Raw genomic sequence first — 45,338 nt, forward strand, 5'->3', positions numbered from 1 at the left:
TGGGTCTGCGGGCGTGGCTGGGTCTGCGGGCGTGGCTGGGTCTGCGGGCGTGGCTGGGTCTGCGGGCGTGGCTGGGTCTGCGGGCGTGGCTGGGTTTGCGGGGCAGCCGGGTCTGTGGGGCGGCCGGGTCGGGGGCGCGGCCGGTCTTGAGCCTGTCGTGCGGCCGGGTCTGCGGCGCTGAGGGCGCGCGCTGCATCCGCGGACTGGGGTCGCTGTATGAGCACCCCGGCGGCCGGGAGTCCTGCGCCGATTTGGTGGGGCCGTTCACGTCTTCTGCTGTCGGTTCGACTCTGGGAAAACTCTTCTGAAGGGAGAACGTCTTGACTCAGACAATCTCGGCTCATAGCATTTGGTCATGTCACCGCTGATCAAGCCGCCGTCCTGGTCCCGGGCACTGCCGGATGCCCGTCCTCCTGCGGAGATGGCCATGTATCACCTGCCTACCGGCACCTACGAGACGCGGGCTGCGTTCGCCGTCAAAGGTGGGGCCTGGCGGGACAAGCGCCAGTTCGCCGCCTCGGCTGTGCTGATCAGCCACCCGGCGGGGGACCTGCTCATCGACGCGGGTTTCGGTGCCGGGGTCGCCGAGCACATTGCGATGCTGCCCCGGTTCGTGCGCGCTCCGTACCGGGTGCGGCCGACGGTCAGCCAGCAACTCGACGTTGCGGGGTACGACCGGAACAAGCTGCTCGGCGTGGTCCTGACCCACTCTCATTGGGACCACGCCAGTGGGCTCGACGGCCTGCACGGGACGCCGGTGTGGATGAACGCCGGGGAGCGGGCCTACGCGGCCACCGATCCCGACGGCAAGGTCTATCGCCACGTGTCGCAGGGGCACGCGATCCACGAGTACGGGTTCGCCGACCGGCCCTACCTCGACTTCGCGCGGAGCTACGACGTACACGGGGACGGTTCTGTGGTCATTGCTCTCGCCGGTGGCCACACGACGGGTTCGGTGATCGTGTTCGTCGTGCTGCCCAGCGGGCTGCGCTACGCCTTCATCGGGGACCTGACCTGGCAGATCGACGGCATCCGGGACCGGGTCGAGCGGCCGTGGATGCTGAGCAAGCTGGCCGACAGCGATCGCGGGCAACTGCGGCAGAGTCTGCTGCGGATGATCGCGCTCGACGGGCTGATGCAGATCGTCCCCGCCCACGACCTCGGCTCCTACGAGGGCATCCCGCTGCTGTCGTCCCATGCCGCCGGCCGCCTTCGCTGACAACCGCCGCCGGGACCGACGGTGACGCCGGCCTCGATCCGCACGTGCCGACGCCAGTGAACCCGACCATGGCGCAGCGCGGGCCGCGGGCCGGCAGCACGCGGAGGGGCGGGGCGCGCGGCACGCGGAGGGCGGCGGGCGGCGGGCCGGGGCGGGGAGGGCGGCGGGCCGGGGCGGGGTGCGCGGTTGATGGTGGCCCTATGCGGTGGTGCCGCTACACCGATCGATGAGGAGAACCATGAAGACCTTTTCCGGGTACGAGATGAGCACCCGCGCTGCGGCTGGACGTGAGGTATACGCCCGCAATTTCGGGGTGGACGCGGCCGAGGTGGAGCGGATCATGACTGAGCACGCCGGCGCCGCGTTCACTCGGGAGGCCTATGAGGCGGCGGGCGGGCCGGGGTGGCAGAGCCCCGCCCTGACCGATCGGGAGCGGAGCATCGCCGTCATCAGCGCCCTTGTCGCGCTGAACGTTACCGACGGGCGGCTGTCCACCTATCTCGCCCTCGCGCGGCGCACCGGGATCGATGAGGAAGGGCTGACCGCTCTGATGATTCTGCTCAGCGCCTACCTCGGGCAGCCGTACACGTCGCTGGCGATGGAGGCGGTTCGGCGCACGGCGGGTCTGGACGTGGGGAGTTCCACCGGCTCGGCGGCGAATTAAGCGTCGACCGGCCCGTCCGATGTGACGGAGCGGGCTCGCCTGGCCGAGGTTGTGGAGAGGGCGGGACGGCGTTGGGTGTGTGGCAGGCGTGGCCGAGGGTGGAGAGGGACGGGCCCGGCGTTGGGTGGGTGGCAGGCGTGGCCGAGGTGGTGCACAGGGCGGGGCCCGGTGGGGCGCGTGATGCGGCTACTTCCGGGCGCTGGTCGACGCTGTGGCGGGGTGTCGCCCCGGGCCGCCCGTTGACATCGGGACGCGCTTGGGGTCCGTACGGGATGAGAAGGTCTTGGGTCGGACATTGATTGTAGGGTTTCGACGTGTTGCTACTTTTCTTTCGCTGCAGTCGGGGCCGGGTTCGCGGGGCGACGGGCGTGGTCGTCGGGGGTCGGCGATGACGGGGCCGGAGCGGGATGATGAGCTCGGGCCCCGGCCGTCGGTCGACTCCGAGATCACGTGGTTGCTGCACCGGGCGGCGCAGCATATGCGGGCCGTTACCGGGGCTCAGGCCGAGAAGCATGGGCTGACGATGCGGGACTACATCGTGCTCAGTTCGCTCGACAAGATGCCCGGACTCACCCAGAACGAGCTCGGCAGGAGCCTGGGCCTCGACAAGACCACCCTCATGAGCCAGCTCGACCGGCTCGAACGGCGGGGGCTCATCGAGCGGCACCACGCCCCGAACGACCGCCGGGTGCGCATTCCGGTGATCACCGACGCGGGTTCGGCCGTACGCGAAAAGGTGTCCGACGACTGTGCGGCCGTGGAAGCTTCAGTGCTGGGTGGATTCGGCGCGGACCAGGTCCTGTCGCTTCGGCGCATGTTGTTCTCGATCATCGGGGACAGCGAGGATCCGGGGTCCTGCCTGTGAGCGTGGACGACGACCCGGCCGGGCTGGTGCTGGCGGCGATTCCGAGCCCCACCAGCTCCGTGTGGCACCTCGGGCCGGTGCCCATCAGGGCCTATGCGCTGTGCATTCTCGCGGGCATCGTCGTGGCCGCCCTCATCATGGAGAGGCGACTGCGGGCGCGGGGCGTTGCCGCCGGCTCGTCGGTGGACATCGCGGCGTGGGCGGTGCCGTCCGGGATCGTCGGCGCGCGGCTCTACCACCTGGTCACCTCGCCGCAGGGGTACTTCGGGGAGGGCGGCGATCCGCTGCGGGCCTTCGCCATCTGGGAGGGCGGCCTGAGCGTCTGGGGTGCCGTGGCCGGCGGGGCCTTCGGTGCCTGGATCGCGGCCCGGCGCAGCGGAATCCCGTTGGGCGTCATCGCGGACGCCCTCGCGCCGGGGCTGCCGGTCGCGCAGGCGATCGGGCGGCTCGGCAACTGGTTCAACAACGAGGTCTACGGCAAGCTGACGACGCTGCCCTGGGGGCTCGAGATCCATGACCTCCGCACCGGACGGTTGCTGCCGGGTTTGTACCACCCGGCCTTCGCGTACGAGGCGCTGTGGAACCTCGGGGTCGCCCTGCTGGTCTGGCGGCTCGACCGTCGTCTGGGGTTCGGGCGCGGCCGGGCCTTCGCCCTGTACGTGATGGGTTACACCGCCGGCCGATTCTGGATCGAGCTGCTGCGCATCGACGAGGCGAACACCGTGCTGGGAATCCGGCTCAACGTGTTCACGTCCGTGCTGGGGTTCCTGGTCGCGGCGATCTATTTCATCAGGGTGCGAGACGCCGGGCCGCTGACCGGGTCGGTCGAGGCGGGGGAAACGCGATCACGTCATCGGTACGCGGAAGCGCCGAGCTCGGTGGTGGACGGAGCGCGGGCTGAGCGAGTGAGAGCCGGCGGTGCGGGCGCCGGAGCTGCGGGGGCCGGCGGTGCGGGGGCCGGCGGTGCTGAGGCTGGCGGTGCTGAGGCTCGCGGGGGTTGAGGGCGGGCGCGGCGATGGTGGTGACGGCGGGGTGGAGGCCGAGTGACGTCGGCGTGGCGGGGTGGGGTGGCCTGCGGGCTGAGGTGGCGGGGTTTGTTACGGGGCTGAGGCGGAGTGGTCCGGGCGGGGGGCCGGGTAGTACTTGGTGGTGGCGATGTCCGGGTGGGTTCCCGTCGGTACGTCGGCGTCCTCGTCGGGGGTGAGGGTGCCGCCGAGTTCGAGGATGCGGCGGTGGGCGGCGGCCAGGCGGTCCTCGAGGCTGACGATGCGGCAGGCGGCCGTCAGGAGGATGCCCTCGTCGAGGAGTTGACGGACGCGGACGGCGAGTTGGAGCTGGTGGCGGGAGTAGCGGCGGTGGCCGCCGTGGCTGCGTTCCGGTTCGATCAGGCCGGCCGTGCCGAGGCTGCGGAGGAACGCGGGGGTCACGCCGATCATCTCGGCTGCGCGGCCCATGGTGTACGCCGGGAAGTCGGCGTCGTCGAATGCGCTGTTCATCGTGCCTTCCGGGAGGGGCTGCACGCAGTCCAGGGCCCCGGCGGGTTACCGGGGCCCTGGCTTTTCAGTTCTGCTGCCGACCGTCGTCGGCTAGGCCGATCCGCCTGCGTGCCGCTAGCGGGTCGCCTGAGTGATGGGCATCGGTGGCGATCACCTCTTGTCGATTCGGGGACGTGGTGATTACGCGTTGCTGCGGTATCTCGTCCTCCTTAACCAACTCAGCGTCTGTGCCAGTTGCGTGTCGGTTGTGCGTCACCGACCTCCCCGATATTAGGCCGATCAAGCCGCAATTTCTAGACTCGCCGCTGTAGATTTTCTCGGCGTCACCCGGACGGGTGGACTCGGTACGGCAAGGTCCGGGTCGGTGAGGCGCACGGGAGGGCGGCACGGCGGGGAGAGCGGCACGGCGCGGAGAGCGGCACGGCGGGGAGGGGGCGCGGCGCGGAAGGCTGGGGGTGTGGCGGGGTAGTCGGCGGGGCGTCCGGGACCGGGGCCGGGGCGTGGCGGGGTAGTCGGCGGGGCGTCCGGGACCGGGGCCGGGGCGTGGCGGGAACGGTGCGGGCGGCCGGTGCGGCATGCGGGACGGGGAGGGCCTGCGGGACGGGGAGGGTCTGCGGGACCGGGAGGGTGTGGGGGTAGAAGGGCGGCGGCGCGGGGCGGGCGCGTGGCACAGCTTGGAGCTGTGTCGAGAGAGAGGTGACCGCGCCCCGCGCCGCCGCGGGGTGGGAGCCTTCTGCGGAATGCTCCCGGGTGTTCGCGATGCCTGCCGAGGGCTCGCGCGCCGGATGCGGCGTCAGAACACCGGCAGGGCTGTGCGTGGGGACCACGCTGATGTTTGCCCTGACATGCGTACGAGTGTGCGGGCTCGGATCGGGGCCGGGCAACGCAATTAACGCGCCTCATTGACGGCTGTAACACCGTGGGGAGATCATCACGGAACGACGGTGGCCCAGGTCACAGTCGCCACCCGGCACCAGGGAGCATGCATGAGCGCAGACCCTGTCCCCAGCACCGACGAAGAACGGCTTGCCCAGCTCGGCTACCAGCAGGAATTGCACCGCCGACTGTCCGGCTTCTCCAACTTCGCGGTCTCCTTCTCGATCATTTCGATTCTGGCCGGCGCGATCACCTCGTACGGAATCGCCATGACCGCCGGCGGGCCGATCGCCATCACCCTCGGGTGGCTCTTCGTCGGCATCATGGTGACCTTCGTGGCGCTGGCGATGGCGGAGGTGTGTTCCGCCTATCCGACCGCCGGCGCCCTCTACTGGTGGGCCGCCGCGCTCGCCAAACGCAACAAGGCGGCGTGGGCGTGGTTCGTGGGGTGGTTCAACTTCCTCGGCGAGGTGGCGGTCACCGCCGCCATCGACTTCGGCGCCGCGATCACGACCTCCGCGTTCCTCAGCCTGACCTTCGACATGAAGGTCACGGCGACGCGGACGTTCCTCATCTTCCTGGTCATCATCGTCGTGCACGGCCTGCTGAACACGTTCGGCGTGAGCCTCGTGCGGCTGCTCTCCGACGTCAGCGCGTGGTGGCACCTGGTCGGCGTCGCGGTCATCGTGACCCTGCTCGCCGTCATCCCCGACAGCCACAAGCCGATCTCGGAGGTGTTCTTCGAGGTCCGCAACGAGACGGGCTTCACCTTCACCGGTGCGGGTGCCTACGCGGTCCTCGTCGGCCTGTTGATGGCGCAGTACACGTACACGGGATATGACGCCTCGGCCCACGTCGCGGAGGAGACCCACGACGCGGCGCGGGCGGCGCCGCGCGGCATCGTGATGTCCGTGGTGGTCTCCGTGATCGCCGGTTTCATCCTGCTGTTCGCGATAACCTGGGCGATCCAGGACTACGACGCGCAGCTGGGCACCGAGCTGGGGTTGCCGCCGGCGCAGATCTTCATCGACGCCGTCGGCCACGACACGGGCACGTTCCTGCTGTTCATCTGCATGGTCGCGCAGTGGTTCTGCGGCATGGCCTCGGTCACCGCCAACTCCCGGATGGCCTACGCCTTCGCCCGCGACGGCGCGCTGCCGGGGTCGCGGCTGTGGAAACAGGTCAACCCTCGCACGGGTACGCCGACGAACTCGATCTGGCTGTGTGTGACCATCAGCACGCTGCTGGTGCTGCCGTCGCTGTGGAACACCACCGCCTACCTCGCGGCGACGTCGATCGCGGTCATCGGCCTCTACATCGCGTACGTCGGACCGGTGCTCCTGCGCCGGCTGAGCCCCGACTTCCAGCCGGGGCCGTGGAACCTGGGCCGGTGGAGCGCCCCGGTCGGCTGGATCGCGATCGTCTGGGTCGTGGTCATCTGCGTGCTGTTCGTGCTGCCCACGGCCAGTCCGATCACGGCGAAGAACTTCAACTACACGATCTTCGCGGTGCTCGTCGTGGTCGGCGCGGCCACCGTCTGGTGGTTCGCCGGCGCGCGGAAGTGGTTCACCGGGCCGAAGCAGAACCTCATCGAGAAGGCCGCCCACGGCGAGCAGACCATGCCCACCCCGCCGGAGTGATCGTTTCGGGACGTGACGGGACCGGCGGTGCCCGCCGCCGGGCCCGAGGTCAGGTGGACGAAGTTCGGTGATCGCCCCGCGGGGGCCGGGCATTTCGCCCGGCCCCCGCGTTTTTGTCGGCCCCATGCGATAGGACTGCACTCATGGATCTCGAGGAGCTCGACGTCGCCGTCGACAACGGCAGCATCGACACCGTGCTACTGGCCCTGACCGACATGCAGGGTCGGCTGCAGGGCAAACGGCTGCACGGCCGCTACTTCATGGAGGAGGTGGTCGGCGGCGGCAGCGAGGGCTGCAACTACCTGCTCGCGGTCGACGTCGACATGAACACCGTCGACGGGTACGCGATGTCGTCATGGGACAGCGGCTACGGCGACTTCGTCATGAAACCCGACTTCAGTACGTTGCGGCCGGTGCCGTGGCAGCCCGGCACCGCGATGGTCCTCGCCGATCTCGAGACCACCGGCGGGGAGCCCGTGTACGCGTCACCCCGGCAGATCCTCCGGCGCCAGCTCGACCGGCTGGCGGCGCACGGGCTCACGGCGTACGCGGGGACGGAATTGGAATTTGTCCTTTATCGCGACACCTATGAGCAGGCCTTCAGCAAGAACTACCGCGACCTGATCCCCGCGAACCAGTACAATGTGGACTATTCGCTGCTCGGCACCGCGCGGGTCGAGCCGCTGCTGCGGCGCATCCGCAACGACATGGCCGGCGCGGGCCTGGTCCCCGAGAGTGCCAAGGGCGAGTGCAACTTCGGACAACACGAGATCGCTTTCCGGTACGCCGAAGCGCTCGCGTGCGCCGACAACCACGTGATCTACAAGAACGGCGCCAAGGAGATCGCCGCGCTGGAGGGCATGGCGCTGACGTTCATGGCCAAGCCGAACGAGCGCGAGGGCAACTCCTGCCACATCCACTTCTCGCTGCGCGGCGAGGACGGGCGCTCGGCGATGCTCGGCGACGGGCCCGCACACCTGTCGGAGATCGGCCGGCGGGTGCTCGCCGGCCTGCTCGCCACCATGCGCGAGTTCAGCCTGCTGTTCGCGCCCAACATCAACTCGTACAAGCGCTATCAGCACGGGTCCTTCGCGCCGACGGCGCTGCGCTGGGGCGTCGACAACCGCACCTGCGCGCTGCGCATCGCCGGGCACGGGCAGGGCATGCGGGTGGAGAACCGGGTGCCGGGCGGGGACGTGAACCCGTACCTGGCCATCGCCGCGCTGGTCGCCGGGGCGCTGCACGGGATCGAGAACGAGTTGCCGCTGGAGGACGAGTTCCGCGGCAACGCGTACGGGGACGCCGAGGCGGCGCGGGTGCCGACGACGCTGCGGGGCGCGCTCGGGTTGTGGGAGCGGGGGCCGGTCGCGGCGGCGGCGTTCGGGGAGGACGTGGTGGCCCACTACGCGAACATGGCGCGGGTGGAGCTGACCGCCTTCGACGCGGCCGTGACGGACTGGGAGCTGCGTCGGGGCTTCGAGCGGCTGTGAATATGGCCTCGCTTTGCTCGGCGGGCACTGCGCCCCTGGGAGCCGATGACGAGGCCGCCAAAACAGACCACGGCAGAGGGCGCCTTGTCTGTTTTGGCGGCCTCGTCATCGGCGGGCGCAGTGCGACTTTGGTTGCGGTTAGGGCGGTGGTGGCTGGGCGTGTGGGCGCGGTGGCGGCTGGGTGGGGAGACGGGTGAGTGGGTGGGGTGGGAAGAAGGGTGAGTGGGTGGGGCGGGGAGATGGCTGGGGTTGTGGTGGGGGGATGGCTGGGGTTGTGGTGGGGCGGGGAGATGGGTGGGGTTTTGGTTCGGCGGGGTGGGGATTCGGTGGGGGCGTGTGATCATCGGCGGGGAGGTGGGTGTGGACAGGACTGAGGTGGTCAACCCTGCTACGGGGGGTGTGGTGGGGGCCGTGCCTGCGTATGGGGTGGCGGAGACGGATGCGGCTATCGAGGGGGCGCAGCGGGCGTTCGAGTCGTGGCGGGGGGTGGGGCCGGGGGATCGGGCGCGGTTGTTGCGGCGGTTCGCGGCCGTTGTGGATGAGCATCGGGAGGAGCTGGCCCGGCTCGAGGTGAGCAATGCCGGGCACACGATCGGGAATGCGCGCTGGGAGGCGGGCAACGTCCGGGACGTGCTCGACTACTACGCGGGGGCGCCGGAGCGGCTGGCCGGGCGGCAGATACCGGTGCCGGGCGGGCTGGACGTGACGTTCCACGAGCCGCTCGGGGTCGTCGGGATCATCGTGCCCTGGAATTTCCCGATGCCGATCGCCGGCTGGGGGTTCGCTCCCGCGCTGGCCGCGGGCAACACCGTGGTGCTCAAGCCGGCCGAGCTGACCCCGCTCACCGCGATCCGGCTGGGGGAGCTGGCGCTGGAGGCGGGGCTGCCGGAGCACGTGTTCACGGTGCTGCCGGGCAAGGGCAGCGTCATCGGGCAGCGGTTCGTCACGCATCCGGCCGTACGCAAGGTGTGCTTCACCGGCTCGACGCCGGTGGGGAAGTCGATCATGGCGGGCTGCGCCGACCAGGTGAAGCGGGTGACGCTCGAGCTGGGCGGCAAGAGCGCCAACATCGTCTTCGCCGACGCCGACCTGGAACAGGCCGCCGCGGCCGCGCCGGGCGGCGTCTTCGACAACGCGGGCCAGGACTGCTGCGCGCGGTCCCGGTTGCTCGTCCAGGATTCCGTGTACGAGCGGTTCCTCGCGCTGCTGGAACCCGCCGTCAAGGCGTTCCGGGTGCAGGACCCCGGCCTCGACACCGCCGAGATGGGACCGCTGATCTCGGCTTCGCACCGGGAGAAGGTGGCGTCCTACACCTCGGACGCGCAGGTCGCGTTCGCCGGTGTGGCGCCGGAGGGCGACGGCTGGTGGTTCCCGCCTACGGTGCTGCTGGCCGGTTCGCCCGGCGACCGGCACTGGCGCGAGGAGGTCTTCGGGCCGGTGGTGTCGGTGTTGCCGTTCCGTGACGAGGCCGAGGCGATCGCCCTGGCCAACGACACCGAGTACGGCCTCTCCGGCTCGATCTGGACCCGTGACCTCGGCCGGGCGCTGCGGATGGCGCGGGCCGTGGAGACCGGCAACCTCAGCGTCAACTCGCACTCCTCGGTGCGCTACTGGACGCCGTTCGGGGGGATGAAGCAGTCCGGGCTGGGCCGCGAGCTGGGGCCCGACGCGCTGCTCAGCTTCACCGACGTCAAGAACGTCTTCATCGCTACGGACAGCTGAGAGGTCGGCAGTGGAACGTTTGCAGGATCGGGTAGCGGTCATCACCGGGGCCGGCAGCGGCATCGGGCTGGCCACCGCCCGGCGGTTCGCCGCCGAGGGCGCCAAGGTGGTCTGCGTCGACATCTCCGCGGATGCGGGCAAGGCCGTCGCCGACGAGGTGGGCGGCGAGTTCGTCGCGTGCGACGTCAGCGACGAGGCTTCGGTGCGCGAGCTCTTCGACGGGGTGGTGAAACGGCACGGCCGGGTCGACATCGCCTTCAACAACGCGGGCATCTCGCCGCCGGACGACGACTCCATCCTGGTGACCGGCCTGGACGCGTGGGAGCGGGTGCTCAAGGTCAACACCACGAGCGTCTTCTTCTGCTGCAAGTACGCCATCCCGCACATGCAGCGGCAGGGCAAGGGCTCGATCATCAACACCGCGTCGTTCGTGGCGCTGCTCGGGGCGGCCACTTCGCAGATCGCGTACACGGCCAGCAAGGGCGGTGTGCTGGCGATGACGCGCGAGCTGGGCGTGCAGTTCGCCCGGGAGGGCATCCGCATCAACGCGCTCTGCCCCGGGCCGGTGGCGACGCCGCTGCTCATGGACCTGTTCGCCAAGGACCCCGAGCGGGCGGCCCGGCGGCTGGTGCACGTACCGATGGGACGGTTCGCGGAGCCGGAGGAGATCGCGGCGGCGGTCGCGTTCCTCGCCAGCGACGACGCGTCGTTCATGACGGCCGCACAGTTCGTCGTGGACGGAGGGATCACCGGCGCCTATGTGACGCCTTTGTGACTCTCGGTCGACGCATCAGGCGCCTTGATCGGCATATCGAGGAGTCAGAGCCCGAGCGGGGTGAACCTGGCACGCCGGATCCGCAACAGATTGTTTAGCGACACGAACCGGCGGGCACCGAGCGTTCACGACCAGCTCACGCGGGTCGCAGGGGTCGAAACCCCGCCGGTGCACGCTTCGATCGCTGCGCCGGTGGGTCGCACGGGCCCGAGCGCGGCGCCGGCCTTTCGAGGCAGGCGCCGCGCGCTCGTCCGGCACTCCTCCGTCCGGGCCGGCCCGTTCCGGCCGGCGGGCGGGCGGGGCCGCCCGGCGTCGCTTTCGGTACGGAGAGCCGGCCGTGCCGTCGCCGCGGGCGGATGCAGCGCTGGGAGATCCGGGGCGGACCGCGGGCGGTGTGTCGGGCGGCGGGCCACGAGCCGGTGTGCTGGGCGGCGGGCCGCGAGCCGGTGTGCTGGGCGGCGGGCGGGTGTGTTGGGCGGCGGGCCGCGGGCGGGTGTGTCGGGCGGCGGGCCGCGGGCGGGTGTGTCGGGCGGCAGGCCGCGCGCCGGTGCGCCGGGCGGCGGGTCCGCGGGCCGGGCGTCGGGCGGTGGGCTGGACGCTGCGGGGACGGGGGATGGGCCGGTCGGCCGACTTGATCCGAAACATGGGCTGGTTAGGTTGGGGTGATGCGTCCCGTCATCGGTATCACCACCTATGTGGAGCCCGCCACCTGGGGAGTCTGGCACGATCTGGCCACCGCGCTGGTGCCGCACGACTACGTGGCCGCCGTGACCGGCGCCGGGGGGCGGGCCGTGCTGCTCCCGCCCGACGATCTCGATGCCGACGTGATCGGGGTGCTCGACGGGCTGGTGCTCAGCGGCGGCGCGGACCTCGATCCCGAGTTGTACGGTGCCGAGCCCGGGCCGCTGACCGTCACCCGTCCGGAGCGGGATTCCGCCGAGGTGCTGCTCGCGCGGGCCGCCCTCGAGGCCGATCTTCCCGTGCTCGGGGTGTGCCGGGGGATGCAGTTGCTCGCGGTCGCCGCCGGTGGGTCGCTGCACCAGCATCTGCCCGATGTGCTCGGGCATGAGGGGCACCGGCCCGCGCCCGCCGTGTACGGCCGGCAGGAGGCGATCTTCGCCCCGGGAAGCCGGGTGGCCGCGCTCATGGGCGACGACCGGGTCGTGCAGTGCTATCACCATCAGGGGGTGGCCGACGCCGGTTCGCTGAGGGTGACCGGGCTGGCCGAAGACGGGGCGGTCGAGGCGGTCGAGGATCCGGCGCGCTCCTTCGTGCTCGGCGTGCAATGGCATCCGGAAGTCGTACGGGACAAGCGTTTGTTCGGTGCCCTGACCGCCGCGGCCTCGGCTCGCAAAGCGACGGACAAGACGGCACACAAGGCGAAGAGTGAGGCGGCGGGTGACCCGATGGGGTGAACGCCGGAATGCCGGAATAGAAAGTCGGCGATAGTGTGGGAATGGAGCGAGCGCCGCGACGCCGACGCTGACGTCGACCGTAGCGACGAAGCGAACCGCCTGGCAGAGGGCGGTGACGCCGAAGATGCCGGGCTTCCCTTTCCCACCCGCCGGGAATCCGGCTAAGGCTGCCCATTCGCCGGCCGATTGCCAAGATCTGGAGACCGAGAGGATCGCACCAATGCGCAGGCCCTTGATCGGATTGACCTCGTACGCCGAGCAGGTGAAGTACAACGGCAACGACGTCATGGCCGGAATGCTGCCGATGTCCTACGTCAAGGCGGTGCACGCCACGGGTGGGCGCGCGGTTCTGATCACTCCCGACGACCCCGGCACCGACGTGCTCGAGTCGCTCGACGGGATCGTCTTCGCCGGCGGCGGGGACATCGATCCGGCGCACTGGGGCGCCGAGCCGCATCCGGAGACCGATGCGGATCCCGTACGCGATCTGTCCGAGCTCATGCTGATGCGGGCCGCGCTCGACGCCGGCCTGCCGGTGCTCGGGGTGTGCCGGGGCATGCAGCTCATGGCAGTGGCGACCGGGGGATCGCTGCACCAGCACCTGCCGGACATCGTCGGCCACGACCGGCACCGGGCGGCGGCCGGCACCGACCCGCTCGCCGCGGACTCGTCCTCGTTCGGGCGGCACGACGTCGTCCTGCAGCGGGGTTCGCGGGCGATGGGGATGCTGGGCGGGCGGGTCACGGTGAACTCGTTCCACCACCAGGCGGTCGACGACCCGGGCCGGTTCACGGTCAGCGGGTGGTGCCCCGACGACCGGATCGTGGAGATCATCGAGGGGCGGGACCGGACGTTCGCGCTGGGCGTCCAGTGGCATCCGGAACGCACGAGCGACCTGCGGGTCTTCGCGGCCCTGGCGGAGGCGGCGGCCCACCGCTCCGGCCTTTCCCGCACCGGCCTGGCGGCCTGACCGGGGCTGTCAGAGGGGGAAGGAGGCCTGGAAGGCCAGCCGCTCGTCCGCCCCGCCCGCCAGCTCCTGGAGCACGTCGTCGAGCACCAGGAACGCCTCCCACGGCGCGCCGCCGAGGTGCTCCGCGACCCGCTCCTCGAGCGGGACCACCCGGGCGCCCTTCCAGATCTTGTCAGCCAGGCTGACCAGCAGGTCGTCCAGGCCGGCCTCCGGCGCGGTCCAGGAGCCGTGGGTGCCCGCGAAACGGGCCAGGTCGATCGGTACGCCGTACCGGAGGAGCAGGTCGCGTCCCGCGGCCTCGTGCCGGTGACCGGGCCCGGAGAGCTCCTCGGCGTGCTCGATCTTGCCGATGTCGTGGGTCGCGGCGCCGAAGAGCACCGCCGTGGTGTCGAACCGCAGCTCGGGCCGGAGGCGTCCGAGGCGGTCGGTGAGCGACCAGGCCACGTCGTGGACCGCCCGCAGATGGGCGCCGAGCCGGGGCGGCGCGCCCAGCGCGACGAGGAGCTCCGCGGCCGCCGCCGGCAGCGGGAGCAGCGCGGACTCGGTCAGTGCACGGTCGAGGCCCCGAGTTGTCACGCGGGCAAGGCTAGCTACGGTTACGGTGCGGGTCTCATTCAGACGGATTGCGGAGGTGGCATGGGCGGCGCCCTGCCGGAACGGCTCCGGACGGCGTGCGAGCGCGGTGGCGAGATGGGCGGGCGGATGCTCGCCCTGGATTGGGCGTCCACCCCGCTCGGCGTACCCGCGCAGTGGCCGGCCGAGCTGGTCGGCGCGGTCACCACCATGCTCGCTTCCAAGGCGCAGATCGTCCTGTTCTGGGGGCCCGAGTTCTGCGCGCTCTACAACGACGCCTACATCGCCACGATGGGCAGCAAGCATCCCGGCCACCTCGGGCGCCCCGGCCGGGAGATGTGGGCGGAGACCTGGTCGCTGCTCCAGGAGCTGTTCGACGGCGTGGCCGCCGCCGACGAGTCGTACTGGGCCGCCGATCACCCCTTCATGCTGGAACGGTACGGCTTCCTCGAGGAGACGTACTTCGACATCTCGTACGACCCCATCCGGGTCGCGGACGGCTCGGTCGGCGGGGTGTTCTGCATCGTCAGCGACACCACGCGCCGGGTCCTCGGCGACCGCCGGGTCCGTACGCTCAGCCAGCTCGGGCCGCGCCTCGCCGACTCGCCGGACCAGTCCGCGCTCGGCGCCCAGGCGGCGCGGGTGCTCGGCGAGAACGCCGCCGACGTGCCGTTCGCCGCGCTGTATCTCGACGACCCGGCCGGCGTCGAGGGCCTCACCCTGGCCGGCGTCTCCGGCGCGGCCGAGGGGGAGTGCCCGCCGCTGTCCGGTGCGGCGCTGCGGGTCGTCGAGGAGGTCATGCGTACGGACCGGCCGGGCGCCGTGCCGCTCGTAGCGGTCGTGCCCGCGCCGCCCGCGTCCGCGGCCGACGAGGCGCTGGTGCTGCCGGTGCGTGCGGGCAGCAGCGGGGCCGGGGCGCTGGTCGTCGGGGTCAGCCGCAACCTCGCCATGGACAGCGGCTACCGGGACTTCCTGGATCTGGCCACGGCGCAGGTCTCGCGGGCGGTGACGAACCTGCGGACGTACGAGCAGGAACGCCGGAGGGCCGCCGAGCTGGCCGCGCTGGACGCGGCGAAGACGAACTTCTTCTCGAACGTCAGCCACGAGTTCCGGACCCCGCTGACCCTGATCCTGGGCCCCCTGGAGGAGCTGCTGGAGGTCCAGGGCCTCAGCTCCGAGCAGCGGGAACGCCTCGAGCCGATGCGGCGCAACGGGCTGCGGCTGCTGAAGCTCGTCAACACCGTGCTGGACTTCTCGCGGCTGGAGTCGGGGCGGCTGCGGGCCGCGTACCGGCCGACCGACCTGGCCGACTACACCGCCCGGCTGGCGAGCGCCTTCCGGTCCGCGGCCGAGCGGGCCGGGCTGCGGCTCGAGGTGGACTGCCCGCCGCTCAGCACGCCCGTCCACGTCGACCGCGAGATGTGGGAGAAGATCGTCTTCAACCTGCTCTCCAACGCGGTGAAGTTCACCCCGTCCGGCGGCATCACGGTGCGCCTGGCCGAACGCGACGGCTCCGCGGTGCTGGAGGTCGAGGACACCGGCGTCGGCATCGGCCCCGACGACCAGCGGCTGCTCTTCGACCGGTTCCACCGGGTCACCGGTGCCTGGTCACGCAGCCACGAGGGTACGGGCATCGGCCTCGCCCTGGTCCGCGAGCTGGCCGAGCTGCACGGCGGCACGGCCACCGCGCGCAGCGAGCCCGGCGCCGGCAGCACGTTCACGGTCACCGTCCCGCTCGGCGCCGCCCACCTGCCCGCCGACCGGGTCCTCGATCTGCCGGTGAGCGAACCCGACGACCAGGCCCGCCTGTACGTCGAGGAGGCGCACTGGTGGCTCGGCGACACCGGGTCGGAGCCGGAGTCCGCGGCGGCGCCCGGGCAGGTCGAGGACGCGCGGCGCGGCCGGGTGCTGCTCGCCGACGACAACGCCGACCTGCGGGACCACGTGGCGCGGCTGCTGCGGCCGTACTACGACGTCACGACGGCCGTGGACGGCGCGGACGCCCTGGAGCGGGCCCGGCGCGAGTCGTTCGACCTCGTGCTCACCGACGTGATGATGCCGCGGCTGGACGGGTTCGGGCTGATCAGGGCGTTGCGGGCGGATGAGCGTACGCGGGACGTCCCGATCGTGGTGCTGTCCGCCCGGGCCGGCGAGGAGTCGTCGGTCGAGGGTCTGGCCGCCGGCGCCGACGACTACCTGGTCAAGCCGTTCTCGGTGCGCGACCTGACCGCCCGGGTCCGCGCCAACCTGGAGCTCGGGCAGCTGCGCCGGCAGATCGTCAGCCGGCTGCGCGGCCTGGTCGACGCGGCGGCCGCGGTGAACTCGGTGCGCACGACCGCCGAGGTGCTCGACGTGGCCGCGCGGCACGTCCGGGGGATGACCTCGGCCGGCCGGGTCGTGGTGACCGCGCCCGGCTCCCGCGCCGAGGTCGACGGGGGTGCCCCCGCGACGGCCGACCCGGACGAGGTGCTGGCGCTGCCGGACACCTCCGGGGCCACCCTCGGCGAGCTCAAGGTGTGGCCGGGGCCGGACGGCCCGCTCGAGCCGGTGCTGCTCACCCAGCTGGCCCGCCTCATCGGCCTGCGGCTGGAGAACGCCCGCCTCTACGAGGCCGAGCACCGCATCGCCAGCACCCTGCAGCACAGCCTCCTGCCGCAGTCGCTGCCGCGGGTGCCGGGCGCCATCGTGGCGAGCCGCTACCTGCCCGGGAGCACCGAGGCCGAGGTCGGCGGCGACTGGTACGACGTCATCGTCGCGCCCGGCGACCAGCTCGTCCTGGTGATCGGCGACGTGGTGGGCAAGGGGGTGCAGGCCGCCGCGGGGATGGGCCAGCTGCGGAACGCGCTGCGGGCGTACATTCTCGAGGGTTTCGATTGTGGCGCGGCGCTGACCCGGCTGAACCGGCTGGTCGACAACCTCGGCCGGCGCCAGTTCGCGACCGTGGTGTGCGTTCGGTTCGATCCGCGTACGCGGGAGCTGCACTATTCCGCGGCCGGCCACCCCTCGCCGGTCCTGGCCGCGCCGGGCAAGGAGGGTGAGTTCCTCTACACGTCCGCGCTCGGCCCGCCGGTCGGGGCGCTGCCCGACTCCGACTATCCGACGCTGCGCGCGGAGATGGCGCCGGGCGACCGCCTATTGCTCTACACCGACGGGCTGGTCGAGGACCGCCGTCAGGGCATCGACATCGGCCTCGCCCAGGTCCGCGCCGACCTGGCCAAGCCGGCCGACCACGTGGAGGACCTGCTGGACAACCTGCTCGACAAGGCCGCCCGGCAGCCCCGGCGGGACGACATCGCGCTGCTGGCCCTCCAGGCGACCGAGCCGCGGGAATTCGTGCTGCGGCTGCCCGCCGACCCGACCAGGCTCAGCGTGCTGCGCCGCCGGCTGGAGGACTTCCTCACCGCGAACGACGTGCCCGAGAACGACATCTTCGACCTGATGGTGGCGGTGTCGGAGGCGGCGGCGAACGCGGTCGAGCACCCGATCGACCCGGCGGAGCCGGTGATCACGGTGGAGGTGTCGCTCGACGACGACGCGGTGACCGCCACGGTGCGCGACACCGGGAGCTGGCGTCCGTCGTCCGGGCCCGGCTTCCGCGGCCGGGGCCTCGCCCTGATCGGTGCGCTGTCGGAGCTGACCGTGGTGCGGTCCGAGACCGGCACGTCGGTGACCCTGCGCCGCCCGCTCAGCCGGTCTTGACCAGCCAGGGCTGACCGCTCAGCCCGGAGATGTCCAGGACCCGGAGCACCTGCGGCGACGGCAGGACCGCCAGGGCCGCCGGGTAGCGCTCGGCCAGCCGGATCAGGGTGTGGATGGCCGCCGAGTCGAAGAAGGTGACGCCGCGCAGGTCGAGGGTGACCCGGGCGGCCGGCTCGTCGGTCGCCGCCCGGAACATCCCGTCGGCGGTCGACATGTCGACCTCGCCGGTCACCACCACGGTGACCCGGTCGCCGGCCACCGACGTGGTGGCCGAGAAGATGCTTTCGGGGTCGTCTTGATCCACGCTGACACGATTACACAGGGGCCCAGGTGCGGCAACAACCGGTGCACGCTCCGGGGAACCGTCACATCGGCGGCGATAGGCTGGGTGCATGACCGTTCGTGCCCCGCTCACCCCGGGAAAGCTCTCGCCATGGCGGGCGGTGCCGCCGCAGATCGCCCGCCCCGAGTACGTCGGCAAGAAGCGCCCGAAAGAGTGGCGTGGCTCGCACGTGCAGACGCCGGAGACGATCGAGAAGATGCGGCTCGCCTCGCGCCTCGCCGCGCAGGCCACCCAGCTCGCCGGGGAGCACTGCAAGCCCGGGGTCACCACCGACGAGATCGACCGGGTGGTGCACGAGTTCCTGGTCGACAACGGCGCCTACCCGTCGACGCTGGGTTACAAGGGTTTCCCCAAGTCGTGCTGCACGTCGCTCAACGAGGTCATCTGCCACGGGATCCCGGACAGCACGGTGCTCGAGGACGGCGACATCGTCAACGTCGACGTCACCGCGTACATCGGCGGCGTGCACGGCGACACGGACGCGACCTTCTGCGTCGGTGAGGTGAGCGAGGAGGCGCGGCTGCTCGTCGAGCGCACCCACGAGGCGATGATGCGGGGCATCCGCGCGGTCGCTCCCGGGCGGCGGATCAACGCTATCGGGCGGGTGATCGAGGCGTACGCGCGCCGCTTCGGCTACGGGGTGGTCCGCGACTTCACCGGCCACGGCATCGGCGAGACGTTCCACAGCGGGCTCTACGTGCCGCACTACGACAACCCGCGGCTCGACACCGTGATGGAGCCCGGCATGACCTTCACCATCGAGCCGATGATCACCCTCGGCACCCACGAGTACGAGATGTGGAGCGACGGCTGGACCGTCGTCACGAAGGACCGGAAGTGGACGGCGCAGTTCGAGCACACGCTGGTGGTGACGGAGGACGGCTACGAGATCCTGACGCTCCCGTGACGGCCGTCGAGCACCACCACGCCGACGTCTCCGGCGGCTGGCTGCGGGCGGCCACCTTCGGCGCGATGGACGGGCTGGTGACCAACATCGCCCTCATCGCCGGGGTGGGCGGCGGCGGGGTCACCCGGCACACCCTCGTCCTCACCGGGGTGGCCGGCCTGGTCGCCGGGGCGATCTCCATGGGCCTCGGCGAGTACACCAGCGTGCGCACCCAGAACGACCAGGTCGCGGCGGAGCTCGACAAGGAGCTGCGCGAGCTGCGGGACAACCCGGAGGGCGAGGCCGCCGAGCTGGTCGAGATGTGGACCGCGCGCGGCCTGCCCGAGGGACTGGCCCGCGAGGTCGCCGACGTGCTCAAGCGCAACCCGGAGCAGGCGCTGCGGGTGCACGCGCAGGAGGAGCTCGGCGTCGTGCCGGACGAGCTGCCCAGCCCCTGGACGGCGGCGTTCTCCTCGTTCGTGTGCTTCTCGATCGGGGCGGTGGTGCCGCTGCTCACGTATCTCCTGGGCTTCGACAGCCTGGCGCTGGCGCTGGGGGTCGGCGGCCTGGGCCTCTTCGCCGCCGGGGTGCTCGTGGCCCGCTTCACCGGCCAGGGCTGGCTGCGCAGCGGGACGCGGCAACTGCTGCTGGGTGCGGCCGCCGCCGGCGCCACGTACCTGATCGGCGCCCTGATCGGGGTGGGCGTCTCCTAGCCCTCGAACAGGGCCGCGAGCGTGCCGTCGACCGGGCGGCCGCGGGCGGTCAGGTCGCCGGCCTGGGCCTTCAGCACCGCGCCGAGCTCGGTCATGTCGGCGCCGGCCAGGCCGGTGCGGCGGACGGCGTCGGCGCGGTTGCGGAAATACGTGCGGCTGAGCAGGCCGGCGACCATCGCGGCGTGCAGGCGGGCCTCGGCCATCAGCACCAGGGCGGCGTCGGTCTCGTACCACTCGGCCAGGCGTACCGCGCGGGCGTGCGCGGCGGACGCGACGCACCAGTTGCGCCGGGCCAGCGCGCTGAACTCGCCGGGCCGGGTCTCGGCGAGCCTGGCCAGGTGGCCGTCGCGCTGCGTACCGAACCATCCACGAGGGTCGAACAGGTCGCGCACTGTGACGTACCGGTCGGCCTCCAGCGGCCACCGCGGCGTCAGTTCGCGGCTCCGGCGCAGGCCCTCGTCTCCGGTGGTCACCGCCAGGTCCACGAGGATGCCGTCGACCCGGCGCAGGGCCGGGCGGGGTCCGGCCCCGGGACGGTACGTGACGACGACCAGGTTCACGTCGCTGCTGTCGGTGTCGTCGCCGTGCGCCATCGACCCGTGCACGCCGATCGCCTGCACCTCGGCGGACCACCGCCGCAGGATGACGTCGCGCAACCGGGTGGCGAGGTGCCACCGCGGGTTGGCCAGGTCGTACTCCTCCTGCGACACCGCTTGATTCTCGCCGTACGGGCGCGCCGGGGAAAGGCCCCGCTCAGGGCCGCCCGGGCCAGGCGAGCGTCGCCGGCGTGACCGCACCGAGGCGCCGCCAGCGGGCGGCCCGGACCGCGGCGTCGGTGAGGCCGCTCAGGGCGGTCGACCGGTCGCCGCCCTCGGTGACCGGGAGCACCGCCCGCCAGGCCTGCGCCACGCCGTCCTCCACCCGGATCGCCAGCTTCAGGGCGCTCGCCCGGTCGGTGACCTCGAACGGCAGGGCGTAACCGGCCGGGGCGGGCGCCGTGCTCGCCCGCAGCGCCGCCAGCTTCGTGACCAGCACGTCGCGGCGGGCCCGGTGGGCCGCCTCCGCCGCCCGCGCCTCGGTCCGCTCACCGCGGGCGGTCAGCCGCACCCCGAGGATTCCGTACGCGTAGATCGCCGCCTCCTCGGCCGCGAGGGCGGCGGCCAGCTGCGCGTTCATCGCAGAACCTCGGCGTGCGCGGCCCGTGCCGCGGCGATGGAGCCGGTCAGCGCCGCGCGGGCCGCCGGGGCCTTGCGGCAGGCGGCCGCGGCCGTCTTCTGCGCCACCTGCTCCGCCTTGCGCAGCGACTTCAGCGAGTACGCCGGACCGGGCGGCGCGCTCGGGGCGGTCGACGGGAGAGCGGCGCCGATGACCTTCGCCAACTCGGCGGCGTGGGCCCGGTGGTCGTCCGCGAGAGGGGTCAGCCGCGCCGCCAGCCGGGGCTCGGCGACAGCGGCGCGGTCGTACGCGGCGGCCAGCGCGACCGCCTCGTCCAGCAGGGGTTGCAGGGCGTCGGGAGCCGGGGGCGGCTCCGGATCGTCGTCGAAGAGCCCGCATCCGGCGAGCGCGGAGACCCCGGCCGCCGTCCCCAGGAGCTGACGTCGTTTCACACTCGCCAGTCAACACCATGGGACCCGCCGGCCCTTCCGGTGGATCGGCCCCGTGCGGGCGTCGTTGACCTGCGCATAGCGCCCATTCGGTGCGGCGGCGGCCGGGCTGTCGCCGTGGCGCGTTACGCTCTGCGTCAGCCGCCGGGGAAATGCCCCCGGTGGCATGCCGGTGTTCCCGGTGAAGGCCGGCCGGCGGTCCGCATCCGCCGTTCTCGAGCAGAAGGGTTGGGCCCGATGACGCAGCGTGGTCGTACCGGTGCCCGGCCGGCGAACCGCCGCCCCGGAAACCGGGGCCGGGACGCCTCCGCCGAGACGCCCGCGCCCGCTGCACCCCGGATCGACCTCGTGGCGGCCCGGGCCCGGGTCCGCACGGTGATCGAGCCGGTCGTGGCCGCCGCCGGGTTCGACCTCGAAGAGGTGAACCTGTCCCGCGCGGGCCGGCGCCACCTGGTCCGGGTGCTGGTCGACGCCGACGGCGGCATCAGCCTGGACGACGTGGCCGTGGTCTCCCGCGAGATCTCCGCGGCGCTGGACGCGGCCGAGGAGGCCGGCGGCGAGGTGCTCGCGGGCGAGTATCAGCTCGAGGTCGGCTCGCCGGGCGTGGACCGGCCGCTCACCCTGCCCCGGCACTGGCGGCGCAACGTCAGCCGGCTCGTCACGGTGACCGCGGCGGGTCGTTCGGTGACCGGGCGCGTCACGGCCGCCGACGACGACGGCGTCACGCTCGACATCGACGGCAAGGGCGCCGCGTTCGGGTATGCCGATCTCGGGCCGGGCCGGGTGCAGATCGAGTTCAAGCGGCTCGACGAGGCGGTCTTCCCGGACGAGGACGAGGACGGGGACGACCCCGGCGACGATGAAGATGACGACGACGAGGATGGGGAGGGCGAGGACAAGTGAACATCGACCTCGCGGCGCTGCGCGCCCTGGAGCGCGAGCGGGAGATCCCGTTCGAGACGATCCTCGCGGCGATCGAGACCGCACTGCTGACCGCGTACCGCCACACCGAGGGTGCCGAGAGCCACGCCCGGGTGGAGATCGATCGCAAGACCGGCACGGCCTCGGTGTTCGCGCAGGAGCTCGACCCCGACGGCACCGTGGCCCGGGAGTGGGACGACACGCCGCACGACTTCGGCCGGATCGCCGCGATGACCGCCAAGCAGGTCATCCTGCAGCGGCTGCGCGAGGCCACCGACGAGGCCCACTTCGGCGAGTACGCCGGCCGCGACGGTGACCTGGTCACCGGCATCGTGCAGGCCGACGCCGCCCGGGCCGAGAAGGGCATCGTGATCGTCGACCTGGGCAAGCTCGAGGCGGTGCTGCCGCAGTCGGAGCAGGTCCCGGGCGAGTCGTACGACCACGGTTCCCGGATCAGGGCCATCGTGGTGCACGTCGCCAAGGGTTTCCGCGGCCCGCAGATCACGCTCTCCCGGTCGCACCCGGCGCTGGTGAAGAAGCTCTTCGCGCTCGAGGTGCCGGAGATCGCCGACGGGACCGTGGAGATCGCCGCGATCGCACGTGAGTCAGGTCACCGTACGAAAATCGCGGTCCGTTCCACCGTGCCCGGCGTCAACGCCAAGGGTGCCTGCATCGGCCCGATGGGCCAGCGGGTGCGGGCGGTCATGAGCGAGCTGCACGGCGAGAAGATCGACATCATCGACTGGTCGGACGATCCCGCGCAGTTCGTCGGCTACGCCCTCTCGCCGGCGAAGGCCCTGCGTGTGGAGGTGGTGGACGCCGCCACGCGGACCGCCCGGGTGACCGTGCCGGACTTCCAGCTCTCCCTGGCCATCGGGCGCGAGGGGCAGAACGCCCGCCTCGCCGCCCGGTTGACCGGATGGCGCATCGACATCCGGCCCGACAACGAGCCCGCAGCGGCCGCGGAGCGGGATGCCGCCGAGACGGGAAGCTGACCGGATACGCGGACCCCGCGTCCGAGGGGTAGACTTTTCAGGGGTCGGCCCGGTGCGAACCTGCATCGGTTGTCGCGTACGCGTGCCGACCTCCCAATTACTGCGGTTCGTCGCGGTGCGGGACGGGGTTGATCTCCGGCTCGTGCCCGATCCGGGCCGCCGACTGCCGGGTCGGGGAGCGCACCTGCATCCCGAGCCGGCCTGCTTAGCGCAGGCGGAGCGGCGTCGCGCCTTCGGGCGTGCGTTGCGTCTCACCGGTGTTGCTGACACCGTCTTGCTTGCCGAGCACATCCGCGCGGCTGTGCCGCCCGGAACAACCGATGACGAGGCGTCAGTGCCCCGTCACGACCCAGCAAGGTAGGACGACCGACATGAGCACACGATGAAGTCCCTGAAATGACCAGGCTTCAAGTGCAGGAGTGAGGTCGCTGCGGGTTTGGCTCGCACGACCTCGAAGTGAGGAGTGCAGTGCCAGGTAAGGCCCGCGTACACGAGCTCGCGAAGGAGCTCGGGGTCGACAGCAAGACCGTTCTCGCCAAGCTCAAGGAGATGGGCGAGTTCGTCAAATCCGCATCCAGCACGGTCGAGGCCCCCGTGGCCCGGCGGTTGCGTGGTGCCCTCGACGCCCAGGGCGGTGCTGCTCCGGCGGCCCCCGCCGCGGCCGCGCCGAGCGCCCCCGCACCCAGTGCACCCCGTCCCGCCCCGACGTCCGCGCGGCCGCAGCCGCCGCGGCGGCCCGCGGCTCCGGCGGCCCCGGGCGGGAGCGCGCCCAGCGCGCCCGCGTCCCCGGCTCCGAGCCCCGGCCCCGGTTCGATGGCCCGGCCCAAGCCGGGCGTCCCCGGTCGTCCGGGCCCCACGCCCGGCCCGGTCGCCAAGCCGGCCAGCGCCCACGACATCGAGGTGGCGGCCGCCGAGGCGCGTGCCTCGGCGCTCAAGGCCGAGCAGGAGGCAGCGGTGAAGGCGGCCCAGGCCGCCCGCACCCGCGACGCCGAGCGCCGGGCGCAGCAGCCCCCGGCCGACGGCACCTCCCGCCCGCGTCCGCCGGGCCCCGGCACGGTTCCGCCGCGCCCGGGTTCGCCCGCGGCCGCTCGTCCCGGTGCTCCGGGCGCGCCCGCCCCGGGTCGTCCCGGTCCGGGTGGCGCACCGCGCCCGCCGCAGCGCGGTCCCGGTAACAACCCGTTCGGCGTCTCCGGCGGCAACGCCGCGCGCCCGACTCCCTCGGCGATGCCGCGGCCCAACCAGCCCGGCATGCCGCCGCGGCCGAGCCCTGCCTCGATGCCGCCGCGGCCCAGCCCCGCCTCGATGCCCGCGCAGCGTCCCGGCCGTCCGGCCGGCCCCGGTGCGGGCCGTCCCGGTGGTCCGGGCGGTGGCGGCGGCCGTGGCGGTGCCGGTGGCGGCTTCCGTCCCGGTGGCGGCGGCGGTGCCGGTGGCGGCTTCCGTCCCGGCGGCGGTGGCGGTGCCGGTGGCGGTGGCTACCGCGGTGGTCCCGGTGGCGGCGGCGGTGGCGGTGGCTACCGCGGCGGCCCCGGTGGCGGCGGCGGTGGACCGGTCGGTGCCGGTGCCCCGGGTCGTCCCGGTGGTGGCGGTCGCGGTCGTGGCGGCGGTGCCGCGGGTGCCTTCGGGCGTCCCGGTGGCCGGCCGACCCGTGGCCGCAAGTCGAAGAAGCAGCGGCGTCAGGAGTTCGACAACCTGTCGGCTCCGCAGATGAGCTCGGGTGCTCCGCGCGGTCAGGGTCAGGAGATCCGGCTGTCGCGTGGCGCCTCGCTGTCCGACTTCGCCGACAAGATCAACGCCAACCCGGGTTCGCTCGTCCAGGAGATGTTCAACCTGGGTGAGATGGTGACGGCGACCCAGTCGTGCTCCGACGACACGCTGCTGCTGCTCGGCGAGCACCTGGGCTTCGACGTGCAGATCGTCAGCCCCGAGGACGAGGACCGCGAGCTGCTCGCGCAGTTCAACATCGACCTCGACGCCGAGATCGCCGAGGACCGCCTCGTCACCCGGCCGCCGGTCGTGACCGTCATGGGCCACGTCGACCACGGTAAGACGAAGCTGCTCGACGCGATCCGCAAGACCAACGTGGTCGCCGGCGAGGCGGGTGGCATCACCCAGCACATCGGCGCCTACCAGGTGCAGTACGAGCACAACGGCGAAGACCGCGCGATCACCTTCATCGACACCCCGGGCCACGAGGCGTTCACCGCCATGCGTGCCCGCGGTGCCCAGGTGACCGACATCGTCATCCTCGTGGTGGCGGCGGACGACGGCGTGATGCCCCAGACGGTCGAGGCGCTGAACCACGCCAAGGCTGCCGAGGTGCCGATCGTGGTCGCGGTCAACAAGGTCGACAAGCCGGACGCCAACCCGGAGAAGGTCCGCCAGCAGCTGGCCGACTACGGGCTGCTCGCCGAGGAGTACGGCGGCGAGACGATGTTCGTCAACGTGGCCGCCAAGCCCGGCATCGGCATCGACGACCTGCTCGAGGCCGTCCTGCTGACCGCCGACGCGTCGCTGGAGCTCACCGCTCCGATCGACGGGCCGGCGCAGGGTGTCGCGGTGGAGGCCCACCTCGACAAGGGCCGCGGCGCGGTTGCCACGGTCCTGGTCCAGAAGGGCACGCTGCGGGCCGGCGACTCGATCGTGGCGGGCGGCGCGCACGGCCGCGTCCGCGCCATGCTCGACGAGAACGGCCACCAGGTCCCCGAGGCGGGTCCGGCGCGTCCGGTCCTTGTGCTCGGTCTGACCTCGGTGCCCGGCGCGGGCGACACGTTCCTGGCGGCCGAGGACGACCGCACGGTCCGGCAGATCGCCGAGCAGCGGCAGGCACGCCGTCGCGCGGCGAGCTTCGCGAACTCCAAGGGCAAGGCCACGCTCGAGACGCTCATGGAGCAGCTCAAGGAGGGCGAGAAGACCTCGCTCACCCTGGTGCTCAAGGGCGACGGCTCGGGTTCGGTCGAGGCCCTCGAGGACGCGCTGTTCAAGATCGAGATCCCGGACGAGATCCAGCTCAAGGTCATCCACCGCGGCGTCGGTGCGATCACCGAGAGCGACGTCAACCTGGCGAGCGCCTCCTCCGAGGCCATCGCCACGATCATCGGCTTCAATGTCCGGGCCAGCAACAAGGTCAAGGAGATGGCCGACCGCGCCGGCGTGGAGATCCGCTACTACAGCGTCATCTACCAGGCCATCGAGGAAATCGAGGCGGCGCTCAAGGGCCTGCTCAAGCCCGAGTACGAAGAGGTCGAGCTGGGCACGGCGGAGATCCGCGAGGTCTTCCGCTCGTCCAAGATCGGTCTCATCGCGGGTTGTATGGTCCGGTCCGGTCTCATCCGCCGCAACGCCAAGGCGCGCGTCCTGCGCGAGGGCGTCGTGGTGGCGGAGAACGTCACGATCAGCTCGCTCAAGCGGTTCAAGGACGACGCGACCGAGGTCCGCGAGGGCTTCGAGTGTGGTCTGACGCTGCAGGGCTTCGGCACGCCGCAGACCGGCGACGTGATCGAGACCTTCGAGATGCGTGAGAAGCCGCGGGCCTGACAGCCCCGGCCTGACGTCGGCCCCCGGTGCTCCGGCACCGGGGGCCGTTGTCTTTACTACTGGGATGTCCCGCTACGCCCTGCTGCTCGCCCCGTCCGCCAACCGCGTCTACGCCGACCAGGCCGGCCGCCTCTCCCGGGCCGAACTCGCGGCGTTCTCCCCGGTGCTGTCCGGCCCCGTCGGAGACGTCGCGGAGACCACCATCGGCGGCGTCGGCTACGTCACCTTCGAGGGCGATCTCGGGCCGCGGGACGTCGCGTACCTGTCCAACCTGTCGGCCGGCTACGCGCTCTTCGAACAGGTCGGCGAGGACCTGCTCCGGCCGGTCACGCTGACCCCGCTGGCCCGCTTCGACAGCGACCTGATCACCATCCCCAAGTACGCCGGCAAGACCAACGAGCAGTTCACCAAGCTCCTGCTCAACCTCACCCTCCTCGCGTCCGCGTCGGCACCCCGGATGCTCGACGGCCACCTCACCGTCGGCGACCCGCTCGCGGGCCGCGGCACCACGCTCAATCAGGCCCTCATGTACGGGTACGACGCCCTCGGCATCGAGATCGACGGCAAGGACGTGGAGGCGTACAAGCTGTTCCTGCAGACCTGGCTGAAGCGCAAGCGGCTCAAGCACACCGCGGAGCTGGTTCCCGTACGCAGGCAGGGCCGCCGCGCCGCCCGCCGTCTGGAGGTGACGCTGGCGGCCAGCAAGGAGGACCACAAGGCGGGCGCGGTGCAGAAGGTGACCATGCTCCATACCGACACCACCCAGCTCGACGGCCTGCTCCGCCCGCACTGCGTGGACCTGCTGGTCGCGGACCTTCCGTACGGCGTGGCCCACGGCAGCTACGACGACGAGGGCGGCATGTCCCGCCGCCCGCTCGACCTGCTCGAACGGGCCGTGCCGTCGTGGCTGACGCTGCTGCGGCCGGGCGGGGCGCTCGGACTGTCCTGGAACACGAAGGTCGCGCGGCGCGAGCTGGCGGAGGACATCCTGATCGCCAACGGGCTGGAGCTCGTGGCGCACGAGGACCTGAGCCACCGCGTCGACCAGGGCATCGAGCGCGACGTGGTGGTGGCGCGCAAGCCGGCCTGACCGATGCCCGGGCCGTGCGGTGGCGGCTGCGGGTGGCGAGCCACGCAGCGCATCGCCCGCGCGCCGCCGCGCTCCGCGCGGGGACAGCGTGCGGTGGCGGCTGCGGGTGGTGGCTGCCGGGCGGGAAACTGGGCTGATCATGTCGGTGGGCGGGCGTACTCTGCTCGCTGATGTACACCGAAACTGCGCTCTTCGACCTGCTTCTGCCCGGTGACTCGCGGTCGCTCAAGCAGAAGCGTTCCTATGTCCGGCCGATCATCGCCATGCTGCGGAAGTTCGAGGTCAGCGTCGCCGAGGTCGGGATGCACGACCTGCACGGGAGGGCCCAGCTGGGGGTCGCGGTGGTGGCGGCCGAGCCGGCCCAGGCCCGGGCCGTCATCGACACCTGCGAGCACCAGGTGGCGGGGCGGCCGGAGATCGAGCTGCTGTCGGTCCGCCGCCGCCTCTACGGGGAGGACGACTGACCGCGCCGCGCGGGGGCGGGCTGGCTCGGCTCGGCCTGCGCCTGACCGGCTGAATGGGCGATGTGTCCTCGGTCGGGGTGTCGCTGTCGGGCGGGTGGCGCGAGCGGTGCTGTCGGACGACCGGTGATCTCCGCCTCGGCGGTGCGCGCCGCGGCCCAGGTGGTCGCGGGTGGTGCTGTGGGGGTGGCCTGCCCGGGAGCCGGCCGCGGGCGGGCCGGTGGGTGGGTCTCGGGGGCTGGGACGGACCGGCGGAGCGTTCGGGGTGGGGCGGTCATGGGTAGGCTCACTGCGTTGGGCGGGGGTTCGGTGCACCCCGTAGGCACGGTTGTCGGAGGTGGGCGATATGTCGGACCCGGCCAAGACGCGTCGGCACGCGGAGCGGGTGCGGGAGCTGGTGGCCTCGCTGGTGCGCGAGATCAAGGATCCCCGGCTCGGCATGGTGACGGTCACCGACGCCCGGATCACGGGTGACCTGCGGGACGCTCACGTGTATTACACCGTGCTCGGGGACGCTACCGAGCAGGCCTCCACCGCCGCGGCGCTGGAGAGTGCCAAGGGGATGCTGCGGTCGCGGGTCGGGCACGCGCTCGGGTTGCGGCACTCGCCGAGCCTGACGTTCGTGCTGGACAACGTGCAGGATCACGCCAAGGAGATCGACGACCTGCTCGCGGCCGCGCGGCACCGGGACGCCGAGGTGCAGCGGCTGGCCGCCGGGAAGCAGTATGCCGGCGATCCCGACCCGTACAAGTCCGAGGACGACGAGGACGACGACGAGGCGGACGAACGGGTCAGTGCCGAGGAGAAACGGTGACGGAGGCGGTTGTCGCCACCGTGCCCGTGACCATCGCCGAGGCCGAGTGGGCCGCCGCCGTCCGTACGGTGCGGGAGTTCGTGCCGGGCGGGCGGGTGCTGCTCATCTGCCACGTCAACCCGGACGGGGACGCGCTGGGCAGCATGCTCGGCTTCGCGCTGGGCCTGCGGCGCCTCGGCGTACGGAATCTGCAGGCGACCTTCCCCGGGCCGTTCGAGATCCCGGAGCCGTTCACGAGCCTGCCCGGCCTGGAACTGCTGGTGCCGGAGCCCGAGGCGTACCCGGATCCCGACCTGGTCCTGATCTTCGACGTGGCCGCGGAATCCCGGCTGGGTGGGCTGGTCGACCGGCTGGAGACCGCGGGCGCCACCGTCGTGCTCGACCACCACGCCTCGAACACGCGCTTCGGCGGCGTGCACCTGGTCGACGCCACTGCCGCGGCCACCTCCGTGGTCGCGGAGCAGCTGCTCGACCGGCTGGACGTGCCGCTCGACCCGGCGATCGCCGAGTGCCTGTACGTGGCGCTGGCGACTGACACCGGCTCCTTCCGCTTCGACATGACGACGCCGCGAGTGCACGAGATGGCGGCCCGGCTCATCGCGACCGGGCTGCGGCCGGGGGACATCTCCCGGCGGATCTTCGACAGCCGGCCGTTCGGTGCCATGAAGCTGTTCGCCGACGTGCTGGCGCGCGCCGAGCTCGATCCGGCGGCGGCGGACGGGCACGGCATGGTCTGGACGTACGCGACCCTCGACGACCTGGTCCGGCACGAGCAGCGGCCGTACGTGCTGGACGCCCTCATCGACCCCGTGCGCTGCGTGGCCGAGGTCGACGTGTCGGTGGTGGTGAAGCAGGCCGCCGAGGCCGAGTGGGCCGTGTCGCTGCGCAGCAAGGGCGCGGTCGACGTCAGCGCGGTGGCGGTGGCGCTGGGCGGCGGCGGGCACCGGCTGGCCGCGGGTTTCACCGGTCACGGCACCCCCGGCGAGGTCATCGCGGCCGTCCGTGAGCAGCTGGACCGTCACCTGATCCACTAGCCGTACGAGCAGGAGGCCGGCCGCGAGGCCGGCCTTTTGTCGTTTATCGGCATCCCGCCCTGCGGGACGGAGCGGGCATACCGCGGGACTGAACGATACTTTGGGTGAACGGTGATTTGGTTTTTGCACGGTCACGACCATGGTCCGTCGCGAAGACCTCGAGCCACCCGGACGCACCCTTCCGGGCCGCGCCGCCCCGCCTCCCGTCCGGCGATCCCGGACCGGCCGCCGCGACGCCCCGCTCGACCACACCCGTGGAAGGACCTTGATCATGGCCGCCAAGCCGAAGCCCCAGCCCTCCGACGACGCCCGCGAGCAGGCCCGCCGGGCCCTGCAGACGTCGATGGACACGCGCCAGTAGGTAACTGGCTGCACCGCATTGCGATCCTTACGGCGGGACGGGCATCATGAGTGTTCATGAGCCCGTCCGCCGAGGTCGCTGACCGTTCGCTGAGCCGGCGCATCGCCGCGCTGGCCCTGCCCGCGCTGGTCGTGCTGGCCGCCGAGCCGCTCTACGTGCTCGTCGACACCGCCGTGGTCGGGCATCTCGGCCGGGTGCCGCTCGCCGCGGTCGCCGTCGGCGGCACGGTGATGTCCCTGGCCGTCTGGTTCGGCACGCTGATGGCGTACGGGACGACCGGGCGCGCCGCCCGCCGGTTCGGTGCCGGCGACCGGGGCGCCGCCGTGGCCGAAGGGGTCCAGGCCTCCTGGCTCGCCCTCGGCACCGGCGTCCTCCTGGTCGTGCTGGCTCAGCTCTTCGCCGGCCCGCTGACCCGCGCCCTCGCGAGCGACCCGCAGGCCGCCGACGCCGCCGCGGGCTGGCTGCGCATCGCCGTGCTCGGCGCGCCCGGCCTCCTGCTGGCCGCGGCCGGCAACGGCTGGATGCGCGGCGTGCAGGACACCCGCCGCCCGCTGTATTACGTGCTCGGCGCCAACGTGCTCTCCGCCGTGCTCTGCCCGGTGCTGGTCTATCCGCTCGGCTGGGGCCTCACCGGCTCGGCCGTCGCCAACGTCGTCGCACAGACCCTCTCCGGCGTGCTGTTCCTCTGGGCCGTCGTGCGGGAGCGGACGCCGCTGCGCCCGGTGCCCTCGGTCATCGGCAACCAGCTGGTCCTCGGCCGCGACCTGCTCATCCGCGGCGCCGCCTTCCAGGCCTGCTGGCTGTCGGCAACGGCGGTGGCCGCGCGGTTCGGGGTGGCGGCGGTCGGCGCCCACCAGATCGCGCTGCAGCTGTGGTTCTTCGCGGCGCTGGCGCTGGACGCCGTCGCGATCGCCGCCCAGTCGCTGGTCGGCGCGGCGCTCGGCGCCGGTGACGAGCCGGCGGCCCGGGAGGTGGCCCGCCGGGTCACGATCGTCGGCGGGCTTGCCGGGCTGGCGTTCGCGGTGCTGGCCGCGGCCGGCGCCGACGTGATCCCCGGCGTCTTCACCGGCGACCGGTCGGTGCACGATCAGGCGGCGGTGGTCTGGCCCTGGTTCGTGGGGATGCTGCCGTTCGCCGGGGTCGTCTACGCCCTCGACGGGGTGATGATCGGGGCCGGCGACGTCGGCTACCTGCGCACGATGACCCTGGTGGGCGCGCTGGGCGGATTCCTGCCGCTCATCTGGCTCGCGTACGCGTTCGACTGGGGTCTTCCGGGGGTCTGGGCGGGCCTCGCGGTGTTCACGCTGGTCCGCCTGGTGGCGCTGCTGATCCGCTGGCGGGGCTCCCGCTGGGCGGTGCTGGGGGTGACCCGGTAGGAGCGGGCGCCGGCGGTCTGGTTGGGTGGTGCGGTGAACGTCGACGGTCTCATCGTGGTGGACAAGCCGGCCGGGATGACCTCCCATGACGTCGTCGCCCGGATCCGGCGGCTGGCGAAGACCCGGCGGGTCGGGCACGGCGGCACCCTGGACCCGATGGCGACCGGGGTGCTGGTGATCGGGGTGAACAAGGCGACCAGGCTGCTCACGTACGTGATCGGCTCCCGCAAGAGCTATCTCGGCACGATCCGGCTGGGCCAGTCGACCGTCACCGACGACGCCGAGGGGGACGTGACCGCGACCGTGCCCGCCGGCCACGTCACCGACGCGGCGATCCGGGACGGGCTGGCCGCCCGGACCGGTGAGATCGATCAGGTGCCGAGCGCGGTCAGCGCCATCAAGGTCAACGGGGAGCGGGCGTACAAGCGGGTCCGCGACGGCGAGCAGGTCGAGCTGGCGGCCCGCCGGGTCACCGTGTACGCCCTCGACGTGCTCGACATCCGCCGCGAGGGCGACATGGTCGACGTCGACGTGGACGTCACCTGCTCGAGCGGCACGTACATCCGGGCCATCGCGCGGGACCTGGGCCGGGCGCTCGGCGTGGGCGGGCACCTGACCGCGCTGCGGCGTACGGCGGTGGGCGGCATGACACTCGACGCGGCCTCGACCCTGGAGCAGCTCGAGGAGCGGGCGCCGGACGTGATCTCGCTGCCGATGGCCGAGGCGGCCCGCAGCGCCTTCCCGCAGCGCGAGGCGACGGCCGAGGAGGCGCGGGTGCTGAGCCACGGCGGTCCGCTGGCGCCGGTCGGCATCGAGGGGCCGTACGCGGTCTTCGATCCGGCCGGTGACCTCCTGGCCGTGGTCTCCGAGCGCGACGGCAAGGCCCGCGCGGAGATCGTCCTGGCCCCGGCCTGAGCCGGCGGCCGTCGCCCGGTGGCCGTCGCCCGGTGGCCGTCGCCCGGTGGCCGTCGCCCGGTGGCCGCCGGCCCGGTGACCGGCGCCCCGCGGCCTGTGACCGGTGCCCCGCGGCCGGTGTCTCGGGGCCGGTGTCCCGGGGCCGGCGGCGGTGTACCGCGGCCGGTGTCCCGTGGCGCGGGCGGGAGTGTCAGCGCGGGGGCAGGTGTTCGGCGACGACCGCGACCAGGTCGGCGGCGGCGTAGGGCTTGTCGAGGAAGCCGTCGCACCCGGCCGCCAGCGCCGCCGCCCGGTCCTGGGGCAGCACGCTCGCCGTGACCGCCACCACCGCCGGCCGGGGGCGGCCGCCGGTCACCGTGCCCGCGGCCAGTTCGCCGGCGAGGGACAGCCCGTTGCCGTCCGGCAGGTTCATGTCCAGCAGCACCAGGTCGACCTGCTCCTCGCCGAGCCGGCTGCGGGCCGCCGCCAGGGTGGGCGCGTCGATGACCCGGGCCTCGCGGACGGCGGCCACCTCCGCGCGGGCGAGGACGGCCTTGACCAGCGTGCGGTTCAGTTCCTCGTCCTCGACCAGCAGGATGCGCGGGCTCGCGGCGGTCACGGTGTCTCCCTGTCCATGTCGGTACGCACGCCGAGCAGCGGCGCGAGCTTCTCGGCGCCGGCCCCGCCGGTCATCGCCGCGGCCATCACGCCGCCCGCCATCGCGGTCGCCACCAGGGACGCGTCGCCGTTCGCCTGGGTGAGGCCGAGCACCGGGGTGTGCCGGGTCGCCGGGTCCTGTTCCATGGCCGCGAGCATGCTGAAGCCGTCCCCGTCGCGCGCCTGCAGGTCGCACACGATGAGGTCGAAGTCGCCCTCGCGGCTCAGCGTCAGCCCGTCGCGGCCGTCGGCGACCGCGACCACGTCGGCCCCGCCGGCGCGCAGCCCGTCCTCGATGGACCGGCGGACCGCGTCGTCGTGATCCACCACGAGCACGCGCGGGGCGTGCCGGTCGGCCAGCGTGCGGGCCAGCGCCCCGAGCAGCGCCGCCTGGTCGACGGGCTTGACGAAGTAGTCGTCGGCGCCGAGCGCGAGGCCCGCCTGCCGCTCGTCGATGATCGTGGCGAAGAACACCGGGATGCCGGCCAGCCGCGCGTCCGCCTTGAGCTGCCGGATCACCTCGAAGCCGTCGATGCCGGGCAGCGCCACGTCCAGCACGATCGCGTCCGGGGGCCGGGCGCCGGCGGCGGTGAGGCCCGCCTCGCCCGTACCGGCGACGTCGACGTGGTAGCCGGCGTGCTCCAGCTGGGTCCGGAGCAGCTCCGCGGCCTGCGGGTCGTCCTCGATCAACAGGACGCGGGCGCGGTCGCCGGGCTCGTCCGGGCCGACCGGGCTGACCACGGGCGCGGCGGGCAACCGTACGGTGAAGGCACTGCCCTCACCCGGCACCGAGACCAGCGAGATCTCCCCGTCGTGGGCCTCGACCAGCCGCCTGGTCAGGGCCAGCCCGAGGCCGGTGCCGGCTCGCTGCCGGTCGGGGTCGCCGACCTGCTGGAACTCCTCGAACACCCGCTCGTGGTCCGCCTCGGCGATGCCCACTCCGGTGTCCGCCACGGTGACCGTCACGTGGTCGCCGCGGTCCGCCGTCGTGACCGTGATCCGGCCGTCCGGCGGGGTGAACTTGATGGCGTTGGAGAGCAGGTTCTCCACGATCTGCCGGAACCGCACCCGGTCGGCGCTCGCGGTGGCCGGCTCGAGCTCCCGGACCACGGTCAGCCCGTTGCTGGTGATCAGCGGGGCCAGCCCGGTGAGCAGTTCCTCGACCGCGGTGTCGGCGCGCAGCGGGGCGAGCCGCAGCTCCAGCCGGCCCGCCTCGACCTTGGCCAGGTCGAGGATGTCGTTGATCAGGCCCAGCAGGTGCCGGCCGCTGGTGTGGATGTGCTCGACCCAGTCCGCCGGTACGCGCCGCCGGTCGCCGTCCGGCTCCTCCAGCCGCATGAGGTCGCTGAAGCCGATGATCGCGTTCAGCGGCGTCCGCAGCTCGTGGCTCATGTTCGCCAGGAACGCGCTCTTGGCCTGGCCGGCCCGGGTCAGCGCCTCCACCGACTCGCTGAGCTCGGCCGCCATCCGGTGCTGGGCCGCCAGCACGGCCTGCCGCTCGGCGAGGACGCCGGCCTGGCCGCCGAGCAGCGCGAGCAGCCGCAGGTCGTCGTCGCTGAACAGGCTCCGGTGCCGGTTGAACAGGAGCACGGCGCCCTCGGCCTCGGGCGGCACCGGCATGCTCAGCACGGTGACGAAGTCGTCGCCCAGGTCGTCGCCGAAGTGCTGGACCAGCGCGGGGTCGCCCTCGCGCAGGCGGGCCGGGCGGCCGGCCCGGATCAGCGCGGTGAGGTCGGCGAACTCGACGTCCTCCAGCGCGCGGACGGCCGGCCCGGCGTACGCGGTGGGCGCGAGCAGGCCGTCCCCGCGGGGCATCAGCACGGCGACCGCGTCGGCGCCGGTCTCCTGCCGCATCATCTCGGCGTACGTCTGCCAGAGCTCGTCGGCCGTGCGGACCCGGGCGCGCAGCAGGCGCTCGGTCACCGACTGGGCGGCGGACGCGGCGAAGGCCCGGCGCAGCCAGCGGGGCGGCGCGAAGGCGAACAGGTAGCCGAGCCCGGAGACCAGGGCCAGGAGCCGGTTGATCGCGCCGGGCAGGCCGCCGAGACCCATCAGCACGATCATCAGGCCGAAGACCATGGTGGCGCCCGCGGCGATGATCAGGCGTGCCCGGTTGGCCCCGGACCGGGTCCGCGCCTTGCCCAGGAGCAGGGCGGCGGCCACCAGCTCGCCGGCCAGGAAGCCGCCCACCGCGAACACGAGCCAGCCGAACGGCCGGTTCTCGTCGGTGAGGATGAGGGACACCGCGCCCGACGTGGAGAGCGCGAGGACGCAGTAGTGCAGGAAGCCCGGCACGGCCCGGAGGCGGCCGGCCAGCCGGACGGTGAGGAACGGCTGCATCGCCAGGAAGGCGAGCGCGGCGGTGTTCATCCACCCGGGGAGGGTCCCGTCGTGGAGCCGGCGTGCGACGTCGATGCAGAACAGGACAGTGCACGGCGCGAAGACGAGGGTGACGTCGCGCTGCAGCGGGTCGCGGCGGCGGAGATAACCCAGGAGCGCCTGCACGAACAGGACGGCGAAGGTGAACTCCGCCGCCAGCAGGGTCGAGGCACTCCAGTTGATGTGCATATCGGGACCAACTGTACCGTTTCAGGCACTCGTGCAGACCGATACTCTTACGCCCGGGGAAGCGAAGGGGAGGGGCGGAAGATGCAGCGGTGGCGCGGGTACGAGGCGGTGCCCGGCGGGCTCGGCCGGTCGGTGGTGACCATCGGCGTCTTCGACGGGGTGCACCGCGGCCACCAGGCGATCATCGGCTACACCGTGAAGCGCGCCCGGGACCTCGGCCTCCAGTCGGTGGTGGTGACGTTCGACCCGCACCCGGCCGAGGTGGTCCGGCCCGGATCCCATCCGGCCGTGCTCACCGAGCCGGTCCGCAAGGCCGAGCTGATCGAGCAGCTCGGCGTCGACGTGCTCTGCGTGGTGCCGTTCACGCCCGCGTTCTCCCAGCTCAGCCCCGAGGCCTTCGTGCACGACGTGCTGGTGGACGCGCTGCACGCGGCCGTCGTCGTGGAGGGGGACAACTTCCGCTTCGGCCACAAGGCCGCCGGTGACCCGCCGCTGCTGGCCAAGCTCGGGCGCACCTTCGGCTTCACCGTCGAGGAGGCGCCGCTGGTGACCGAGGACGGGCTGGTGTTCTCGTCCACGTACATCCGCAGCTGCGTCGACGCCGGGGACGTCCGGGCCGCGGCCGACGCGCTCGGCCGCCCGCACCGCCTGGCCGGCGTCGTGGTCCGCGGCGACCAGCGGGGGCGCGAGCTCGGCTTCCCCACGGCCAACCTGATGTGCCATCGGTACGCCGCCATCCCGGCCGACGGCGTCTACGCGGCCCGGCTGATCCGGGGCGGGGACCAGGGTGGCGCGCTGCCGGTGTCGGTCTCGATCGGCACCAACCCGACGTTCTCCGGCCGGGAGCGGCGGGTCGAGGCGTACGTGCTCGACTTCTCGGGGGACCTCTACGGCGAGCGGGTCAGCCTGGACTTCGTCGCGCACCTGCGGGAACAGCGCGTATACACGAGCATCGAGCCGTTGGTGGCCCAGATCAGGCAGGACGTGGAGGAGACCCGGGCGCTCCTGGCTTAAGGGGCTGGTAAGGTGGGTTCGGATCGGCTTATCCGGTCCACGGTCCCGCCTGCCTGCCCGACGCCGCGGGCCGCGGGGATACCGACCCCACCGGCAACACAGAATCACGGAGAACATGGCGCTCGATCAAGAGACCAAGACCAAGATCATGACCGAGTACGCGACCCTGGAGGGCGACACCGGCTCTCCCGAGGTTCAGGTCGCGATGCTCACCAAGCGGATCGCCGACCTCACCGAGCACCTCAAGGTGCACAAGCACGACCACCACAGCCGTCGTGGTCTGCTGCTGCTGGTGGGTCGTCGCCGTCGCCTGCTGAACTACGTACAGAAGAAGGACATCGCGCGCTACCGGACGCTGATCGAGCGTCTCGGCCTGCGCCGCTGATCTGACGGGGGAGTGGCCGGACGGCCGCTCCCCCGAGTTTCACCCACGGACCCGCGCGGCCGCAGTCAAGACGGCACCGGTCCTCGGTAGTGGTTCCCGGGCCGAACTCCCGGGCACTTCGATCGAAGACCGGCCACGCTGTAACCGCGCTGTAGAGACCGCCGGGTCCTCGACGAAGGAGTACCGCACCACATGACAGAGCAGAAAGCTCTCGGCACCGAAACTCGCACCGCCGTCATCGACAACGGATCGTTCGGCACCCGCGAGATCGTCTTCTCCACCGGCCGCCTGGCCAAGCAGGCCGCCGGCTCGGTCATCGTCCAGCTCGGCGAGACCACGGTCCTGTCGGCCACCACGGCCGGCAAGACGCCCAAGGAGCACTTCGACTTCTTCCCGCTCACGGTGGACGTCGAGGAGCGGATGTACGCCGCCGGCCGCATCCCCGGCTCGTTCTTCCGCCGCGAGGGCCGCCCGAGCGAGGACGCCATCCTCACCTGCCGCCTGATCGACCGGCCGCTGCGCCCGTCGTTCACCAAGGGCCTGCGCAACGAGGTCCAGGTCGTCGAGACCGTGCTGGCGCTCGACCCGCAGCACCCGTACGACGTCGTCGCCATGAACGGCGCCTCGATGTCGACGAAGCTCTCCGGCCTGCCCTTCAGCGGCCCGGTCGGCTCGACCCGCATCGCCCACGTCGAGGGCCAGTGGGTCGCCTTCCCGACCCTCGACGAGCTCGAGCGCGCCACCTTCGACATGGTGGTCGCCGGCCGGGTCACGGCCGACGGCGACGTCGCGATCATGATGGTCGAGGCCGAGGCCACCCCGCACGCGATCAAGCTGATCCAGGCCGGCGCCGCCGCGCCGACCGAGGAGGTCGTCGCCAGCGGGCTCGAGGCCGCCAAGCCCGCCATCCGCGAGCTGTGCCGCGCGCAGAGCGAGCTGGCCGAGGTCGCCGCGAAGCCGGTCCAGGACTTCCCGGTCTTCCTCGACTACCAGGACGACGTCTACTCGGCGGTCGTGGAGGCCGTCCGCGAGGAGACCGCCGAGGCCCTGAAGATCGCCGCCAAGCAGGAGCGCGAGGAGGCCCTCGACCGGGTCAAGGCCAAGGCGCACGAGCTGCTCGACGAGCGGTTCGAGGGCCGGGAGAAGGAGATCAGCGCGGCGTTCCGCTCGGTCACCAAGTCCGAGGTCCGCCAGCGGGTGCTGCGCGAGCAGGTCCGCATCGACGGCCGCGGCCCGCGCGACATCCGCCCGCTGACCGCCGAGGTCGGCATCCTCCCGCGGGTGCACGGCTCGGCGCTGTTCGAGCGCGGCGAGACCCAGATCATGGGCGTCACCACGCTGAACATGCTGCGCATGGAGCAGGCGCTGGACACCCTCGCGCCCGAGAAGTCCAAGCGCTACATGCACAACTACAACTTCCCGCCGTACTCGACCGGTGAGACCGGCCGGGTGGGCTCGCCGAAGCGCCGCGAGATCGGCCACGGCGCGCTGGCCGAGCGGGCCCTGGTGCCCGTGCTGCCGTCGCGCGAGGAGTTCCCGTACGCGATCCGCCAGGTCTCCGAGGCGCTGGGCTCCAACGGCTCCACCTCGATGGGCTCGGTCTGCGCCTCGACGCTGGCGCTGCTCAGCGCCGGTGTGCCGCTGAAGGCGCCGGTCGCCGGCATCGCCATGGGCCTCATCTCCGACGAGGTCGACGGCAAGACCCAGTACGTCGCGCTGACCGACATCCTGGGCGCCGAGGACGCGTTCGGCGACATGGACTTCAAGGTCGCCGGCACCAGCGAGTTCGTCACCGCGCTGCAGCTCGACACCAAGCTCGACGGCATCCCGTCGGACGTGCTCGCGTCCGCGCTGCAGCAGGCGCACGACGCCCGCGCGACGATCCTGGGCGTCATGGAGCAGGCCATCAACAGCCCTGCCGAGATGTCCGAGTACGCGCCGCGGGTCACCAGCGTGAAGATCCCGGTCGACAAGATCGGCATGGTCATCGGCCCCAAGGGCCAGACGATCAACGCGATCCAGGACGAGACCGGCGCCGACATCTCCATCGAGGACGACGGCACGATCTACGTCGGCGCGACCAACGGCCCGGCGGCCGAGGCGGCGGTGGAGCGGATCAACGCCATCGCCAACCCGACGCTGCCGAAGGTCGGCGACAAGTTCCTCGGCACGGTGGTGAAGACGGCCGCGTTCGGCGCGTTCATCTCGCTGCTGCCCGGCCGCGACGGCCTGCTGCACATCTCCAAGGTGGGCGACGGCAAGCGCGTCGAGAAGGTCGAGGACTTCCTCAACGTCGGCGACAAGGTCGAGGTCTCGATCGCGGACATCGACAACCGCGGCAAGATCTACCTCGACAAGGTCCGCCCCGAGGGCGAGGCCGCCCCCGAGGGCGCCGCGCCGGCCGCGTCGGACAAGCCCCGCGAGGAGCGCGCTCCCCGCGGAGACCGTGGCGACCGCGGCGGCGAAGGCGGCGGCGAGCCCCGTCGTCGCCGGTCCCGGCCCAGCGGTGACCGCGGCGGCGACCGCGGCTAAGTCACCACATGACAGCGAATGACCGCGGGCCGGCCGAAAGGCCGGCCCGCGTTATCACCAGGACCCTGCACGACGGCGTACGCAGAACCGTCCTGCCCAGCGGTCTGCGCATCATCACCGAGGCGATCCCCACCACCCGCAGCGCCTCCCTCGGCGTGTGGGTGGGCGTCGGATCCCGCGACGAGACGCCCGCGCTGTCGGGCGCCTCGCACTTCCTCGAGCACCTGCTCTTCAAGGGCACCGAGAAGCGGACGGCGCTGGACATCTCCGCGCAGATCGAGGCTGTCGGCGGGGAGACCAACGCCTTCACCACGAAGGAATACACCTGCTACTACGCGCGGGTGCTCGACGCCGACCTGCCGCTCGCGGTGGACGTGCTCTGCGACGCGGTCGCCAACTCGGTGCTCGACCCGGCCGACGTGGAGACCGAACGCGGGGTGATCCTCGAAGAGATCGCCATGCACGACGACGAGCCCGGCGACGAGGTGCACGACGTCTTCACCGAGGCGATCTTCGGCGCGGGCACGGCGCTCGGCCGGCTGATCTCCGGCACCGAGGCGACCATCTCGCCGATGACCCGGAGCCAGATCAACCGCTTCTACCGGACGCGCTACAAGGCGCCGCAGATCGTCATCACCGCCGCCGGCAACCTCGACCACGGCAAGGTCGTCCGGCTGATCCGCGCGGCGCTGGCCGGCACCCCGCTCGACACCCCGGGCGCGCCGGCGGCGGTCCGCGACGGCTCCCGCCGGCACCGGATCAAGCCGCCCACCACTGTGGTCCGCAACCGCGACACCGAGCAGGCGCACCTGGTGCTCGGCTGCGAGGGCCTCGGCCGCGACGACGAGCGCCGCTTCGCGCAGGGCGTGCTCAACAACGTCCTCGGCGGCGGCATGTCGAGCCGGCTGTTCCAGGAGATCCGGGAGAAGCGCGGCCTCGCGTACTCGGTCTACTCGTACGGCAGCCAGTACGCCGACGCCGGCGTCTTCGCGGTCTACGCCGGCTGCGCCCCCGGCAAGGCCGAGGAGGTCCTGGCGCTGATCCGGGCCGAGCTGGCCGTGGTCGCCGCCGAGGGCGTCACCGCCGCCGAGCTGGCCCGGGGCAAGGGCATGGCCAAGGGCACGTACGTCCTGGGCCTGGAGGACACCGGCTCGCGGATGAGCCGGCTGGCCAAGTCGGAGCTGCTCTACGGCGACCTGATGAGCGTCGACGAGCTGCTGACCCGGGTCGACGCGGTCACCCTCGACGAGGTCAACGCGCTCGCCGCCGAGCTGCTCACCCGCCCGATGTCACTGGCCGTGGTCGGCCCGTTCGACGACGGCGCATTTCCGTCCGCCCGCTAGCCTGGGACGCCGTGACCACCCTCAGCCCCCCGCCCGCCGTCGACGAACCGGTCGCGGCCGACCGCCGCAAGCGCCGCATCGTCGGCATGCTCGTGTGGGCGGCGCTGTTCGCGGCCGGCACGTACGTCATCGGCGTGCCGACCAGCGACCCGCTGATCGCGTTCGGCTGGCTGTGGCTGGCCACCATCGCGTGGCGCAGCGACCTGCCCTGGCGGCAGCACCTGCTGTTCCTGCGCGACTGGCTGCCGATCTCGCTGCTGCTGGTCGTCTACAACGTCTCCCGCGGGTACGCCGACGACCTGTTCGCCCCGCACGTCACCGAGCTGATCCACGCCGACGAGTGGATGTTCGGCTGGTTCACCGGCGGCGAGGTCCCCACGGTCTGGCTCCAGCAGCACCTGTACCGGCCGGACGCGGTGCAGTGGTGGGAGGTCGCGGTCTCCCTCGTGTACGTGTCGCACTTCCTGGCCGTACCGACGGTCGGGGTGATCCTCTGGCTGCGCCGGCGCGAGCAGTGGGGGCGGTTCATGCGCCGCTGGTTCACGCTGAGCGTGGCGGGGCTGATCACGTACTTCCTGTATCCGGCCGCGCCGCCGTGGTGGGCGTCGCTGCACGGGCAGCTCCCCGAGCACGTCGAGCGCATCTCCACCAACGGGTGGAACGCGATCGGCCTGCACAGCGCCGGCAACACCCTGAACGCGCTGCAGGTCGAGGCGTCGAATCCGGTCGCGGCCATGCCGTCGCTGCACACCGCGTACGCGATGATGGCCGTCGCCTTCTTCCTGCCGGTGGTGGCGCGGCGGTGGTGGCCGGTGCTGCTCGCGTACCCGCTGGCGATGACCTTCACGCTGGTGTACTCGGGCGAGCACTACGTGATCGACGTGCTGGTCGGGTGGGCGTACGTGGCGGGGGTGTTCGCCCTGGTGGGCGCCGCCGAGCGGTGGTGGCGCAACCGCCGCTCCGGGGTGCAGTAAGTTGGCGGCGTGACTGACGAGCGTGCAACGATCCGGGTCGGCGTCCTCGGCGCCCGCGGCCGCATGGGCCTCGAGGTGTGCAAGGCGGTGCGGGCCGCCGACGACCTCGACCTGGTGGCGGCGATCGACCAGGGCGACGATCTCGAGGTCGCGGCCGGCGCCGAGGTCCTCGTGGACTTCACCACCCCCGACGCGGTCATGGCGAACCTGCGCTGGGCGATCGACCGGGGCGTGCACGTCGTCGTCGGCACCAGCGGCTTCAGCGAGCAGCGGCTCGAGCAGGTGCGTTCCTGGCTCGCGGACAAGCCCGGCACCGGCGTGCTGATCGCCCCCAACTTCGGCATCGGCGCGGTGCTGATGATGCAGTTCGCGGCCCGCGCGGCCCGCTACTTCGAGTCGGCCGAGATCATCGAGCAGCACCACCCGCGCAAGCTGGACGCGCCGAGCGGCACCGCGACGCACACCGCGCGGCTGATCGGCGCGGCCCGCGCGGAGGCGGGGCTCGCGGCGATGCCCGACGCCACCAAGGAGGAGATGTCCGGCGCCCGCGGCACCGACATCGACGGGGTGCGGGTCCATGCGGTGCGGGCCGCGGGCCTGGTCGCCCACCAGGAAGTTCTCTTCGGTACGCAGGGAGAGACGCTCACCATCCGGCACGACAGCCTGGACCGCGTCTCGTTCATGCCCGGTGTGCTGCTGGCCGTGCGGGCGGTGCCGGAGCGCCCCGGCCTCACCGTCGGCCTCGACCCGCTACTCGACTGACAGGGTCGCCGGGAGCCCGGAGATCGTCGCGCCGTTCGCGTCGGCGGTGACCTCGACGGGTGTTCCGGCGATCACCAGGCCGGTGGCGGTGACCGTACCGAAGGGCAGGCCCGGCAGCGGAGCCAGGCGCACCCGGCCGCCCGGCACGTCCGGCTCCAGCCCCAGCACCGCCCGCAGCATCAGCACCGCCGCCGCGGCGGACCAGGCCTGCGGGTGGCAGGCCGCCGGATAGGGCATCGGCCTGCTCAAGGCCGTACGCGAATCCCCGGAATGCAGCTCGGGAAGCCGGTAGCCGAACGCCTCGGCCGCGGTGAGCAGGCCGTCGATCAGGTGCGCCGCCCCGGCGCCGAAGCCGGCGCGGGCCATGCCGGCGGCGACGATCGCGGTGTCGTGCGTCCAGACCGAACCGCAGTGGTACGACAAGGGGTGGAAGCCGCCGTCCTCCGCGGACATCGTGCGCAGGCCGTAGCCGCCGGCCATCGCCTCCGACGTGAGCGCCGCGACGACCGACCGCTCCTCCTCCGCGTCGAGCAGACCGGTGCCGAGCAGGTGCCCGATGTTGCTGGTCAGCGAGTCGACCGGGCGCTGATCCCGGTCCAGGGCGAGCGCCGGGTAGCCGCCGTCGGCCCAGAACCGCTCCCGGAACCGTGCGGCGAGGGCGGCGGCGTACTCCCGCCAGCGGTCGCCGCCCGGCCGGTCGAAGGCGTCGAGCAGCGCGGCCGCGTCGACGGCGGCCCGGTAGGCATAGCCCTGCACCTCGGCCAGGGCGATCGGCGGCTCGGCCACCCGCCCGTCGCGGAAGCGGATCGCGTCGCCGGAGTCCTTCCAGCCCTGATTGGCCAGGCCCTGCCCGCCGGCGTCCCGGTAGGCGAGGAAGCCGTCCTGCGCGGCGAGCCAGCCCAGCGCCGCCTCGAGATGCGGGAGAAGCCCTTCGACGCGGCCGGCGGGCAGACCCCAGCGCCACGCGTCGTGCAGCAGGCTGATCCACAGCGGCGTCGCGTCGATCGTCCCGTAGTACGCGGCCGGCAGGCGCAGCCCAGAACCGGGCAGATGCAGGTCCCGCCGGCGCAGCTCGTGCATGATCTTGCCGGGCGCCTCGCCGGAGACCGGATCGGTGCGGGTGCCCTGCCGGCGGGCGAGGACCCGCAGCGTGCCGTCCGCCGGGCCGACGCCCAGGGGCAGCAGCATGCGGGCCGCCCAGAGGCTGTCGCGCCCGAAGAGGGTGAGATACCACGGCACCCCCGCACCCAGGAACGTCTCGCCGTCCAGGGTCAGCCGCAGCGCGCGCAGGTCGTCGAGGGAGCGGGCGACGAGCCGGCCCAGCCGCCGGTCGCCGGACTCCACGCGGGCCGGGTGCCAGTCGTGGGCGCGGACGGGGGCGTGGACGGCGGCGGAGGGGTCGCTCACGCGTACGGTCACCGTCACGGTCCGGGTCTCGCCCGCCGCGAGCGTCACCGCCCAGCTCAACCGGGAGCCGTCGGCGCTGCCGTCGTGGGTGACCGACACCGTCGTGCCGTCGCGGCCCCAGGAAAGCGAGCCGTCCGCCGCCTCCCGGACCGCCGGCGCCGGGCCGGTGCCGCCCGAGCGCACCACCTCCAGCGGGGTGGCGTCGGCCCCCAGATCGAGGGTGACCGCGCTGGTCACCGGCGTCGCCGCGGCCAGGGTGACGCGCTCCACGGCGACCCCCGGCAGCAGGCTGCGGGTGCGGGTCACCCGCAGCGCCGGCTCCCCGTGACCGCGGTCGAGGGCGACGAAATGCGTGGTGCCGGCGCCGTCCGGGGCGTGCCCGATCGGCTCCGGCTCGCGGCCGTCGAGCCGCAGCACCGCCTCGGCCAGCACCCGCACGTCGGCGTGGAAGACGCCCTGCACCCCGCTCGCCCGGATCTGGCCGTCCGCCCCGCCCAGCGCCGAGGTCGGCGCGGCGAGGGTGACGACGAGGTCGTGCAGCAGCGGCTGCATGACCTAGGGCTGATCGAGGGCGACGTGCAGCCGGAGCTGGTTGACCAGCATGTCGTCGACGTCCAGGGCCCGGGCGGCGCCGTCGGGCTCCCACCCGGTCGCGCCGAGGAACTTCTTCATCACGTCGTCCGCGTCGTACGCCCAGGCCACCGCGGAGGCGAAGCCGTCCTCGCGCCACAGGTCGACGGTCGCGGCCAGCAGCCGGCTGCCGTGCCCCCGCCGGCCCCAGCGCGGCTCGACCAGCACGTCGGTGATCGCCGCGACGGAATCCGGAAGCGGCGGCTCCTCCGGCGCCAGCGCCTGCTCGTCGGCGGGCCCGGAAGCGGCGAAACCGACCACCGTCTGCGCCGACTCGCTCTGCTCCACGGCGATCAGCACCCGGTGCCGCGGCGACGGGGGCGCCTCGATCGCCTCGCTCCAGCCCCGGGCCAGATACGCCTCGTCCAGGTTGGCGAGCACGTGCGCCGGGAACATCCGCCGGTAGGCGGTGCGCCACGTCGCCAACTGGATGCGCGCGATCTCACCGGCGTCCTCGGGACGGGCCGGACGGACGAAGCCGAGTGCCATGCCCGGCAGCCTACAGAGGCCGCGGCGGGAGGATTTTTGTCGTACCCGTGGGCTAGACGAGTAGTTCCGATGTCAGGGGTCGATGTCTTGGGTACGAAGGGAGGGTGTCCAAGATCGTGTTGTGACGCAAGACCTGGACACCCTCTT

Annotated in this window: 39 protein-coding genes and 1 pseudogene; 30 read left to right on the top strand and 10 right to left on the bottom strand. The window is 72.6% G+C overall.

The annotated features are described in order from the left end of the window. From CLV70_RS40615 to lgt, 5 genes and pseudogenes are all read left to right on the top strand, one after another. A partial coding sequence (locus tag CLV70_RS40615) for a hypothetical protein (protein ID WP_211304026.1) occupies positions 1-308 on the top strand: 308 nt, incomplete at its 5' end. 47 nt (positions 309-355) lie between these two features. Further along, positions 356-1,219 (top strand): MBL fold metallo-hydrolase, encoded by an 864-nt coding sequence (locus CLV70_RS36055; RefSeq protein WP_106131111.1) that lies wholly within the window; start codon positions 356-358, stop codon positions 1,217-1,219. Between the two features lie 238 nt (positions 1,220-1,457). Beyond that, positions 1,458-1,883: a carboxymuconolactone decarboxylase family protein gene (locus CLV70_RS36065; RefSeq protein ID WP_211304027.1), complete on the top strand. Its 426-nt coding sequence runs from the start codon at positions 1,458-1,460 to the stop codon at positions 1,881-1,883. 388 nt (positions 1,884-2,271) lie between these two features. Beyond that, positions 2,272-2,748 carry a MarR family winged helix-turn-helix transcriptional regulator gene (locus CLV70_RS36070; protein WP_245908721.1) on the top strand — a complete coding sequence of 159 codons (477 nt, stop codon included), beginning with the start codon at positions 2,272-2,274 and terminating at the stop codon, positions 2,746-2,748. Between the two features lie 2 nt (positions 2,749-2,750). Then, positions 2,751-3,548 (top strand): annotated as a pseudogene (gene lgt, locus CLV70_RS36075) (prolipoprotein diacylglyceryl transferase); the annotation flags it as partial. 297 nt (positions 3,549-3,845) lie between these two features. Here lgt and CLV70_RS36080 read toward each other — a convergent pair. Beyond that, a complete protein-coding gene (locus tag CLV70_RS36080; protein WP_106131112.1) occupies positions 3,846-4,244 on the bottom strand; it encodes a helix-turn-helix domain-containing protein in 399 nt (132 codons plus the stop codon). A 986-nt stretch (positions 4,245-5,230) separates the two neighbouring features. Here CLV70_RS36080 and CLV70_RS36085 point away from each other — a divergent pair. The 6 genes from CLV70_RS36085 to CLV70_RS36110 all read left to right on the top strand — a co-directional run bounded on the left by CLV70_RS36085 (position 5,231) and on the right by CLV70_RS36110 (position 13,132). Continuing rightward, complete coding sequence (locus tag CLV70_RS36085; RefSeq protein WP_106131113.1) at positions 5,231-6,760, top strand: amino acid permease; 1,530 nt, start codon at positions 5,231-5,233, stop codon at positions 6,758-6,760. 143 nt (positions 6,761-6,903) lie between these two features. Further along, positions 6,904-8,250: a glutamine synthetase family protein gene (locus tag CLV70_RS36090; RefSeq protein WP_106131114.1), complete on the top strand. Its 1,347-nt coding sequence runs from the start codon at positions 6,904-6,906 to the stop codon at positions 8,248-8,250. Positions 8,251-8,610: 360 nt separating this feature from the next. Further along, positions 8,611-9,972: an aldehyde dehydrogenase family protein gene (locus CLV70_RS36095; RefSeq protein WP_106131146.1), complete on the top strand. Its 1,362-nt coding sequence runs from the start codon at positions 8,611-8,613 to the stop codon at positions 9,970-9,972. 10 nt (positions 9,973-9,982) lie between these two features. After that, positions 9,983-10,747, top strand: coding sequence for a 3-oxoacyl-ACP reductase (locus CLV70_RS36100; protein ID WP_106131115.1), 765 nt, complete (start codon positions 9,983-9,985; stop codon positions 10,745-10,747). Positions 10,748-11,412: 665 nt separating this feature from the next. Then, complete coding sequence (locus CLV70_RS36105; RefSeq protein ID WP_106131116.1) at positions 11,413-12,162, top strand: gamma-glutamyl-gamma-aminobutyrate hydrolase family protein; 750 nt, start codon at positions 11,413-11,415, stop codon at positions 12,160-12,162. Positions 12,163-12,382: 220 nt separating this feature from the next. After that, positions 12,383-13,132 (top strand): gamma-glutamyl-gamma-aminobutyrate hydrolase family protein, encoded by a 750-nt coding sequence (locus tag CLV70_RS36110; protein ID WP_106131117.1) that lies wholly within the window; start codon positions 12,383-12,385, stop codon positions 13,130-13,132. 9 nt (positions 13,133-13,141) lie between these two features. On the opposite strand, the gene CLV70_RS36115 is transcribed toward CLV70_RS36110, so the two are convergent. After that, positions 13,142-13,708, bottom strand: coding sequence for an HD domain-containing protein (locus CLV70_RS36115; RefSeq protein ID WP_106131118.1), 567 nt, complete (start codon positions 13,706-13,708; stop codon positions 13,142-13,144). 60 nt (positions 13,709-13,768) lie between these two features. Between CLV70_RS36115 and CLV70_RS36120 the strand changes: the two genes are divergently transcribed. Further along, positions 13,769-17,404: a SpoIIE family protein phosphatase gene (locus CLV70_RS36120; RefSeq protein WP_106131119.1), complete on the top strand. Its 3,636-nt coding sequence runs from the start codon at positions 13,769-13,771 to the stop codon at positions 17,402-17,404. Here the strand turns inward: CLV70_RS36120 and CLV70_RS36125 are convergent. Next, the gene (locus CLV70_RS36125) at positions 17,391-17,708 is read right to left on the bottom strand and encodes an STAS domain-containing protein (RefSeq protein WP_245908722.1); all 318 of its coding nucleotides are present in this window, start codon (positions 17,706-17,708) and stop codon (positions 17,391-17,393) included. The genes CLV70_RS36120 and CLV70_RS36125 overlap by 14 nt on opposite strands. Positions 17,709-17,796: 88 nt before the next feature. Here CLV70_RS36125 and map point away from each other — a divergent pair, with 88 nt between their 5' ends. Together map and CLV70_RS36135 are read left to right on the top strand one after the other, a co-directional pair. Then, a complete protein-coding gene (gene map / locus CLV70_RS36130) occupies positions 17,797-18,654 on the top strand; it encodes a type I methionyl aminopeptidase (protein WP_106131121.1) in 858 nt (285 codons plus the stop codon). Beyond that, positions 18,651-19,346, top strand: a complete 696-nt coding sequence (locus CLV70_RS36135) for a VIT1/CCC1 transporter family protein (RefSeq protein WP_106131122.1) — start codon at positions 18,651-18,653, stop codon at positions 19,344-19,346. Before map ends, CLV70_RS36135 begins: the two co-directional genes overlap by 4 nt. Here CLV70_RS36135 and CLV70_RS36140 read toward each other — a convergent pair. From CLV70_RS36140 to CLV70_RS36150, 3 genes are read right to left on the bottom strand one after another with little or no spacing between them, the layout of a single operon-like run. Further along, entirely contained in the window at positions 19,343-20,056 is a 714-nt protein-coding gene (locus tag CLV70_RS36140) for a nucleotidyltransferase domain-containing protein (protein WP_106131123.1), read from the bottom strand. The two genes, CLV70_RS36135 and CLV70_RS36140, sit on opposite strands and share 4 nt — an antisense overlap. A 43-nt stretch (positions 20,057-20,099) precedes the next feature. Next, complete coding sequence (locus CLV70_RS36145; RefSeq protein ID WP_106131124.1) at positions 20,100-20,522, bottom strand: DUF4439 domain-containing protein; 423 nt, start codon at positions 20,520-20,522, stop codon at positions 20,100-20,102. Further along, on the bottom strand, positions 20,519-20,953 hold the full coding sequence (locus CLV70_RS36150; RefSeq protein WP_106131125.1) for a hypothetical protein: 435 nt from the start codon (positions 20,951-20,953) through the stop codon (positions 20,519-20,521). Before CLV70_RS36150 ends, CLV70_RS36145 begins: the two co-directional genes overlap by 4 nt. A gap of 234 nt (positions 20,954-21,187) precedes the next feature. On the opposite strand from CLV70_RS36150, the gene rimP reads away from it, so the two are divergent. The 10 genes from rimP (at position 21,188) to truB (ending at position 32,451) form a co-directional block, all read left to right on the top strand. Continuing rightward, positions 21,188-21,853: a ribosome maturation factor RimP gene (gene rimP / locus CLV70_RS36155; RefSeq protein WP_106131126.1), complete on the top strand. Its 666-nt coding sequence runs from the start codon at positions 21,188-21,190 to the stop codon at positions 21,851-21,853. Next, positions 21,850-22,866: a transcription termination factor NusA gene (gene nusA / locus CLV70_RS36160; protein ID WP_106131127.1), complete on the top strand. Its 1,017-nt coding sequence runs from the start codon at positions 21,850-21,852 to the stop codon at positions 22,864-22,866. The genes rimP and nusA overlap by 4 nt, the downstream gene beginning before the upstream one ends. Continuing rightward, positions 22,844-23,227, top strand: coding sequence for a YlxR family protein (locus CLV70_RS36165; protein ID WP_106131128.1), 384 nt, complete (start codon positions 22,844-22,846; stop codon positions 23,225-23,227). Before nusA ends, CLV70_RS36165 begins: the two co-directional genes overlap by 23 nt. Positions 23,228-23,334: 107 nt before the next feature. After that, complete coding sequence (infB, locus tag CLV70_RS36170) at positions 23,335-26,400, top strand: translation initiation factor IF-2 (RefSeq protein WP_106131129.1); 3,066 nt, start codon at positions 23,335-23,337, stop codon at positions 26,398-26,400. 64 nt (positions 26,401-26,464) lie between these two features. Continuing rightward, positions 26,465-27,490 (top strand): TRM11 family SAM-dependent methyltransferase, encoded by a 1,026-nt coding sequence (locus CLV70_RS36175; RefSeq protein ID WP_106131130.1) that lies wholly within the window; start codon positions 26,465-26,467, stop codon positions 27,488-27,490. Between the two features lie 170 nt (positions 27,491-27,660). Continuing rightward, positions 27,661-27,954 carry a DUF503 domain-containing protein gene (locus CLV70_RS36180; RefSeq protein WP_106131131.1) on the top strand — a complete coding sequence of 98 codons (294 nt, stop codon included), beginning with the start codon at positions 27,661-27,663 and terminating at the stop codon, positions 27,952-27,954. 343 nt (positions 27,955-28,297) lie between these two features. Continuing rightward, positions 28,298-28,765 (top strand): 30S ribosome-binding factor RbfA, encoded by a 468-nt coding sequence (rbfA, locus tag CLV70_RS36185; protein WP_106131132.1) that lies wholly within the window; start codon positions 28,298-28,300, stop codon positions 28,763-28,765. Further along, a complete protein-coding gene (locus CLV70_RS36190) occupies positions 28,762-29,799 on the top strand; it encodes a DHH family phosphoesterase (protein WP_106131133.1) in 1,038 nt (345 codons plus the stop codon). The genes rbfA and CLV70_RS36190 overlap by 4 nt, the downstream gene beginning before the upstream one ends. 417 nt (positions 29,800-30,216) lie before the next feature. Further along, positions 30,217-31,536 carry an MATE family efflux transporter gene (locus CLV70_RS36195; RefSeq protein ID WP_106131147.1) on the top strand — a complete coding sequence of 440 codons (1,320 nt, stop codon included), beginning with the start codon at positions 30,217-30,219 and terminating at the stop codon, positions 31,534-31,536. Between the two features lie 33 nt (positions 31,537-31,569). After that, positions 31,570-32,451, top strand: coding sequence for a tRNA pseudouridine(55) synthase TruB (gene truB / locus CLV70_RS36200; protein ID WP_106131134.1), 882 nt, complete (start codon positions 31,570-31,572; stop codon positions 32,449-32,451). 190 nt (positions 32,452-32,641) lie between these two features. On the opposite strand, the gene CLV70_RS36205 is transcribed toward truB, so the two are convergent. Further along, positions 32,642-33,049 (bottom strand): response regulator, encoded by a 408-nt coding sequence (locus tag CLV70_RS36205; RefSeq protein WP_106131135.1) that lies wholly within the window; start codon positions 33,047-33,049, stop codon positions 32,642-32,644. Further along, positions 33,046-35,655: a response regulator gene (locus CLV70_RS36210; RefSeq protein WP_106131136.1), complete on the bottom strand. Its 2,610-nt coding sequence runs from the start codon at positions 35,653-35,655 to the stop codon at positions 33,046-33,048. Before CLV70_RS36210 ends, CLV70_RS36205 begins: the two co-directional genes overlap by 4 nt. Positions 35,656-35,736: 81 nt before the next feature. Between CLV70_RS36210 and CLV70_RS36215 the strand changes: the two genes are divergently transcribed. The 6 genes from CLV70_RS36215 (at position 35,737) to dapB (ending at position 42,665) form a co-directional block, all read left to right on the top strand. Beyond that, on the top strand, positions 35,737-36,669 hold the full coding sequence (locus tag CLV70_RS36215) for a bifunctional riboflavin kinase/FAD synthetase (protein WP_106131137.1): 933 nt from the start codon (positions 35,737-35,739) through the stop codon (positions 36,667-36,669). Between the two features lie 115 nt (positions 36,670-36,784). Then, positions 36,785-37,054 carry a 30S ribosomal protein S15 gene (rpsO, locus tag CLV70_RS36220; RefSeq protein ID WP_023561775.1) on the top strand — a complete coding sequence of 90 codons (270 nt, stop codon included), beginning with the start codon at positions 36,785-36,787 and terminating at the stop codon, positions 37,052-37,054. 192 nt (positions 37,055-37,246) lie between these two features. Next, positions 37,247-39,586 carry a polyribonucleotide nucleotidyltransferase gene (locus CLV70_RS36225; protein WP_106131138.1) on the top strand — a complete coding sequence of 780 codons (2,340 nt, stop codon included), beginning with the start codon at positions 37,247-37,249 and terminating at the stop codon, positions 39,584-39,586. A gap of 8 nt (positions 39,587-39,594) precedes the next feature. Continuing rightward, positions 39,595-40,929 carry a M16 family metallopeptidase gene (locus CLV70_RS36230; protein ID WP_106131139.1) on the top strand — a complete coding sequence of 445 codons (1,335 nt, stop codon included), beginning with the start codon at positions 39,595-39,597 and terminating at the stop codon, positions 40,927-40,929. An 86-nt stretch (positions 40,930-41,015) separates the two neighbouring features. After that, positions 41,016-41,903 (top strand): phosphatase PAP2 family protein, encoded by an 888-nt coding sequence (locus CLV70_RS36235; protein WP_106131148.1) that lies wholly within the window; start codon positions 41,016-41,018, stop codon positions 41,901-41,903. 9 nt (positions 41,904-41,912) lie between these two features. Then, a complete protein-coding gene (gene dapB, locus CLV70_RS36240; RefSeq protein ID WP_106131140.1) occupies positions 41,913-42,665 on the top strand; it encodes a 4-hydroxy-tetrahydrodipicolinate reductase in 753 nt (250 codons plus the stop codon). Here dapB and CLV70_RS36245 read toward each other — a convergent pair. Together CLV70_RS36245 and CLV70_RS36250 are read right to left on the bottom strand one after the other, a co-directional pair. Beyond that, positions 42,654-44,624 carry a glycogen debranching N-terminal domain-containing protein gene (locus CLV70_RS36245; protein WP_106131141.1) on the bottom strand — a complete coding sequence of 657 codons (1,971 nt, stop codon included), beginning with the start codon at positions 44,622-44,624 and terminating at the stop codon, positions 42,654-42,656. The two genes, dapB and CLV70_RS36245, sit on opposite strands and share 12 nt — an antisense overlap. A gap of 3 nt (positions 44,625-44,627) precedes the next feature. Next, the gene (locus CLV70_RS36250; protein WP_106131142.1) at positions 44,628-45,191 is read right to left on the bottom strand and encodes a GNAT family N-acetyltransferase; all 564 of its coding nucleotides are present in this window, start codon (positions 45,189-45,191) and stop codon (positions 44,628-44,630) included. Positions 45,192-45,338 lie beyond the last annotated feature (147 nt).

The sequence above is a fragment of the Pseudosporangium ferrugineum genome (assembly GCF_003002065.1).
GTDB lineage: Bacteria > Actinomycetota > Actinomycetes > Mycobacteriales > Micromonosporaceae > Actinoplanes > Actinoplanes ferrugineus_A.

Bases quoted from the DNA above. Each gene is read 5' to 3' on its own strand.
- CLV70_RS36110 (WP_106131117.1), top strand. From the start codon at position 12,383: ATGCGCAGGCCCTTGATCGGATTGACCTCGTACGCCGAGCAGGTGAAG.
- CLV70_RS36080 (WP_106131112.1), bottom strand. From the start codon at position 4,244: ATGAACAGCGCATTCGACGACGCCGACTTCCCGGCGTACACCATGGGC.
- CLV70_RS36055 (WP_106131111.1), top strand. From the start codon at position 356: ATGTCACCGCTGATCAAGCCGCCGTCCTGGTCCCGGGCACTGCCGGAT.
- CLV70_RS36090 (WP_106131114.1), top strand. From the start codon at position 6,904: ATGGATCTCGAGGAGCTCGACGTCGCCGTCGACAACGGCAGCATCGAC.
- CLV70_RS36065 (WP_211304027.1), top strand. From the start codon at position 1,458: ATGAAGACCTTTTCCGGGTACGAGATGAGCACCCGCGCTGCGGCTGGA.
- CLV70_RS36070 (WP_245908721.1), top strand. From the start codon at position 2,272: ATGACGGGGCCGGAGCGGGATGATGAGCTCGGGCCCCGGCCGTCGGTC.
- CLV70_RS36120 (WP_106131119.1), top strand. From the start codon at position 13,769: ATGGGCGGCGCCCTGCCGGAACGGCTCCGGACGGCGTGCGAGCGCGGT.
- map (WP_106131121.1), top strand. From the start codon at position 17,797: ATGACCGTTCGTGCCCCGCTCACCCCGGGAAAGCTCTCGCCATGGCGG.
- rpsO (WP_023561775.1), top strand. From the start codon at position 36,785: ATGGCGCTCGATCAAGAGACCAAGACCAAGATCATGACCGAGTACGCG.
- CLV70_RS36230 (WP_106131139.1), top strand. From the start codon at position 39,595: ATGACAGCGAATGACCGCGGGCCGGCCGAAAGGCCGGCCCGCGTTATC.
- rbfA (WP_106131132.1), top strand. From the start codon at position 28,298: ATGTCGGACCCGGCCAAGACGCGTCGGCACGCGGAGCGGGTGCGGGAG.
- CLV70_RS36175 (WP_106131130.1), top strand. From the start codon at position 26,465: ATGTCCCGCTACGCCCTGCTGCTCGCCCCGTCCGCCAACCGCGTCTAC.
- CLV70_RS36195 (WP_106131147.1), top strand. From the start codon at position 30,217: ATGAGCCCGTCCGCCGAGGTCGCTGACCGTTCGCTGAGCCGGCGCATC.
- CLV70_RS36215 (WP_106131137.1), top strand. From the start codon at position 35,737: ATGCAGCGGTGGCGCGGGTACGAGGCGGTGCCCGGCGGGCTCGGCCGG.
- CLV70_RS36245 (WP_106131141.1), bottom strand. From the start codon at position 44,624: ATGCAGCCGCTGCTGCACGACCTCGTCGTCACCCTCGCCGCGCCGACC.
- CLV70_RS36085 (WP_106131113.1), top strand. From the start codon at position 5,231: ATGAGCGCAGACCCTGTCCCCAGCACCGACGAAGAACGGCTTGCCCAG.
- CLV70_RS36105 (WP_106131116.1), top strand. From the start codon at position 11,413: ATGCGTCCCGTCATCGGTATCACCACCTATGTGGAGCCCGCCACCTGG.
- CLV70_RS36210 (WP_106131136.1), bottom strand. From the start codon at position 35,655: ATGCACATCAACTGGAGTGCCTCGACCCTGCTGGCGGCGGAGTTCACC.
- CLV70_RS36235 (WP_106131148.1), top strand. From the start codon at position 41,016: ATGCTCGTGTGGGCGGCGCTGTTCGCGGCCGGCACGTACGTCATCGGC.
- CLV70_RS36165 (WP_106131128.1), top strand. From the start codon at position 22,844: ATGCCGCCGAGACGGGAAGCTGACCGGATACGCGGACCCCGCGTCCGA.
- CLV70_RS36225 (WP_106131138.1), top strand. From the start codon at position 37,247: ATGACAGAGCAGAAAGCTCTCGGCACCGAAACTCGCACCGCCGTCATC.
- CLV70_RS36180 (WP_106131131.1), top strand. From the start codon at position 27,661: ATGTACACCGAAACTGCGCTCTTCGACCTGCTTCTGCCCGGTGACTCG.
- CLV70_RS36250 (WP_106131142.1), bottom strand. From the start codon at position 45,191: ATGGCACTCGGCTTCGTCCGTCCGGCCCGTCCCGAGGACGCCGGTGAG.
- CLV70_RS36145 (WP_106131124.1), bottom strand. From the start codon at position 20,522: ATGAACGCGCAGCTGGCCGCCGCCCTCGCGGCCGAGGAGGCGGCGATC.
- rimP (WP_106131126.1), top strand. From the start codon at position 21,188: ATGACGCAGCGTGGTCGTACCGGTGCCCGGCCGGCGAACCGCCGCCCC.